The sequence below is a fragment of the Paenibacillus lupini genome, from assembly GCF_011761355.1.
GTDB lineage: Bacteria > Bacillota > Bacilli > Paenibacillales > Paenibacillaceae > Pristimantibacillus > Pristimantibacillus lupini.
Map to the genome: position 1 here is coordinate 519,044 of NZ_JAASRW010000006.1, position 57,671 is coordinate 576,714.

General features: G+C 46.9%; 60 protein-coding genes (2 of these 60 running past the window's edge). 18 read left to right on the forward strand and 42 right to left on the reverse strand.

Translation table 11 applies throughout. The features are described from left to right. The 7 genes from FHS17_RS30695 to FHS17_RS21430 all read right to left on the reverse strand — a co-directional run. Nucleotides 1-613, reverse strand: partial view of an ABC transporter ATP-binding protein gene (locus FHS17_RS30695; protein WP_167280470.1) — the 5' portion only. It extends 407 nt beyond the left edge of the window; the window shows 613 of its 1,020 coding nt (coding positions 1-613); its start codon is at nt 611-613; its stop codon lies beyond the left edge, outside the window. Beyond that, the gene (locus tag FHS17_RS21405) at nt 580-1,551 is read right to left on the reverse strand and encodes an ABC transporter permease (RefSeq protein WP_167280471.1); all 972 of its coding nucleotides are present in this window, start codon (nt 1,549-1,551) and stop codon (nt 580-582) included. Before FHS17_RS21405 ends, FHS17_RS30695 begins: the two co-directional genes overlap by 34 nt. Next, complete coding sequence (locus FHS17_RS21410) at nt 1,548-2,519, reverse strand: ABC transporter permease (protein WP_167280472.1); 972 nt, start codon at nt 2,517-2,519, stop codon at nt 1,548-1,550. The genes FHS17_RS21405 and FHS17_RS21410 overlap by 4 nt, the downstream gene beginning before the upstream one ends. Before the next feature lie 120 nt (nt 2,520-2,639). After that, nucleotides 2,640-4,382: a peptide-binding protein gene (locus FHS17_RS21415; RefSeq protein WP_167280473.1), complete on the reverse strand. Its 1,743-nt coding sequence runs from the start codon at nt 4,380-4,382 to the stop codon at nt 2,640-2,642. 349 nt (nt 4,383-4,731) lie between these two features. After that, complete coding sequence (gene dnaI / locus FHS17_RS21420; protein WP_167280577.1) at nt 4,732-5,688, reverse strand: primosomal protein DnaI; 957 nt, start codon at nt 5,686-5,688, stop codon at nt 4,732-4,734. Between the two features lie 23 nt (nt 5,689-5,711). After that, complete coding sequence (locus FHS17_RS21425; RefSeq protein ID WP_167280578.1) at nt 5,712-7,232, reverse strand: replication initiation and membrane attachment family protein; 1,521 nt, start codon at nt 7,230-7,232, stop codon at nt 5,712-5,714. A 152-nt stretch (nt 7,233-7,384) separates the two neighbouring features. After that, nucleotides 7,385-7,672, reverse strand: coding sequence for a YuiB family protein (locus FHS17_RS21430; protein WP_167280474.1), 288 nt, complete (start codon nt 7,670-7,672; stop codon nt 7,385-7,387). Between the two features lie 157 nt (nt 7,673-7,829). Between FHS17_RS21430 and hemQ the strand changes: the two genes are divergently transcribed. Beyond that, on the forward strand, nt 7,830-8,576 hold the full coding sequence (gene hemQ, locus FHS17_RS21435) for a hydrogen peroxide-dependent heme synthase (protein WP_167280475.1): 747 nt from the start codon (nt 7,830-7,832) through the stop codon (nt 8,574-8,576). Between the two features lie 739 nt (nt 8,577-9,315). Here the strand turns inward: hemQ and FHS17_RS21440 are convergent. Both FHS17_RS21440 and FHS17_RS21445 read right to left on the reverse strand, forming a co-directional pair. After that, nucleotides 9,316-9,576 (reverse strand): hypothetical protein, encoded by a 261-nt coding sequence (locus tag FHS17_RS21440; RefSeq protein ID WP_167280476.1) that lies wholly within the window; start codon nt 9,574-9,576, stop codon nt 9,316-9,318. After that, complete coding sequence (locus FHS17_RS21445) at nt 9,576-10,769, reverse strand: NAD(P)/FAD-dependent oxidoreductase (protein ID WP_167280477.1); 1,194 nt, start codon at nt 10,767-10,769, stop codon at nt 9,576-9,578. The genes FHS17_RS21440 and FHS17_RS21445 overlap by 1 nt, the downstream gene beginning before the upstream one ends. Nucleotides 10,770-11,107: 338 nt before the next feature. Between FHS17_RS21445 and FHS17_RS21450 the strand changes: the two genes are divergently transcribed. After that, complete coding sequence (locus FHS17_RS21450) at nt 11,108-12,109, forward strand: NAD(P)/FAD-dependent oxidoreductase (protein WP_167280478.1); 1,002 nt, start codon at nt 11,108-11,110, stop codon at nt 12,107-12,109. 217 nt (nt 12,110-12,326) lie between these two features. Continuing rightward, a complete protein-coding gene (locus FHS17_RS21455) occupies nt 12,327-12,563 on the forward strand; it encodes a hypothetical protein (RefSeq protein WP_167280479.1) in 237 nt (78 codons plus the stop codon). A 9-nt stretch (nt 12,564-12,572) separates the two neighbouring features. Here FHS17_RS21455 and sda read toward each other — a convergent pair whose 3' ends face one another. From sda to FHS17_RS21470, 3 genes are all read right to left on the reverse strand, one after another. Then, nucleotides 12,573-12,716: a sporulation histidine kinase inhibitor Sda gene (gene sda, locus FHS17_RS21460; protein ID WP_167280480.1), complete on the reverse strand. Its 144-nt coding sequence runs from the start codon at nt 12,714-12,716 to the stop codon at nt 12,573-12,575. Nucleotides 12,717-13,001: 285 nt separating this feature from the next. Next, nucleotides 13,002-13,673, reverse strand: coding sequence for a YheC/YheD family protein (locus FHS17_RS21465; RefSeq protein WP_167280481.1), 672 nt, complete (start codon nt 13,671-13,673; stop codon nt 13,002-13,004). 378 nt (nt 13,674-14,051) lie between these two features. After that, nucleotides 14,052-16,205 (reverse strand): DNA topoisomerase III, encoded by a 2,154-nt coding sequence (locus FHS17_RS21470; RefSeq protein WP_167280482.1) that lies wholly within the window; start codon nt 16,203-16,205, stop codon nt 14,052-14,054. 176 nt (nt 16,206-16,381) lie between these two features. Between FHS17_RS21470 and FHS17_RS21475 the strand changes: the two genes are divergently transcribed. Together FHS17_RS21475 and FHS17_RS21480 are read left to right on the forward strand one after the other, a co-directional pair. After that, on the forward strand, nt 16,382-17,536 hold the full coding sequence (locus tag FHS17_RS21475; protein ID WP_167280483.1) for a metallophosphoesterase: 1,155 nt from the start codon (nt 16,382-16,384) through the stop codon (nt 17,534-17,536). A gap of 49 nt (nt 17,537-17,585) precedes the next feature. Further along, nucleotides 17,586-18,533 carry a coiled-coil domain-containing protein gene (locus FHS17_RS21480; RefSeq protein ID WP_167280484.1) on the forward strand — a complete coding sequence of 316 codons (948 nt, stop codon included), beginning with the start codon at nt 17,586-17,588 and terminating at the stop codon, nt 18,531-18,533. A 22-nt stretch (nt 18,534-18,555) separates the two neighbouring features. Here FHS17_RS21480 and FHS17_RS21485 read toward each other — a convergent pair whose 3' ends face one another. The 4 genes from FHS17_RS21485 to FHS17_RS21500 all read right to left on the reverse strand — a co-directional run bounded on the left by FHS17_RS21485 (nt 18,556) and on the right by FHS17_RS21500 (nt 23,217). Then, complete coding sequence (locus FHS17_RS21485; RefSeq protein ID WP_167280485.1) at nt 18,556-20,484, reverse strand: ABC transporter permease; 1,929 nt, start codon at nt 20,482-20,484, stop codon at nt 18,556-18,558. Beyond that, a complete protein-coding gene (locus FHS17_RS21490) occupies nt 20,459-21,235 on the reverse strand; it encodes an ABC transporter ATP-binding protein (protein WP_167280486.1) in 777 nt (258 codons plus the stop codon). The genes FHS17_RS21485 and FHS17_RS21490 overlap by 26 nt, the downstream gene beginning before the upstream one ends. A gap of 204 nt (nt 21,236-21,439) precedes the next feature. After that, a complete protein-coding gene (locus tag FHS17_RS21495) occupies nt 21,440-22,501 on the reverse strand; it encodes a sensor histidine kinase (RefSeq protein WP_167280487.1) in 1,062 nt (353 codons plus the stop codon). Continuing rightward, nucleotides 22,498-23,217 (reverse strand): response regulator transcription factor, encoded by a 720-nt coding sequence (locus tag FHS17_RS21500; RefSeq protein WP_167280488.1) that lies wholly within the window; start codon nt 23,215-23,217, stop codon nt 22,498-22,500. Before FHS17_RS21500 ends, FHS17_RS21495 begins: the two co-directional genes overlap by 4 nt. Nucleotides 23,218-23,487: 270 nt before the next feature. Here FHS17_RS21500 and FHS17_RS21505 point away from each other — a divergent pair, with 270 nt between their 5' ends. From FHS17_RS21505 to pstA, 4 genes are all read left to right on the forward strand, one after another. After that, on the forward strand, nt 23,488-24,819 hold the full coding sequence (locus FHS17_RS21505) for a TolB family protein (RefSeq protein WP_167280489.1): 1,332 nt from the start codon (nt 23,488-23,490) through the stop codon (nt 24,817-24,819). Between the two features lie 37 nt (nt 24,820-24,856). Beyond that, nucleotides 24,857-25,723: a phosphate ABC transporter substrate-binding protein gene (locus tag FHS17_RS21510; protein WP_167280490.1), complete on the forward strand. Its 867-nt coding sequence runs from the start codon at nt 24,857-24,859 to the stop codon at nt 25,721-25,723. Between the two features lie 86 nt (nt 25,724-25,809). Continuing rightward, nucleotides 25,810-26,760 carry a phosphate ABC transporter permease subunit PstC gene (gene pstC, locus FHS17_RS21515; RefSeq protein WP_167280491.1) on the forward strand — a complete coding sequence of 317 codons (951 nt, stop codon included), beginning with the start codon at nt 25,810-25,812 and terminating at the stop codon, nt 26,758-26,760. Beyond that, entirely contained in the window at nt 26,757-27,662 is a 906-nt protein-coding gene (gene pstA / locus FHS17_RS21520) for a phosphate ABC transporter permease PstA (RefSeq protein ID WP_167280492.1), read from the forward strand. The genes pstC and pstA overlap by 4 nt, the downstream gene beginning before the upstream one ends. Nucleotides 27,663-27,912: 250 nt before the next feature. Here pstA and FHS17_RS21525 read toward each other — a convergent pair whose 3' ends face one another. Both FHS17_RS21525 and erpA read right to left on the reverse strand, forming a co-directional pair. After that, complete coding sequence (locus FHS17_RS21525; RefSeq protein ID WP_167280493.1) at nt 27,913-28,143, reverse strand: hypothetical protein; 231 nt, start codon at nt 28,141-28,143, stop codon at nt 27,913-27,915. Beyond that, entirely contained in the window at nt 28,133-28,507 is a 375-nt protein-coding gene (gene erpA, locus FHS17_RS21530; protein WP_341805887.1) for an iron-sulfur cluster insertion protein ErpA, read from the reverse strand. The genes FHS17_RS21525 and erpA overlap by 11 nt, the downstream gene beginning before the upstream one ends. 291 nt (nt 28,508-28,798) lie before the next feature. On the opposite strand from erpA, the gene mqnE reads away from it, so the two are divergent. Together mqnE and FHS17_RS21540 are read left to right on the forward strand one after the other, a co-directional pair. Then, nucleotides 28,799-29,902 carry an aminofutalosine synthase MqnE gene (gene mqnE / locus FHS17_RS21535; RefSeq protein WP_167280495.1) on the forward strand — a complete coding sequence of 368 codons (1,104 nt, stop codon included), beginning with the start codon at nt 28,799-28,801 and terminating at the stop codon, nt 29,900-29,902. A 73-nt stretch (nt 29,903-29,975) separates the two neighbouring features. Then, the gene (locus FHS17_RS21540) at nt 29,976-31,043 is read left to right on the forward strand and encodes an NAD(P)/FAD-dependent oxidoreductase (RefSeq protein ID WP_167280496.1); all 1,068 of its coding nucleotides are present in this window, start codon (nt 29,976-29,978) and stop codon (nt 31,041-31,043) included. A gap of 2 nt (nt 31,044-31,045) precedes the next feature. Here the strand turns inward: FHS17_RS21540 and FHS17_RS21545 are convergent, their stop codons facing one another. Further along, nucleotides 31,046-31,279, reverse strand: coding sequence for a YuzB family protein (locus FHS17_RS21545; protein WP_167280497.1), 234 nt, complete (start codon nt 31,277-31,279; stop codon nt 31,046-31,048). An 87-nt stretch (nt 31,280-31,366) separates the two neighbouring features. Between FHS17_RS21545 and FHS17_RS21550 the strand changes: the two genes are divergently transcribed. Continuing rightward, nucleotides 31,367-31,612, forward strand: coding sequence for a NifU family protein (locus tag FHS17_RS21550; protein WP_167280498.1), 246 nt, complete (start codon nt 31,367-31,369; stop codon nt 31,610-31,612). Nucleotides 31,613-31,676: 64 nt separating this feature from the next. On the opposite strand, the gene FHS17_RS21555 is transcribed toward FHS17_RS21550, so the two are convergent. The 17 genes from FHS17_RS21555 to FHS17_RS21635 all read right to left on the reverse strand — a co-directional run bounded on the left by FHS17_RS21555 (nt 31,677) and on the right by FHS17_RS21635 (nt 49,678). Continuing rightward, nucleotides 31,677-32,456 (reverse strand): SDR family oxidoreductase, encoded by a 780-nt coding sequence (locus FHS17_RS21555; RefSeq protein WP_167280499.1) that lies wholly within the window; start codon nt 32,454-32,456, stop codon nt 31,677-31,679. A 23-nt stretch (nt 32,457-32,479) separates the two neighbouring features. Next, nucleotides 32,480-33,187: a Cthe_2314 family HEPN domain-containing protein gene (locus FHS17_RS21560; RefSeq protein ID WP_167280500.1), complete on the reverse strand. Its 708-nt coding sequence runs from the start codon at nt 33,185-33,187 to the stop codon at nt 32,480-32,482. A gap of 32 nt (nt 33,188-33,219) precedes the next feature. Continuing rightward, nucleotides 33,220-34,980 carry a UbiD family decarboxylase gene (locus FHS17_RS21565; RefSeq protein ID WP_167280501.1) on the reverse strand — a complete coding sequence of 587 codons (1,761 nt, stop codon included), beginning with the start codon at nt 34,978-34,980 and terminating at the stop codon, nt 33,220-33,222. Continuing rightward, on the reverse strand, nt 34,977-35,909 hold the full coding sequence (locus FHS17_RS21570; protein ID WP_167280502.1) for a COX15/CtaA family protein: 933 nt from the start codon (nt 35,907-35,909) through the stop codon (nt 34,977-34,979). The genes FHS17_RS21565 and FHS17_RS21570 overlap by 4 nt, the downstream gene beginning before the upstream one ends. 199 nt (nt 35,910-36,108) lie before the next feature. Continuing rightward, nucleotides 36,109-36,453 carry a thioredoxin family protein gene (locus tag FHS17_RS21575; RefSeq protein WP_167280503.1) on the reverse strand — a complete coding sequence of 115 codons (345 nt, stop codon included), beginning with the start codon at nt 36,451-36,453 and terminating at the stop codon, nt 36,109-36,111. 30 nt (nt 36,454-36,483) lie between these two features. Further along, nucleotides 36,484-38,028: a copper amine oxidase N-terminal domain-containing protein gene (locus FHS17_RS21580; RefSeq protein WP_167280504.1), complete on the reverse strand. Its 1,545-nt coding sequence runs from the start codon at nt 38,026-38,028 to the stop codon at nt 36,484-36,486. A gap of 155 nt (nt 38,029-38,183) precedes the next feature. Then, the gene (locus FHS17_RS21585; RefSeq protein WP_167280505.1) at nt 38,184-39,824 is read right to left on the reverse strand and encodes a putative polysaccharide biosynthesis protein; all 1,641 of its coding nucleotides are present in this window, start codon (nt 39,822-39,824) and stop codon (nt 38,184-38,186) included. A 38-nt stretch (nt 39,825-39,862) separates the two neighbouring features. Continuing rightward, entirely contained in the window at nt 39,863-40,588 is a 726-nt protein-coding gene (locus FHS17_RS21590) for a ThuA domain-containing protein (RefSeq protein ID WP_167280506.1), read from the reverse strand. A gap of 13 nt (nt 40,589-40,601) precedes the next feature. Then, nucleotides 40,602-41,087 (reverse strand): DUF456 family protein, encoded by a 486-nt coding sequence (locus FHS17_RS21595; protein ID WP_167280507.1) that lies wholly within the window; start codon nt 41,085-41,087, stop codon nt 40,602-40,604. Nucleotides 41,088-41,094: 7 nt separating this feature from the next. Beyond that, nucleotides 41,095-41,847, reverse strand: coding sequence for an HAD-IIB family hydrolase (locus FHS17_RS21600; RefSeq protein ID WP_167280508.1), 753 nt, complete (start codon nt 41,845-41,847; stop codon nt 41,095-41,097). 181 nt (nt 41,848-42,028) lie between these two features. Beyond that, complete coding sequence (locus FHS17_RS21605; protein WP_167280509.1) at nt 42,029-42,901, reverse strand: metal ABC transporter permease; 873 nt, start codon at nt 42,899-42,901, stop codon at nt 42,029-42,031. Next, nucleotides 42,898-43,854 carry a metal ABC transporter permease gene (locus FHS17_RS21610; RefSeq protein WP_167280579.1) on the reverse strand — a complete coding sequence of 319 codons (957 nt, stop codon included), beginning with the start codon at nt 43,852-43,854 and terminating at the stop codon, nt 42,898-42,900. The genes FHS17_RS21605 and FHS17_RS21610 overlap by 4 nt, the downstream gene beginning before the upstream one ends. A 7-nt stretch (nt 43,855-43,861) precedes the next feature. Continuing rightward, nucleotides 43,862-44,674 carry a metal ABC transporter ATP-binding protein gene (locus FHS17_RS21615; protein WP_279590383.1) on the reverse strand — a complete coding sequence of 271 codons (813 nt, stop codon included), beginning with the start codon at nt 44,672-44,674 and terminating at the stop codon, nt 43,862-43,864. Nucleotides 44,675-44,697: 23 nt separating this feature from the next. Continuing rightward, nucleotides 44,698-45,618 (reverse strand): metal ABC transporter solute-binding protein, Zn/Mn family, encoded by a 921-nt coding sequence (locus tag FHS17_RS21620; protein WP_167280581.1) that lies wholly within the window; start codon nt 45,616-45,618, stop codon nt 44,698-44,700. Nucleotides 45,619-45,946: 328 nt separating this feature from the next. Beyond that, nucleotides 45,947-47,998 carry a peptidoglycan D,D-transpeptidase FtsI family protein gene (locus FHS17_RS21625; RefSeq protein ID WP_167280510.1) on the reverse strand — a complete coding sequence of 684 codons (2,052 nt, stop codon included), beginning with the start codon at nt 47,996-47,998 and terminating at the stop codon, nt 45,947-45,949. Nucleotides 47,999-48,018: 20 nt separating this feature from the next. Further along, entirely contained in the window at nt 48,019-49,173 is a 1,155-nt protein-coding gene (locus FHS17_RS21630; RefSeq protein WP_341805888.1) for a transglutaminase domain-containing protein, read from the reverse strand. A gap of 46 nt (nt 49,174-49,219) precedes the next feature. Beyond that, a complete protein-coding gene (locus FHS17_RS21635; protein WP_167280512.1) occupies nt 49,220-49,678 on the reverse strand; it encodes a hypothetical protein in 459 nt (152 codons plus the stop codon). A 165-nt stretch (nt 49,679-49,843) separates the two neighbouring features. Between FHS17_RS21635 and FHS17_RS21640 the strand changes: the two genes are divergently transcribed. The 3 genes from FHS17_RS21640 to FHS17_RS21650 all read left to right on the forward strand — a co-directional run bounded on the left by FHS17_RS21640 (nt 49,844) and on the right by FHS17_RS21650 (nt 51,750). After that, a complete protein-coding gene (locus FHS17_RS21640) occupies nt 49,844-51,007 on the forward strand; it encodes an MFS transporter (RefSeq protein WP_167280513.1) in 1,164 nt (387 codons plus the stop codon). A 128-nt stretch (nt 51,008-51,135) separates the two neighbouring features. Beyond that, nucleotides 51,136-51,255 carry a dihydroorotate dehydrogenase gene (locus tag FHS17_RS21645; protein ID WP_139230780.1) on the forward strand — a complete coding sequence of 40 codons (120 nt, stop codon included), beginning with the start codon at nt 51,136-51,138 and terminating at the stop codon, nt 51,253-51,255. 141 nt (nt 51,256-51,396) lie between these two features. Continuing rightward, complete coding sequence (locus tag FHS17_RS21650) at nt 51,397-51,750, forward strand: toprim domain-containing protein (protein WP_167280514.1); 354 nt, start codon at nt 51,397-51,399, stop codon at nt 51,748-51,750. On the opposite strand, the gene FHS17_RS21655 is transcribed toward FHS17_RS21650, so the two are convergent. From FHS17_RS21655 to cyoE, 3 genes are all read right to left on the reverse strand, one after another. Next, entirely contained in the window at nt 51,728-52,666 is a 939-nt protein-coding gene (locus FHS17_RS21655; RefSeq protein ID WP_167280515.1) for an AEC family transporter, read from the reverse strand. The two genes, FHS17_RS21650 and FHS17_RS21655, sit on opposite strands and share 23 nt — an antisense overlap. 3 nt (nt 52,667-52,669) lie before the next feature. Next, the gene (locus FHS17_RS21660) at nt 52,670-53,290 is read right to left on the reverse strand and encodes an SCO family protein (protein WP_167280516.1); all 621 of its coding nucleotides are present in this window, start codon (nt 53,288-53,290) and stop codon (nt 52,670-52,672) included. 95 nt (nt 53,291-53,385) lie between these two features. Further along, nucleotides 53,386-54,261: a heme o synthase gene (gene cyoE, locus FHS17_RS21665; protein ID WP_341805889.1), complete on the reverse strand. Its 876-nt coding sequence runs from the start codon at nt 54,259-54,261 to the stop codon at nt 53,386-53,388. A 342-nt stretch (nt 54,262-54,603) separates the two neighbouring features. Here cyoE and gerQ point away from each other — a divergent pair, with 342 nt between their 5' ends. Then, on the forward strand, nt 54,604-55,170 hold the full coding sequence (gene gerQ / locus FHS17_RS21670) for a spore coat protein GerQ (RefSeq protein ID WP_167280518.1): 567 nt from the start codon (nt 54,604-54,606) through the stop codon (nt 55,168-55,170). A 3-nt stretch (nt 55,171-55,173) separates the two neighbouring features. On the opposite strand, the gene FHS17_RS21675 is transcribed toward gerQ, so the two are convergent. Next, on the reverse strand, nt 55,174-55,431 hold the full coding sequence (locus tag FHS17_RS21675; protein ID WP_243865470.1) for a hypothetical protein: 258 nt from the start codon (nt 55,429-55,431) through the stop codon (nt 55,174-55,176). Nucleotides 55,432-55,607: 176 nt separating this feature from the next. Between FHS17_RS21675 and FHS17_RS21680 the strand changes: the two genes are divergently transcribed. Then, nucleotides 55,608-56,594 carry a metal-dependent hydrolase gene (locus tag FHS17_RS21680; RefSeq protein WP_167280520.1) on the forward strand — a complete coding sequence of 329 codons (987 nt, stop codon included), beginning with the start codon at nt 55,608-55,610 and terminating at the stop codon, nt 56,592-56,594. Between the two features lie 140 nt (nt 56,595-56,734). On the opposite strand, the gene FHS17_RS21685 is transcribed toward FHS17_RS21680, so the two are convergent. Further along, nucleotides 56,735-56,962, reverse strand: a complete 228-nt coding sequence (locus FHS17_RS21685) for an alpha/beta-type small acid-soluble spore protein (RefSeq protein WP_167280521.1) — start codon at nt 56,960-56,962, stop codon at nt 56,735-56,737. Nucleotides 56,963-57,093: 131 nt separating this feature from the next. On the opposite strand from FHS17_RS21685, the gene FHS17_RS21690 reads away from it, so the two are divergent. Beyond that, nucleotides 57,094-57,276: a DUF5325 family protein gene (locus tag FHS17_RS21690; RefSeq protein ID WP_167280522.1), complete on the forward strand. Its 183-nt coding sequence runs from the start codon at nt 57,094-57,096 to the stop codon at nt 57,274-57,276. A gap of 42 nt (nt 57,277-57,318) precedes the next feature. Here FHS17_RS21690 and trpS read toward each other — a convergent pair whose 3' ends face one another. Further along, nucleotides 57,319-57,671 carry the final stretch of a tryptophan--tRNA ligase gene (trpS, locus tag FHS17_RS21695; protein ID WP_167280523.1) on the reverse strand. It continues 637 nt past the right edge of the window, so 353 of the gene's 990 nt are visible here — the last part of the coding sequence; its start codon lies beyond the right edge, outside the window; it ends in the stop codon at nt 57,319-57,321.

A 57,671-nucleotide genomic window follows, 5' to 3' on the forward strand; every position in this document is an offset into this window, starting at 1 on the left:
CCTTCTGCAGACTGCGCAGCAGATCAAGAATTTGGGCTTGCACTGTTACATCAAGCGCTGTTGTAGGTTCATCAGCAATGAGCAGTACTGGATCGCAGGCTAAGGCAATAGCAATGACAACACGCTGGCACATCCCGCCGGACAATTCATGCGGGTACTGTCTGGCGCGAATCTCAGGAGCCGGAATACCAACAAGCCGCAGCATATCTACTGCCATTTTGCGGGCTTCTTTCTTACTCTTCCTCTGATGAAGAACGATACTTTCCGCGATTTGATCCCCTACGGTGTAGACTGGATTTAAAGATGACATCGGATCTTGGAAGATCATCGCGATCTTATTCCCGCGAATGCGGATCATATCGTCCTGGCTTCGTTTCGCCAAATCTTCGCCTTGGAACTTAATACTGCCTTCCAGAATCGCACCACCGTTAAAATCAATTAGGCGCATGATCGCGAGGGAAGTTACGCTTTTACCGCTCCCGGACTCCCCTACCAGGCAAACGGTCTGCCCTTTGTCGAGTGAGAGCGACACATGCTCGGTAGCCTTTACCGTTCCGCCTACCGTTAGAAAGCCGGCTGTTAGATTTTCGATTTCAAGAAGCTTTTCCGCCATCTGTCGATCCTCCTCTCGGACATTTTCTGCCGCGGGTTCAATGAGTCCTGAATGCCATCACCTATAAAATTCACGGCAAGCACTACTAGAAGAATACAGACACCTGGATAAACGGATTGCATGGGATCAATCAGCATAAATTCACGTGCATTCGTCAGCATAAGTCCCCAGCTTGTATCGGGGGCCTTTATCCCTAAACCCAGGTAAGACAAGGCCGATTCGCTGAGAATAGCGGCTCCTACCATTAGCGTAGCGTTTACGATAATAGGAAAGCTGGCGTTACGGAGCAAATGTCTAAATATAATACCAAAGTTCGATACCCCAATCGCTCTTGCCGCCTCCACATACTGCATCTCTCGAAGCTGCAGGAATGTGCCTCGCACAAGTCGGGCCACACTCATCCAACTCGTTAGAATAAGAACGCTAATCATATAACGGAACTCTGTACCAAAGATCGCGAGCACGAGAATATTCAGGAACAATAATGGAATCGAATTCATCACGTCTACAAGCCGCATGAAACAGGTATCAATAAATCCTCCAAAATAACCGGATATGGACCCTATCAAGGTTCCAATGATGACTGATCCAGCCGCAACAGCAAATCCGACGGTCAAGGAGATCCGTGCGCTGTACAGCAATCGTGCAAATATGTCACGGCCTACTTCGTCTGTTCCGAGTAGATGGCCATCGGTACCTGCCTTCAAATTGGCGAACATCAAATCAATTTTTGCCGGATCATATTTGGTAAGCCACGGAGCGAACGCCCCACAGAAGACAAAAACCAGTAGAACAACAAGACCACTCATTGCATATGGATTACGGCGGAACTTGGACCATGCTGTACGCCAAGGCCCTGGGGGACGTTTGAGCGGCTTGACAGCCTGCACGTCAACCGGCGGGATAATGGCAGAGGTTTGCATATTGGCTTCGCTCATGCCGATCTCCCCCCTCTCTTACCAAGCTGTACACGTGGATCAACAACCGCATAGAGCAGATCGGCGATCAGATTGCCAACAATAACAATAACAGCTGTTAAGAGAGTAATAGCCATAAGAACGGAATACTCGCGCGCAACCGCCATCTGGACGAATAAACGTCCCATTCCCGGCCAATTGAATACACTTTCGGTTAATGCTGCACCCGCAACAAGCAGCGGCAGATCAAGCGCAACTATCGTAATGACAGGAATTAGAGCGTTACGGAGAGCGTGCTTGTAGATAACCTTACCTTCCCGCACCCCTTTTGCCCGTGCGGTACGGATATAATCCTTATCAAGCACCTCCATCATGCTGGAGCGTGAATATTTCACATATGCTGCTAGGAAACTTAGCGTTAACACAGAGACGGGTAAGATAAGATGCATCATCAAGTCGCCAAGCTGGCCTTCTTTATCCATCGTGTACATATCAGCGAGCGGCAGCCAATCCAGCTTTATCGAGAAGATCTGCTGTAGGATGATCCCGAACCAGAAGGTTGGCATCGCAAATCCAATATACGAAATAAAAGAGGCCGTCTGATCGGAGAGGCTATACTCCTTCGTGCTGTTGTAGATACCCCATGGAATGGCAATGATGAGGGTCAGCAGCCATGCTACACCCATCAGAACAAATGTGTTTTCTACGGTTGGCCAAATCACTTGGCCGATCGGTAAATGATTCTTGAACGTATATCCCAAATCACCTTGCAGCAAATTGCCTAACCAATGTAAATATTGCATAGGAAGCGGCTGATCCAGCCCCATATTATGTGCTTGTACCTTCATGGCCTCCGGCGATAAGCCTGGCGCCAGCATCATTTGAAAAGGTCCTCCCGGAGCGGCATGGATAAGCCCGAAGGTAACGAGCGTAATCAGGAATAGCACCAAGACGGACTGAAGCGTTCGGCGAATAAAAAACTCGGTCATATCCCATCCTCCTAAAAGAATTGCCTATGGCAATTCTACTTCGAAAGCATTAACTTAAAGGTTTACAAGGAAGAAGAGGGCCATGCCCTCTTCTCCTGTAAACGATCGATTGTACGCTGCTTATTCTGCCAGCCACCATTTGATCATGTGGTAGAAGTATCCTGTTTGATGGGTTGGCTCTGGAGCATCTTCTGGAGCATACTTCACTTTTGGTCCGATACCTTGCGGATTACCGTATTGATAGAGGAATACATAAGGCAGATCTGTGGAAATCTCAGTTGCGATTTGACCGTAAATCTCTTTACGAGCGGCTTGATCTACAACGGAGTATCCGTCCACCCATAACTTGTCGAGCTTTTCGTTCTTATACCAGCCGCTGTTTTGACCTGCTGGCGGAAAGTATTTCGATGAGAAGATGCTTTCGCCGTCCGGATCCGGATTGCTAAGCGACCAACCAAGGAGAATGGCAGGGTATTTACCCGGCGTAATATTCTGATCAATCCAGGTTGCGAAGTCAATCGCTGTTGGCTTCACTTCAATACCAACGTCTTTCAGGTTTTGCTGAATAATTTGGGATACGGCTTCACGGCGGCTATTACCGGCGTTGTATTGCAGCTCGAAGGAGAAGCGGTGGCCGTCTTTTTCGAGAATGCCGTCTTTGCCCGGTACCCATCCATCTTCGGCAAGCAGAGCTTTCGCTTTCTCGGCGTCATATGCATAGTTAACTGCCTTGTCGCCTGGATCTGACCAGGAACCTGGCAGGAATGGTGCGTTCATCAGGGCACCTGTACCTTTCAGAACATTATCGACCATGCCTTGACGGTTCAGAGCATAAGCGATAGCTTGACGGCTCTTTGGCGTATTGAATGGAATGAATTTATCAGGGAAGTTGTTTGCATCAAAGTTGAAACTGATATATTCGTAAGTTGAAGTTGCCCCTTTGATCACATTAATCTTGTCATTCTTTTCTACCGCTTCAAGCTGTGTAATCGGAATCGCAAGCGATGTATCAACATCACCCTTAATCAGAGCTTGAACCTCGGTATTTTGATCCGCATAAATTTTGTACACGACTTTTTGAATGTTTGGCTTCACTTCACCCCAGTAATTCGGATCCGCTTCGAGACTTACGTATTGACCTGTCTTCCATTCCGACCATTTCCAAGGACCACTTGTAACCGTCTTGGCAGGATCCTTACCATATGGATTTGCCTGCAAGTCTTCAGGCTTCACATCCTTCAAGATATGGCTTGGCACCGGATTGAGCATCAGGGAATATTGGAATGGCGCATACACTTGCTTCAGTGTAATTTTAACCGTGTAGTCGTCGGTTTTCTCTACACTGCCAACCTTGTCATAAAGGCTGATACCTGGTGCACCTGTTTTTGGGTTAATAACTGTATTAAGGGTAAAGACCAAATCTTCTGCAGTGATCGGCTGACCGTCACTCCATTTGGCCGTATTTTTCATTTTCACTGTGTACGTTTTGCCATCTTCCGAGACTTCTGGAAGCTCAGCAGCGATCGACCAAGGCTGTACAACCAGGTTGCCGTCGCGGTCTAGATCATACAGCTGGGCGAATAACAAATACTGCATATCGCCGGATGACGTATCATTTACGAATATTGGATTGACCGATACGATGTCGGAGAATGTACTTACTGTTAACGTACCGCCTACTTTAGGCGTGCTAGGATCTTCAGATGGTTCTGCAGAAGGGGACGCTGACTCGTCTGCTGTTGTCGCTGTTGGTGATGGAGAATTGGTACTGTTACCATTGTTATTACTAGAACAGCCTGCGATTACGATAGCCAAAATACTTAATAGAAATAAAAACTTCATGGGTTTCTTTCGAGTAATCATCCTATCTCCTCCTCTAATTAGCACGTGATTTTATCAATCCGTTTGGTGCCTGAATGATCCGCTGCCTTTCTATTTGTTCAAATCTTTTAATTTTTCTGAATATTTGCATTGTAAGTATTGCTTTCCATTTACTTAGCGTTCATAATCTCAGATGACAGCCTTATTCTGTATTCCTATAAACCAATTCTATCTTCCAACGTTGCACATCTTGATCTTTATTTTTCCAAGTATGTAACATTTTCTCACCTCCCCTGAGGAGAGTATACTACAAGTTATTAACGCGGTAAATAGTTAAAGTATTTTCACAAAAAGAGGCTGCACATGTGAACAAATGTGCAGCCTCTTCCTCTTATTTCCGGCCTCGCTTATTCTCACCCGTTACCATAACGACCTCGACATAAGGCTTAATCCGATTCATTAAACGCTCACCTTTATACTGTTCATCTCCATCTTTGCTTGTAAAACTGAAGTGTTTCTCCAGTGCATCAAGCTCATAATTAGAGGTGTATAGCGTAGGCTTACGGTTCATCCGGTAATTAAGTATAGATCCAAGCACATGATCTCGAACCCATGGATTCAAGTTCTCTGCGCCAATATCATCAAATATTAGAAGATCGGTTTCCTTCATAATCTCTACCGTCTCCCGCAGTTTCCCAGGCTCATGCATCATAGACTTCAAGTCTTCTACGAATTCCGGCATATAGACGATCGCTCCAGAGTAACCCGCCTTTGCAAGCTCGTGCAGGAGGTAGCACATTAGGAACGTCTTGCCTGTACCGAATTTCCCGGCAAGATATAAGCCTTCCTTCTGCAGTCCTTCTTCCTTCGTCTTATCAATATAAGCTAATATTTGATAGGCCGCTTCTGTCCGTTTGGCATCTTTAAACAAAATTTCATCCGCCGAATAACCGTTGTTAAGTGCCACTTCATCCACATAGAAGCTGCGGATCCGATTCTTGATCTGATCCTCGCTGCGCCTTGCCATAAACTTCTTGCAAGACACCTTCCGGTCTATCAATTGGACTTGATCACTTACAGTCTCGCAGGATAACAACGTATAATGTCCTTCGAAATCATTCGGGCAATTGTCCAGACCCGGACAATTCGAGCAGTTGCGATATTCCTTCACATATTGATAGACGCGATTCATATTCATACGAACCGCTCTTTCATCCAGCTCAGGGTGCTTGATGAACAGACGCTCAACAAGAGGGTCCGCCATTAGCTCCCCAAGCCTTTGATCTGCTTGATCGTTTAACGACTTTCCGCCAGGCCATGATTTCAACATTTCACCAAGCGATTCCATTCTCATTCACCCCGCCTTTTGTTTTATCCCTTGCCATCCAGCTTTCTTGCCAGCTGGCGCATCTGCTCCAGCTTCTCTGGCGAAATAGCTGCATCATCCTTGCCTTCGTCCTGCACAATCGGAATAGACGGCTTACGCGAGATTCCTCCGCGTGCACCATTACGAGTATTGCCTTTTGCTCCAGTCTGCCCAGAAGCTGCTCTAGCACTCCGGCGCTCCTTGTCCGCTTCAACTTCAGCTTGTTCCCTCACGTAGAGTACAGCCTTCTCGAAAGTATCCACCTGCTTAACAAGCATATTGGACACAACGGCTTCCACGAAAGTTTTTGTTACACGCTGTGCGTCGTTCATACCAATAACATAATGAATGAGAACATTAATGACAGGTGCCGGAAGCTTGTAATTGAGGTCAATCCGCTCGAAGGATCTTTCAATCCAATCAGGTACCGCTCCTGGGAAAAAGCGCTGCAGGAACCGCGTATGAGGCTCATTCCGCATAAGCATATTGTATTGCTGCACATCACATCTACCAGCTAACTGGCTTGGTACAAGTAAATAATATTCTTCCTGCACGCCAAACTCAACGAGTTCTTCCTCAGAATCATTAGCTTGTTCCGTTGCTGCCTGAACACGGGCGAGGGTACGCTGACGATCGCCTTCACGCTTCTTGTCCTGACGGTACAGTTGATTCGCACGAAGCTGTATCTCATCTACAATCAGCTCACCGCTTGAAGCGAAGATTCCGTCCTCATCCAATAAACGGCATATGTCCGCTACGGATAGATTGTATTTATATGCGATATAATTGACTTGGGCAAGCTGCTCGTTATTGCCGCGCATACGTTCTACGAAACTCCGGTTCGCAGAATTACGAGGGAACCTTAGAATAATCTCACCATAAGGAATACCTGCTGTCTCAAGCTGGGCTCTTGGCGCCGCCTGACGAGTAGGCGCAACCTCAGTCAGTGCCTGCTCAAGCTCTTGGTCAATCGAATGCGTATTAAGCTGAAACAGCTCATAGAACGGAACGGAAATGTTTTCTTTCGACAGCTGACTGTTCACGAGCTCATCCGGCTCTTGCGCACCAAATGACTCACGAAGCGAAATAACCGCGTATTTGCCGATCTTGTCCCGAAGCAGCAGCGTCAAATGCTGGTTGCGGAAAAATTCACTCGGCGACATAGGCTGTGATAGTTCATACTCATACATAATATCTGCCTGATCCGGCACGCCGACCCGCGATGTCTGCAAGAGGCCAACCGCCTCAAGCCGCGAAGCCTGATCAATCAAGTATTTTCTGCTTTTTTCATTCATCTCAAGTCCAAGTCCAAGGAACAGCTTACGTTGTGTCTCAATGGTAGAATAGCCCGAGGTGCCTTCTGCAATCCCGTGGTACAGCTGTTGGTACAAAGCAATAGAAAAAGCGCCTATCATCGGCTGATAAATAAGCGACAACATTTTATAGTCCAAGCTGCTTAGCGAAAAATCTCGGAAAATGTAATAACGATGATTCTCTGTATATTGCAGTAGATTACCGATGCGCAATTGCATCTCTCCATCTCATAACGTACTTTCTATCATTTTAACATAAAAAGAAGAGGTGGGGACGAATACAAAAATAGAAATATGAGGGGTTCCCACCAAATAAAAAACGGCCTCGTGCCCTTTACAGGGATAACGATAACCGTTTGTGAAATTTAAAACATCTTATATCCGCCGCGACGCAGCGCGCGAATCGCCCATCCGCTGACATACGCCCCTGCCAAAGCACCAAGAACAGGAATTACGTCGACATATGTAAACTCCGTGAAATTATCGACAAACGAAACAGTATCATCCCAAGTCTGCCAAATATAAACCGGCAGCAGTACAATGATAAACGCATAAATGGGAAACCAGGTTGTTTTGAGAAGCATGTTAAGTATAAAGCCGATGCCGAACATCATAACTAGGAACAGCACCGTAGCTACAATTAATTGAAGCATGTCCTCTTCTCCTTTGGAAAGTCTCGCTCTTCAGTTTAAATAATGGAAATAAGGAAGTCAATTAGAAGCGGCTATTTGTCACAAGTCCGACATTTGCTCTAGCGGAATTGTTTACGATACAATGTTAAAAGCAATGCGACGAGAGGAGATTTTAACCATGAGTGAAGTAGCCATTACATTAGAAGGCTGGTATGCCCTGCATGATTTCCGTTCGATGGACTGGGCGGCATGGCGGCTTGCAAGCGATAAAGAACGGAGCCAAGCACTGGACGAGCTCCAATCCTTCCTGACGGAATGGAACAGTGTGGATGAAAACAAACAAGGAAGTACTGCGGTGTATTCGATCGTTGGCCAAAAAGCTGACTTCGTCTTCATGCACCTTCGCGAAACGCTTGAAGAACTGAATGAGATCGAAACAGCATTCAACAAAACACTATTCGCTGAATTTACACAACCTGCTCATTCCTATGTGAGTGTTGTTGAGCTAAGCAACTACGTGAATTCGCCAGGCAGTGATCCATTGCAAAATCCGGAGATTGTTGCGCGCCTGAAGCCATCCCTTCCGAAAGCAAGACATATTTGCTTCTACCCAATGAACAAACGCCGTTCTGGCAATGATAACTGGTACATGCTCAGCATGGATGACCGCCGCACAATGATGCGCAGTCATGGCATGATTGGACGTAAGTATGCAGGTAAAGTAAAACAGATCATTACTGGTTCCGTTGGTTTCGATGACTGGGAATGGGGCGTTACGCTGTTTGCCGATGATGCGCTTCAGTTCAAGAAGCTTGTATACGAAATGCGCTTTGACGAAGTTAGTGCGCGTTTTGGTGACTTCGGTGATTTCTTCGTTGGTAATTTGCTTGACTCGGAGAAGTTTGTTTCAATGCTGAAGCTGTAGGTTAGTAGGAGGAGTTTCACTGTCAAATGTTCTTCCGATCGCTGTTGTTCCCCGATTTCTTGATTCCAAGCCGCTTAGCGGTGGCAATCGGGGAACAAAGGCGAACGCTGCGCTTCTCCAGAATCATTCAGCCTGCTCCATCCTCGTTTAACCTGTTTTTATAGACAAGTGACGCCACAGGGTAACTCCTGTGGCGTTTTTTTAGGTGTACACATCGTAAGACAGATATTTTGTCTCTTGGACCAGTAACAACTCTCCATCCTTACATACGAGTCCCCCAACAGAGATAGAAAAGAAATTGTTCAAATCAACAACCTCCTAACAACCATTATTTGTTAATATCCTAATTCACCAGCGATTATAAGTGAAATATTTGAATTGAATAATCTTTATAAGTCCCAACAATAACACTTATCACACTTCCTAAATCGGGAGACCGTCAGAATACCCTTAATCTATGCTAACGAACCTACATCACGCTATTTGCTTGAAATGGATGGTTCTATAATTGTAATGAATCCTAGTAACGCTATTCCCTGCTTTCACGCCTCATTATGCACGAAACTAGTCAAATAGCGTTATCAGGATTCGTTAGGTTTAAGAAGAGGCCATTTCTCGCTAAATAAGGTGACTACGATTCGTTAGCCGGTTAAACAGTTAAGATCGGCTAGGGCAGCGGTAAGATCGGCGATGATCTTGCCAATAAAAAAAGGCTTTCGCCGTAGCGAAAGCCTTTTACTTATTCGTCGTCGTCTTCGTCCAACAGGCCGAGACGTTTTTGTTCCAGATAAAGCTCTGTCGCGCGGTCGCGCTCGCGGCCTTTTTCCTTCAGCCGTTCAATCGCTGGCTGGATGAGAAGGTCTACTTCTTTTTGCACCGTATACGACAAATCATGACGCATCTGCGATTCGAGGAACGAGCCGACTTCCATCAAAGCATTGTAGCGGTCGAGTTCATCCCGTGTTAATAATCCGCGGACTTGAACGCTGCAGTGACGCATTATAGGAATTTCCCTTTACGCAGCACAAGCGGAATACCGCCGATAATGAACAGGTAACGCAGATCGATCAGTTTTTTCAGCCAAGCAGCCGTACGGCCCTTGTACTTCTTGCCGAATGCGAGACCAATTGCCTCACCTTTACCAAGTGATGCAACCGTACCTTTATTGCTGAACGTGAAGCTCTTCAGCGGTTGGTTACGGATAGACGCGATCAGGTTGTGTGCACAAACAACACCTTGCTGCATCGCAATTTGTGCTGTTGGCGGGTAAGGACGGCCTTCTGGATTAAACATCAAGGAATTGTCGCCAACCACATAAATGTTCTCATGGCCAGGAGCACGCAGATTCTCATCTACTTTCACACGTCCACGCATCGTTTCAAAACCAGCATCTTCAATCAAACGATTGCCGCGGATACCGCCGGTCCAAATAACCGTCTGCGATTTGATCTCTTCGCCTTCGCCAACAACGACGCCATCTGGCGTGCATTCTTTAATTGCTGTTCCAATACGGAACGTTACGCCCTTCTTCGTCAATATGTCCATTGCGTATTCGACGAGTTCAGGATCAAAGCCTGGCAGAGCGGTTGGTGCTGCTTCAATATTATAAATTTTCACGAGTGCTGGATCGACATCAAACTGTTTACAAAGTTCTGGAATACGATCAGACAATTCGCCAACAAATTCGATACCAGTAAAGCCTGCACCGCCAACAATGAAAGTAAGGTAGTCGGTACGATGCGGTTCACGTTTGAAGCGTGCAAATTGATATTCAATATGCTCACGGATCAAACGAACAGAGTTGATACTGCGAATATTCATCGCGTACTCGCCAAGACCAGGAATACCAAATGTTTCCGGCTCGCCGCCGAGACCAATGACCAAATAATCATACGATAATGTTCCATCCTCAAGGATAACCTTTTTATCCTGCGGGCGAATTTGTACGACTGTTGATTTCACGAAGTCGATCTTGAATTCGTCAATCAGCTTCGAAATGCTGACACGCGCATTCTCAGGATTATCCGTACCAGCAGCTGGCATATGCAAATGTGTTGTAATATAGTGGTAATCGTGCTTATTCACTAGTGTGACGTCAGCCTCGTTATAATTAAGTTCTTTTTGCAACCGCAGTGCAGTAAGCACACCGCCGTAGCCAGCTCCTAAGATGACAATTTTGGGTATGTTGCTCATCGTATGATCCCATCCATTCCTTAGCTTGTTTATGTGTCTTTGTTTGTGAAAAATTACACAATCCGTGCTGGATCTATATTTTTCAACCAGCGAATTGTGTCATTTATTGGTCCGATTATCGCTCCGACATCTCTTTAGCCAGCTTTTTCTTCTATATCGACTGGTCCAAATTCGGCGCCATACATACAATACATCAGAAATATTACATAGTTTTCACTTAAACTTCAAGAGCAAAATATACGAAAAACTTTAGAGCAGCATACAAATTAATATTTCCTTCTTTGAAATGGCAGGCATATAATAGGAAGCAGATCATCAAAACTTTGGAGGTGCTTTCCATGTCATCCTTTGAATCGCCCGAAAACCTTGTAGATATTATCATTATTGGTGGTGGACCTGCCGGACTATTCGCGGCCTTTTATGGCGGTATGCGCCAGGCTTCTGTGAAAATCATTGAAAGTATGCCTCAGCTTGGTGGACAGCTGGCTGCTCTTTATCCCGAGAAGTACATATATGACGTAGCTGGATTTCCAAAAGTTACAGCCCAAGAGCTAGTTGATCGATTAATTGAGCAGGTTGGTTTATTTCAGCCTGAAGTATTATTAGAGGAGAAAGTTGTATCCGTAAATAAAAAGAACGAACGGTTATTTGAAGTCATAACCAATAAAGCTGTACATTATGCAAAAGCTGTTATTATTACCGCTGGTGTTGGTGCTTTTGAGCCCCGTAAGCTGGAACTGCCTGATGCTGTACAATACGATAAGAGCAACCTGCACTACTTCGTTGGTGATCTCAGCAGATTCAAAGGACAAAAGGTGCTGCTCACAGGAGGCGGGGATTCTGCCGTTGACTGGGCACTAATGCTTGAGCCTATTGCTGAGAGTGTGACGCTCGTACATCGCCGGGATAAATTCCGCGCGCATGAGCATAGTGTAGAAAACCTGATGAACTCAAAAGTTAACGTGGTGACCCCTAAAGAAATTACAGCGCTCCATGGCGATGGCCGCATTAATAGTGTGACAATTACCGATGTTAAGTCGAAGGAACAAATCGAGATCGAAGTAGACTCCGTCATCGTGAACTACGGCTTTGTCTCCTCTCTTGGCCCAATTGCCGAATGGGGCATTGAAATTCAAGGCGGCTCCATTGTTGTAGATACACGAATGGAGACAAGTGTCAGTGGGATTTTTGCTGCTGGAGATATTACGACGTACCCTGGCAAGCTCAAGCTCATTGCCGTTGGCTTCGGTGAAGCTCCTACCGCTATAAATAACGCAAAAGTATATATTGACCCAGAAGCGAAGCTCTCACCTGGGCATAGCAGTAATATGAAGCTGTAAAAAGTAATTCCATTGTGGTGAGAAAACCTATATCGAAGCCCCTCGAAGATGTGCGACCGCGCTTAGTGGTAGGTTTTATCGCCAAATGGAATTCTAGTTTCATTAACTCGTGAAACTTATGAATTCCATTGTGGTAAAACAAAAATAACAAGGGTATCCTAACGTTGGCGTTTCATTCAAGTGCAAGCAGTTGCACGAAGCCAAGGAGGATACCCTTATGTTTTGTCCTGTATGCAATGGCATGCAGCCGCTGGAGGCAGCCTGCGCCAATTGTGGTCAAGCGATGGAAGATTGGGGCCGAATGACGGATTGGATTGGTCCTTACGCACCTTATGTGCCATTACAGACGGAAAAGGGATGGATAAGTCAATCGGCCGATGAAATAAACTGCATGCATGTTGCGTACTGCCCGTCCTGTTCTGAGACATTAGAGGCAGCTGTCACCGAATGGTGAACAATCTCGTTAATTGAAATTTGATGCGCCAGTCTTGGTTAATTGTCTGCGTTTCATCTCGAGCAGCAGCATTCGAATAAAGTCATCTTCTAGATTGTACTGAATGGCGGCAAGGTAGGTGTCTTCCAGCAGCTCGTCTGAGAGCAGCTCCATATATGGACACTTCCTTTCTTCCTATAGTTTCCTAAATCTGTACACATCGTATCATGCTCTTTTCCCTTCAACAATGACCCTGCTTATACACATCCCCTTGTGGACAGGCTGTGCATGATTTGTGAATACGCGTCGAAAAATGAGGGTTTAGCACAGTGGATGATGTGGATACTTTTATACACAGCCTTTTTTTTCCAAACTTTGATAAAAAACTTTAATCGAAAATCGTTACCCCATAAATGGAATATATTGATAATGAATGACATAGGATTGTAGATTCAAAGCCTATTGTGGCCTTGTATTTACCTCGAAAATCCAGATCTTGCCGTTCACATCAATGCCATAATCGAAACCAAGCTGAGCAATACCCGGGAACCGCTCCTCCAGCATACTGGTCGACAGGACTGTCAGGTCACGCATCTGCTGCTTCTTGACTTCGACCAGCGATGCTGACAAAGATCTGCGGATACCTGCCGCTGCCGTCACCATCGTTCCTCCTTGGCATAGATTCGTAACAAATAAGCCTGGTTTAGCAATTCTCCCGACCATCGATCGATATTCCCACCCGGCTTCTGTCTTCACATACTTCACACGATAATCAATCGGACGGCCGCCGACCTTGGCCAGACGAATCCCCTTCTGAATCAGATAAGGACGCCCTTTCCGTTTTTTGTCGAGCCCAGATTTGAGAGCATCGAAACTTGTAAAATGATTAGTTGTCGATGAGGAGGTAAAACTGAAGCCTCCACTTGTCTTCATCACTTTAATCACGCCATGTCCGCCAGTGCCTACGAGCGGCTTGATAACGACCATTTGATGCTTGTTAAGCATGCTTCTTAAATTGCTGGCACTATACCTCTTTGTCGGAGGGATATGCGGAGCAATCGACGGATTAGCAAGCAGTGCTGCTTGCTTGGCCCATTTGTCAGGAACCGGTCTGCCAAGTTGATCCTCCATGCTATCAATCTCCTTTCGATATTAATAGCATATGAAAGATTGAAGGTTGTCTCTTGGATGGATAACCAAGACAACAGGACAAAAGAATATATCTAAGAAGGAGAAGATCTACATACTCTCCTATGTATTTGCTACATCATAAAGCAAAAGCGTTCGCGCGGGTTATAGCCCACACGAACGCTTTGCCTTTCTAATTTTCTGTTCCTTCATAGATCGGTAGGTTAAGAGCAAGTGGAGCATTCGAATGATTCTGGAGAAGCGTAGCGTTCGCTTTTGCTTGGGAATTCCAACCCTGCATCAATGATTAAAAGGAATCCCCGAGCAATGGCGATCGGAAGAACATTCGAATGCGTAGTTTGCTGTATTAACCAAATGATCCTAGTCTTCAGTTTGCTTATTCATAGCTGCCTTCAGTGCATCCGCAAGACTATTCGATAACGATACGTTATCGCTGTACTGATCAATCATCTTCTTCTGCTGATGTTTATTAATTCGTCCGCCTTGCTTATCACCTAGCATCTCGATGACATTACATGGCCTGCACTGCGCATATTTGCCTGCCTTGCCGGTATGGATCTCCATCTTCTTATGGCATTGCGGACAACGCTTATTCGACAGCGCTGGCTCCGCCTGACGACGATAGCTGCATTCCCGGTCCGAGCAGACAAACGATTTGCCGCGTTTGCCCTTCACTTCCATTAGCAGCTTCCCACATTCCGGACAACGGGAATGGGTCAGATTATGAGGCTTATATTCCTTCGTTTCATTTTTCACAGCGTTAACCCATTTATTGGCCTGCTCTCGAATACCCGCCATAAACTTAGCGGCATCCCCTTTGCCAAGTGCGATCCGTTCAAGCTCCCGCTCCCATTCAGCCGTTAGATCTGGGCTGCGCAGCTCGTCCACAACGAGTTCAATTAACTGCTTGCCTTTACCTGCTGGAATGAGACGGTTTTGCGTCCGCTCAATCGTCTCTGTAGACAGAAGCTTCTCAATAATATCTGCGCGAGTGGCCGGCGTGCCTAGTCCATGCTTCTCCATCTTCGAGAGCAACGATGCTTCGGTGTACCGGGCAGGAGGCATCGTGCGCAGCTCCTTCAAACGGCTCTGCTTGACTGGAACAGCTTGCCCCTGTACAAGCGCAGGCAGCAACTGCTCTGGCGTTCTCTTGTCCTCACTGCGCTCATCCTCATCTTCATCATCCGATGCGAATCGAGAATCATTGCCTGCATAAAGCTCCTTCCAGCCGATGTCCTTCTGGATCTTCCCTTTCGCATACAGCTTATCTGCACCAACGGTTAACGTTACACTTGTTTCATCGTATTTATACGGCGGGTAGAACAAGGAAATAAATCGCCGGACGATGAGATCGTAAAGCTTCCTCTCATCATTGCTTAATGCCGACAGATTCACATATTCATCTGTTGGAATAATGGCGTGATGGTCACTCACTTTACTGTCATCAACAAACCGTTTCGTAACGGCCAGCTGTCCGCGCAGCAGCTTTCGGGCAAGAGGCGCATATGGTCCAACCGCAACGCTTTCAAGCCGTCCTTTTAACGTTGGAACGATGTCGCTCGACAAATAACGAGAATCGGTACGTGGATAAGTCACGAGCTTATGCTGCTCGTACAGCTTCTGCAAGACATTTGATGTCATTTTCGCCGAAAAACCAAGACGCTTATTCGCTTCCCGCTGCAGCTCGGTTAGATCAAATGCCTGCGGATGTGGCTCTAATTTCTCAACAGTACGCAGCTTGTCTACTTTCGCCTTCTGTACTTGCAGGCGTGCAACAATTGCATCCGCTTCCTCGCGGCTCCACAATCTGCCGTCATGGGAATCATTCTGACGCCATGCTGCCTGGAAGTCTCCAAACTCAGCTGAGACTGTCCAGAAAGGCTGCGATTGGAACTGGTTAATCTCCTTCTCCCGATCCATCAGAGCGCCAAGCGTTGGCGTCTGAACACGTCCTGCAGCCAGCTGGGCATTATATTTCACGGTAAGTGCCCGTGTAACATTCAGACCAATCAGCCAATCCGCTTCCGCGCGGCACACAGCCGAGGCATACAGGTTATTGTAGTGTTGGCCCGGCTTCAAGGCCTTGAAGCCGTCTTTAATGGCTTTGTCCGTCTGGGACGAGATCCAGAGCCGCTTAAATGGCTTGCGCCAATGAACAAGCTCCATAATCCATCTCGCAACAAGCTCCCCTTCCCGTCCAGCATCAGTAGCAATAATTAGCTCACCGATATCAGAACGCTTGCAGAGCTGAGCAACCGCCTTATATTGATGCGATGTCTCACGCATCACCTTCAGGTTCATCTTATTTGGCAAGAGCGGCAAATCCTCGAGGTTCCATGTCTTGTATTTCGGATCATAATCCTCCGGCTCTGCTAAGGTTACCAGATGTCCTAATGCCCAGGTCACCACATATGATGGACCTTCCATATAGCTTTTATGTTTGCTGCTGCAGCCAAGAACACGTGCAATTTCCTTCGCTACGCTTGGCTTTTCTGCAAGCACTAATGATTTCATTTCCTTATCCCTCTCTCCATTACATCCCGTGTCAATAAACCAAAGTATACTAGAAAAACGATGGAGAGACCATTGCCCGCCGCTTACAGCGCCTTATTTTACCCGGCAATTGCCGGTATGATATAGTAGTTTCACAATCCATCATTTTAATGAATGATAACAAGGAGTGTGCCCTCGTGAAAGCTCGATTTATTCCTATTATTACTGTTGTCCTCCTCCTGCTCGTCCTCGTCAACTGGTATATTGGCTGGAACGGTTGGGAGTATCTGTCCACCATCACGGGACTGGATAACGCCCTGCCATTTGGCATCATTGTCGGCATTATCTCCATCTCATATATTATCGGCAGGTTTGGACAGCACCTGTCATCACCTTTCCGTCAAATCGCTTATGGGTTTAAGTATATTGGCTCTTATTGGTTCGCCGTTATGCAGTACAGCTTATTGATTCTTCCTGTGGCTGATCTTATTATATGGCTGCTTACCTTAATATCTGTAGATTACGATACAGCCTTTGTAACCGTTGGAACGGCAGCCTTTGTCTTACTCGCAGCCATTCTGATCCGCGGCACTTGGAATGCCTGGACGCCGATCGTTCGCCCTTACCGCCTGACTATTCCTAAAAAAGCCGGTTCCTTTGATAAGCTTCGTATCGGTGTAGCCTCTGATATTCATCTTGGAACCGTAGTTGGCAATCGGCATTTGGAACGACTGGTTCGTCATATGGAAGAAATGAAGCCGGATCTCATTCTGCTGCCTGGAGATGTCATTGACGACAGTATTCATCCGTTCATCCATCGAAATATGGCCGCTACGATGGGCAAGCTGAAAGCCCCTCTTGGCATCTATGCCGTGCTTGGCAATCATGAATACATTGGAGGCCACATTAAACAGTTTGTCGCTGAGATGAACAGCATCGGCATTCAAGTCCTCCAAGACGAAACGATTCTTATTCAAGACAGCTTCTACGTCATTGGACGGAAAGATTTATCGGCTAAACACAGCGATCCAGAAGGACGTTTGCCTATCAGGGAGCTGATTACAAACCTAGATACAGCTAAGCCACTTATCCTGATGGATCATCAGCCATCTGATCTGGAGCAAGCGTCGTTAAACGGGATCGACCTTTCATTATCCGGTCATACCCACCGCGGGCAGATGGCTCCTAATCATCTTATTACACGCCGCATTTTTGAACTGGATTGGGGCTACAAGCTAAAAGGCAGCCTGCATGCGATTGTCTCTTCGGGCTTCGGCTTATGGGGACCACCAATCCGATTGGGAAGCCGTTCCGAGATTATTCAAATCGACCTTTTGTTCGAAACCAAATAAAGATCACTAGCGTATACAAGTGCATCTGATTAACCGCTAGGAGGTACGTATGGCAGATTCCCTGTTCGACCGTTTAACCGATGCCAAGGAACGTAAATATGAACTTGAGAAAGCGCAGCGCAGGCAGCAGCAATACCGTTCCAGATTAAATGAGCTGGAGCGGCAGATCATTCGGCTTGAGCTTGATCTTGAAACGGAGCAGGCTGATGTAGATAAGCTTACTCGGATGTCCTTGACGAACTTATTTCATACGATTCTACGCAGCAAAGACGAACAGCTCGAATTAGAGCGGCAGCAGGCGCTTGCAGCTGCCCTCAAGCTTCAGGAAGCACAGCAGGAACGCGATAAGCTGAAGGAAGAGATTTTTCAAGCCGGAGTTATCATTACAGATAATATCCAAGCCGAGCAGGATTATAAGAAGCTGATGGATGAACAGGAACTTGCTCTGAAGAACCAGCCCGATACTGCTGCTGTGCTGACCGTTATGGAAAATGAAATTGCGGATCAGACTGTTGTTGTACGAGAATTAAACGAAGCATTTACGGCGGGCAGGCGGGTACTTGCATCACTGGAGCCCGCCATCGAAAGTCTTGATAAAGCAATTAACTGGGGCAATTGGGATTTATGGGCCAATGGCGGCATGGTGAGCACTCACATTAAGCATGGTCATATCGATGATGCCAAGCAATCCATTGCAACGGCCAACCATCACTTGAAATCCTTCAAGGATGAGCTGGCTGACTTGAAGCAAAACCTAAATATTCATATAGATATCAGCAGCCTGCTGAAGTTCGGAGATTATTGGTTCGACGGCCTCATAACCGATTGGATCGTCCAGAAACGAATTAATGAAGCGCAAGACAGAACCAGTGAAGCGACTCGTCAAGTAAGGACTGTCGTGAAGACATTGCAGGCGGAATATACATCAGCAGAATCAATCCTAAATGGTATGAAGACCAAACGTACCGCATGGCTTGAACAACAGCAAACGATATAATAACAGCAAAACAGCCAGCGCATTAAGCGCTGGCTGTTCCTCTATTTAATCCTTTGGAATAACTCATGCTGGCGAGCAGGAAGTAGATCGTCTGCATCACCACGAAGATCCCGATGATGACCAGGGAATACAGCCATACACTTGAACCCATCAGTCCATCCAACGCCTTCATAGCAAATAATGCATGGATGGTTCCGATAAGACAAGGAAGGTAGAAGATAATAGCGATCTGTGTCACTGTTATTTTCCGTATCTCCTGTCTTGTCATTCCGATTCGTTTCAAAGCGTTAAACTGCGCTTGATCCTCCTGTAATTCCGTGAACATCTTAAAGTAAATCAAACTGCCTGATGCAATGAAGAACAGCAAACTGATAAACAAGCCGATAAACAGCGTCAGTGAGCTTGTATCTTTCATATTCGCATAGTTATTAGGTCGGGACCGATCGATTTGATCGATAAAATCATCAGATACTTTAAGCTTATCAAGCGCTGAACCTGCATGTTCCCAATTTTTCAACTCATAACCGTACCATACGAGCTGATCTGCTTCCGGTACACCAGCGGTAATCCGATCATAATCAGCATCCCCCATAATGACCGTCATATAATTCAATTTGGTCTGGTTCATAATACTTTCCGAAGGTTCAGCAGCTGCAGCATAATCAATGGGCTGCCCCTGAACGCTGCCCGTTATCCTCTCTATTGGCGGCGAAAAAGAACCTGGCATAGCTGCTGTCCCCGGCTTCAAATGAAGCTGCTTTTTCCCTTTATCCTTCGCCAAACGGTTATAGTCAGACTCAGAAATAATCATTGTCGCAGGATTATACTCCATATCATTACCGTTACTGCGGGTCAGTTTAATATTAGTTGCCGCGATACCGGTGACAATCTTCTCATCCGTAACCGGGAAACCCTCGGCACGCAGCTGCTCTTTCATCGCATCCAAATCAATAACGTCATGACTATGAATTCCTTTCTCCATCACAGCTACTGTGTAGGGATAGAAATCATAAATCTGCTGTTTGGAGCTGATCTGCAACAAATAAAATGTACCTGATGCTGTTAAGATAACAGCGCTCATAATCGACACCATAAACAAGATCCGTGCATTATCCTTTAGCTTGTACCCAAGCTGAGCAAGCACGATCATATTCGTCCGATTGTAGAAGAAGGAATGCCGTTTCTGTAAAAAACGGATAAGCAGCACACTGAACTGCGTAAACAGAAAGTAACTTCCAATTGTAACTGTAACGAGAATGAGCAGTGCCATATAGAAGAAGTTAAACGGATCTAACATAAGCGCCATCGTATAGCCCGAGCCAAGCGACACAAGTGCCAGTGCTACAAGCCATGGGGAAAAGATAAGCTGGCCCTTAGGCTTACGGCCTGCCTTAAACAGGTCGATCAGCTCTGATCTGCCAATTCGCAGCGACGTAAGTATGGCAATTGCCACGAATAAGATAAAGAAACCAAAGCCCGTAATTCCAATTGCCTTCAGTGGTACGGCAAACGGTATAGGATCCGTTACTTTCAGGAAGACCGACAGCGCCATAAAGAACAACTTACTAAACAACATGCCGAGCCCGATGCCTGCACCAATCGACAAAAGAGCAATAGCGATGCTTTCATAAATAACCAGCTTGCGAAGCTGAGCTTTTGTCATACCGAATAACGACAACAGGCCAAACTCTTGCTTACGCGTTTTCAGAAAGGCCGAATTGGAATAGAGGACAAACAGGAATGAGAAGATACCAATAATGTAAAGACAGAACATCATCCCTCTTCTTATTTTCGAAGCCTGCAAAATATGTCCGCTAACGACATCCGGGTGATAAATAAATGCCGAATACATATAGAAGATGAGTACAGAGAAGACACAGCTTAGGAAAAAGGCGCTGTAGGAACGCCAATTCCCCTTCATGTTGCTAAGCGCGAGCGAACGGAACGTCATCGAAATTACCTCCCAGTACACTCAAAGCATCAAGAATCTGTTGGAAAAAGGCTTGACGGTTTGTACCTCTGCGAATTTCGGAGAACAGCTTGCCGTCCTTAATGAAGACAATCCGCTCGCAATAGCTTGCGGAGAACGGATCATGCGTTACCATAAGAACCGTTGCGCCTAGTCTCTCATTCATATCCTTCAGTGCATCCATAACATCCTTTGCTGCTTTCGAATCCAGGTTACCTGTCAGTTCGTCTGCCAATACTAGTGCAGGCTGATGAATGATTGCCCGGGCAATAGCAGCACGCTGCTTCTGTCCGCCCGATACTTCATAAGTCCGCTTATCCAGTATGCTGTCAATGTTCAGCATGATCGCAAGCGGCTTCAGCTTTTCCTCGATTTTTCGAGGTGACACACCTTCCAGTACTAATGGTAAAATAATATTTTCTTTAATAGTCATCGTATCAAGAAGGTTGAAATCTTGAAACACGAATCCAAGCTCTCTACGCCGGAAAAGAGCCAGCTTCTTGTCGCTCAGCTTGGCAGGCTGTACCCCGTTAATCTCAAGCTCACCTGATGTCGGTCGATCAATCGTTGCCAGCAAATTCAGAAGTGTGGTCTTGCCGCTGCCGGAAGGTCCCATTACCCCAACAAATTCTCCCGCTTTTATATTCAGATCAATATCCTCAAGCGCCCGGTAGGACAGATTCCCCTTTGAATGATAGATCTTTCCAATCCCTTTTGTTTGCAATACGCTCATTGTAATAATCCTCCTCAAATGAATTGCCTCACAAAGCATCTACCTTTTGTGGTGATTCATGCTTCGAAAGCATGGGCTCAAAACCCGTAAATGTTCGATTTATTTGATTATGGACTCAGTATAGCGCCCAAACCGGCTATGTACCCATCGATTTACCTTTCAATTGAAGGCTTCAAACCTTACGATTTTGTCATGTTTCGTCATTTAATGAATCCGGTGGATACCTTCCGGACGGAAAATAACCATCGCCGTTGTACCCGCTCCGACCTCTGAGTCAACAATCAGCTCATGGCCAAGGAGGCCGCATACCTGCTTCGTCAAATATAAGCCCATACCTGTTGATTCTTCGATGGCCCGTCCATTCTCCCCCGTAAAGAAAGGATCAAAGATGCGTGGCAAATCATGAGCCGCTATTCCAATTCCTTCATCTATAACAGACAGCTTAGTGGCCTTATCATCCAATGTCGGCTCGATCCGGATGATCAACTTTTTCGAGCCTTGCTTTCTCTTTGAATATTTGATTGCATTGCCGATTAGTTGATTCAAGATAAAAGTCAGCCATTTCTCATCCGTCTCAACCATAGCTTCCCCCTCAATCCGAGGAAAGATGGCATGTCTAATACATAGCTGCTTATGTGCATTAATAACGCTTCGCGCCGCTTCATGCAGCGGGATCAAACGGAGATGCAAATCAAATTCGATCTTATCGAGCCTTGCCGTATGCAGCATCATATCAAGCCCTCTTGTCATTCTCCCTGTTTCCTCACGAATGCTTTGAAACCGCTCTACATCTGTGTCTTCCTTATTGCGCTCCTGCAGCGTTTCCTGCACCAGCAGGTCAATAACCGAAACCGGTGTCTTCATATGATGTACCCACTGCAGGACAAAATGATTATGCTGCTCCTGCTGCCTTCGGTAATGACTGAGTTCCGTCAAATAAGCACCATATTGCGCCTCAAGCAGCCGCTGAACTGCGAGCTGTTCCCTCGTCACTCCTGCTTTTACAACCATGGAGGCCTTGAGCTCTGTTGATCGGTCAATCGCATCATGCAGTTGTTTATAATAGGTACGCTGCCTCAAAAAGTCGATCGTTAAGCCTACAATCAGCAAGAAGACGGCCAGTTCGGCAAAATAATAGACCAAACCGGAATCCGCCTTGTCTTCATACCGCAATTTATCAAGAAGGAACATCGCACAACCAAGACTTGTCCCTAATAAATAAGTAACAATTAATACTTTTCGATCCCAAAGGTAAGATCGGATCATACCCTTGCCTCCCGAAGTGCTTCCCCATTCAGCCGATAGCCTTGTCCACGGACAGTCTCTATCGCTTTCATAATTCCGATCTCCTCCAGCTTCTTGCGAAGTCTTGTTACGTTAACGGTTAACGTATTGTCATCCACAAACTGAACATCATCCCATAACGCTTCAAGCAGATGCTCCCTCGTCACAATCTCATCCGGTCTTTTCATAAATGCTTCAGCCAGCAGACGTTCGTTCTTCGTGAGTTCCGTACGAAGTCCACCCCATTCGAGCTCATTACGGCTTAAATTCAAGCGAAGGCTGTACAAGTCCAGCTCCCCGCCACTCACCGAAGAAGCAGTTGCTGCCGCATATTCTCCATAGGCACGACGAAGTGCTCCTTTCACCTTTGCAAGAAGCAAATCCAAATGAATTGGCTTCGGCAGATAATCATCTCCACCATTTTCGATGGCCATTACCTGATCCATTTCCCCTTCTCGGGCTGAGATGAATAGAATCGGAACATTAGATCTTGTCCGAATTTGTCTGCACCAATAAAAGCCGTCAAAATACGGCAAATTGATATCGAGCAAAACAAGATGGGGCTCATGGGCAGTAAACTCCCCCAGTAAATCTTTAAAGTTAACAGCTCTAGCTGCCTCAAACCCGTACTTTTCCATCGTAGATTTGAGAATCATGCCGATTTTGTCGTCATCCTCGATAATAAATATCCGATACATCTATTAATCCTCCTCTAATACGTAAGGCACTTCCCACACTGGATACATCTAGTCAATTTAGGATAGCAATTATGCCTATTTCAATCAACTTAACAAAATCATTACAATTTCTAAATAATGGGATAATAATCCGCTGTTACACTAACTTAGGAAATCGAAATAGTTCCGACGCGGCTTGCGGTGGAAAAATCAAGGGCCTATCATACATACCGACTAAGGGCCGTCGGACCTATGAACTTATTCGAAAATAAGAAAGGTGACGAACAACAAATGAAAAAAGCAGTAGTCATTTCCGTGCTCGCAACAGCACTTGGAGCAGCAGCTGTTACTCCTGTAATGGCACAATCAGCAACACAATCGGTACAAGCTGTACAAATCGGTTCGACAACAATCTCCATCAACGGCACAGCCGTAGCGATCCGCACGATTGATGCTTCTGGTGTAACGCTCGCCTCCGTACGCGACCTGGCAAAGGCTCTTGAGGCTTCGCTGAATGTAGCTGGCAGCACAATTACCGTTCAACTCAACCACAATGTCGTTTCACTCAATGACGCGGTTACTGTTAACGGAACAGCTTTTGTTGAACCAGTAAGCTTCTTGAGCAAGCTTGGCGTTGGCTACTCGCAAGGCAACATCACAACGATCAAACTCCTTCAGGATGTGGATCAAGTGACTTGGGTGAATGCTTCCAAGCTGATCGTATCGAAATCTGCCGATACAGGCCGCGAGGATTACCTGGTTGATGCTGCGACTGGTAAAAATGAATTACTGCTTACTTCGTCTGACACGTCCGAACTGATTGTTTCCCCGGACGGTTCGAAAGCCGCTTATTCCGAAGAGGATGGCACCGTTAATATTATTGATCTGAGCACAAAGCAATCAACTAAAGTAAGCACAGATACATCCATTAAGAACGAAATGCAATTCTCAGCTGACGGAAGCTCGATCTTCTTCTTCCAAGGCGACAAAAACACTGTTATCTGTAAGTTAAGCCTGGCTGACGGCAGCGTAACAAAAATTTTGGAAGACAAAGTCGATTACAAAGCTAACCTGTCTGTATCTGCTGACGGGACAAAAGTCGCTTATTTCCAAATCAAACAGCCAGTTGTAAAAAATGACGCTACAGATGTAAGCAAGGACGATGTAACCATCGATCCAACAGGTACAGAAACACAAGCTTACTTCTATGACTCTGCAAAAGCGGACAATAAACCGGTTCAACTGACAACTGACAAGAACGACAAAGCATTCCTGGAGCTGGCGGCTGATGGTTCGAAAGCTTACTTCGTAAGCATCAACGACGATACTGTAGGAAGCGTCGCTTCGGTAAATACAGCTTCCGTTGAAGCAGCTAGCGTCTACAGTGCTGAAGATGTATATCAACTGAATCAAGCTGGCGGCAAGCTGGTCCTGCTGACAGCAAAAGGCGATGCAAACAGCATCAGCGCTCTTGATCCTGTAACAGGTACTGCAAGCAAGCTATACAGCGTGTCGGATGGCGTATCCGAGCTTATCGTTTCTGGTAACGGTGATATTGCAGCAATCAGCAACGGTCAAGTGGCTGTTCCTGTAAACGGCAAATTCACAACAATTACTCGCTAATACACAAATCAATTCATTTTAGGAGGATTACAAAATAATGAAACTTAACTGGTTAAAAGTGGCTACTGTGGCCGCACTTATTGCAACAATTGGTCTTGGCTCCGTCCAAGCTCCTACCAAAACAGAAGCAGCTAGCAAGCTGTCCGGCAAAATCGTAATTAATGGCTCTTCCGCCCTTCTTCCACTAACTCTTCAAGCGTCCAACGAATTCAAAAAGCTGAATCCGAAGGTTAAAATCTCCGCATCAGGAGCAGGCTCCATTACTGGTCCTCAGTCGGTACGTAAAGGTATCGCTGATATTGGTGCGGTTGACTGGGATGCTACAAAAGCAGTACCTGGCTTCGAAGCATTCACAGGCCAAGTAGCTAACAAAGTAGCAGTTACTCCTTTCGCTGCAGTAGTAAACAAAAGCGTTACTGCAACAAGCCTGACAACAAAGCAGCTGCAAGACATCTTCTCCGGTAAAGTAACGAACTGGAAAGAAGTTGGCGGCAAAGATGCTGACATTATCGTTGTTAACCGTGCTTTCGGCTCCGGTACTCGCGTTAACTTCCAACAAAAAGCGCTGAACGGTACAGATTTTATGACCAAAGGCAGCAACTACAAAGAAGTTAAAACAAGCGGCGACATGAAAACAGCAGTTGAATCAACTCCTGGCGCTATCGGTTACCTCGATTTCGCTTACATCACTACGAAAATGACTGGCGTAAGCATTAATGGTGTTGCTCCAACTGTAGACAACGTAATCAACGGCAAATACAAAGTTTGGGGCTACGGCTACTACATGACTAAAGGCCAACCTACAGGCGTTGTTAAAGAATTCATCAAATATGTACAAAGCGCTAAGTTCCAAAACGGTTCGCTTAAAAAGCTTAAGTTCATCCCGCTTTCCGCAATGAAATAATCCAAGTTAATCGAATATAGGTAACAGCGGCCGTCTTTCGCGAAGCGACAGGCGGCTGCTTGCTACCGAAGGAGCCGATTGTAATTATGATAGATACCTCATCTACTGCGGGCCAGATTGATCTGGGCGGCAGTCTTTTGACGGGAAGTGGCAAGCCGTTTGACCGCAAGAAGCGGCTGTTTGTGATGAACCGCCTGTTCCGTTATGTTTGTATTGCTGCAGCTGCTTTTGTGTGTCTGATTCTATTCCTCATCCTGCTGCTCATGTTCCGCACAGGCGTGCTGACATTTGGTGAGGTATCCTTCTCCGAATTTTTCCTTTCTACGGAATGGAGTCCGGAAACCGAGCAGTATGGTGGGCTGTTATTCATTTTTGGTACATTTGCCCTTACTTTATTAACCTTGATCATCTCAGTCCCGCTATCGCTCCTGATCGCGGTCTTTCTGTCGACCTTCGTGCCAACTTGGCTGAAAAATATGCTGCGTCCGGTCATGGACCTGCTCGTCGGCATTCCGTCCGTCGTTTACGGTTACCTGGGTTTGACTGTTCTTATTCCCCTGATTCGGGATGTTACCGGTACAGGTATGGGTGATGGCCTGCTCGCTGCTGCATTAGTCCTCACGATTATGGTGCTGCCTACGATCAGCCGGATCAGCGATGATTCAATTTCTGCTGTACCTAAGAAATTCAGCGATGCCTCCTACGCCCTTGGTGCAACCCGCTTCCAAACGGTCTGGAAAGTGCTAGTTCCATCTGCTCGCAGCGGCATTATGTACGCTGTCATCCTTGGGATGGCCCGTGCAATTGGCGAGACGATGGCCGTCGTTATGGTTATTGGCAATACGCCGCAATTGGCGGACAGCCTGCTTAAACCTACCTCCGTTTTGACCAGCAACATTGTCATGCAAATCGCGAATGTTCCATTTGATTCCACCTGGAACTACGCACTTTATCTGATGGGCTTCCTGCTGCTTGCTATCTCTCTCTTGATGATCGTTGGCGTGCGTTGGCTGCAAGGGAAAGGAGTACAGCAATGAGTAATGTAAATTCAGCTGCAAATGCTAATCCGTTCCGTGGCAAACGAGGAATAAACAGCTTCAACAACCGTGTATTTACCATAGCGGTATGGACCCTAGGAATTGTTGTCGTCTTATTCATCCTTGGGCTTCTCTTCTTAATTCTAAAAGATGGCTTGCCAAAGCTCTCCTGGAGCTTCCTGTTTGGACTGCCTAGTGAAATTGATGAGGGCGGCGGTATTGGGCCTGCATTGCTGAACTCTTTTTATATCCTGTTCCTATCGCTGCTCATCTCTATTCCGCTTGGTATGGCTGCCGGCATTTATCTCGCCGAGTTCGCGCCGGTCAATAAGCTGATTTCCTTCGTCCGTATATGCGTAGAAGGATTAGCTTCGGTTCCATCCATTATCTTCGGTTTGTTTGGGATTGCACTCTTCGTTGAGACATTCCAGTTAGGCCTGACGATTTTAGGCGGTGCAGTAAGCTTGGCCTTTCTAAACCTGCCTGTTCTAACCCGTGTTACCGAGGAATCCATCCGTGCTGTGCCGAAGGAACTGAAGAACGCTTCCTTTGCGCTAGGGGCTACACATTTACAGACGATAGTTCGGGTGCTTATCCCTGCAGCAATGAACGGAATTATTACAGGCATCTGTCTCGTAGCCGGCCGCGCCTTTGGTGAGAGTGCCGTTATTATTCTGACAGCCGGCGTGACAACCTCCGGAGAAATGTGGGACTTCAGCTTGTTCTCATCGGGTGAGACACTTGCCGTCCATCTCTGGTATGTACAGTCCGAAGCCATTGTTCCGGATGCCCAGGAGATCGCCCAGAAGTCGGCGGCGGTACTCGTGTTCTTCGTTCTTCTGATCAACTTGGTGTTCCGTATTCCTCTATGGCTGAATTCTCGTAAAATGCAGAGGTCGTAGGAAGTTGGTTTCCTTCACTGCGCAAGTAAATGCTCTTTCGACCGCTGTTGTATTCGGATTACTTGGAACAATTTATTAAGGTAATTATCCGAATACAAAGGCGGGCGCTTCGCTTCTCAAGAGCATTCACTTACTCCGTTCCGCAGTCGACTTCTTTATTAAAACAAAAACCGGCGTCCATTAAATGGGACGCCGGTTTAATTTAATTCTTTTTAGGGACAGGTTGTATTTGCAACCTGTCTAACCTATGTCACAAAAGGCTGGCTGCGCCAGCTTTTTGCGAATGCTGTTTGGCTTCGCCAAGCGGGCGGAGCAAGGGAATGTTATGGAGAAACGGAGTGTTCGCTTTTGTTACCGGAATCGTACCTTGTACGATAAATTCACTGATTCCGGTAACAATGGCGATTGGAAGAACATTCCCTTGCGCAGCCTGCATACTGGCGAACAAAAAAAGCTGAGCACAAGCGCGCTCAGCAGTCACTATCCGGTTTACCAGCCGCAGCAGCGGTACGGAAGCTCGAGCCGCATCCGCAAGTTGCAGTTGCGTTCGGGTTCTCGATTGTGAAGCCGCCGCCCATTGCCGACTCTTTCCAGTCGATAACAAGACCGAACAGGTATTTCAAGCTGTCATCGTCAACAACAACTTTGAGGTCTGCGACCTCCAATGACTTATCGTTCTCATGCTCTTCATCGTCGAAGCCCATGCCGTAGGAGAAGCCTGTGCAGCCGCCTTCCTTCACGCCGATGCGCAGGAACAGCCCAGGAGTTCCTTCCTCTTCGAGCATTTCTTTTATTTTGTCAGATGCCGATTCACTAATAGTGATCATACTTCGTACCTCCTCTATATAAATGTAATAAATGTATCGTTGTAGTTACAGTATACTCTTCTTCCCCCGGTTCCTCAAGAGACCAATGCCTGCCGCTCTTGATGAATATTCAAGACTTTAGGTGTTGCCCCATGTAACGTACAGGTTTATAATAATGGATAGCTTTCTTTATCGGATGAGCAAGTTATTTTTTTCACAAGGTATCGCTCGAGCTTGATCCATTCCTTGCTCTGATAACAAGGACGATATCGACAGCATGCCACATTGTAGTATTACAGAATTATTTTAAAGATGAAGGAGGTTGCCAAGATGAACATCGCCATCCCATCTGATAATAAGCAAATGCAGGAAATTATCGAGAAGGTGCGTAATGGAGAACGTCTTACACTTGAGGACGGTGTATTCCTCTACAAATCGGACGATCTGCTTACGATCGGGCAACTCGCAAATGAAGTTAATCTTCGTAAGAACGGTAAGAAAGTTTATTTTATCGAGAACATGAGCTTGTACTTTACGAACGTCTGTGAAGCGCATTGTGCTTTCTGTAACTTCCGTAGAGACGAAGGCGCTCCTGGTTCCTACACGCTGTCCGGTCAGGAAATGATCGAATACGTGGAGCAGCACTTCCACCCTGGTGTACGAGAATTCCATATTGTCGGCGGTCATAACCCACATGTTCCGTTCCAATATTATGTCGATTCCCTGAAGGCATTAAATGAGCGCTTCCCAGAAGTAACGCTCAAAGCCTACACAGCTGCGGAAATCGACTTTTTCTCGCGTATTAGCGGCTTAAGCTACAAGGAAGTATTGGAAGAACTGATGAAAGTTGGTCTCAAATCACTTACGGGCGGCGGAGCAGAAATATTATCTGACCATTACCGTAAAAAAATGCGCGTTGATAAAGCTGATGTGAGCCAATATTTAGAGGTGCACCGCACGGCTCATAATCTTGGACTGCGCACACATACAACGATGCTGTACGGTTCGATTGAATCACATGAGGATCGTGTTCGTCACATGATGCAGATCCGCGAGCTTCAGGATGAAACAAACGGCTTCCAGGTCTTTATTCCATTGTCGATGCAGCCAATTAATCCTAAGGCCGGCATTCGCCGTCGTAATTCTGCCTTTGAGGATTTGAAGACCATTGCAATCAGCCGTCTGATGCTTGATAACATCCAGCATATTAAAGCTTACTTCATTAACATCGGTACTCAGCTGACTCAGGTTGCACTGACGATGGGTGCATCCGATGCTCACGGTACAATTGTTAAAGAAAAAATCAGTCATGCGGCTGGCGCACTTACGCCAGAAGGTATTACGCGTGAAGATCTGTTGTGGCTCATTAGAGGAGCCGGACGTATTCCTGTGGAGAGAGATACGTTCTACAACGAAATCAAAGTCTATGAGTAATGATGCGAAGAGACGCACATATTAGGCACAAACAACAAAGCAATCATCATTTGGAGTTGGGTAGGGAAATCATATGAGAAAATTCGTAATTTTGGGCGGCGGTTACGGCGGTCAGGCAATTGCTGCAGATGTTATAGAGAAGCAGCTGCCAATCGACGTCGAGGTCATTCTCGTTGACCGTATGCCTTATCAAGGCCTTAAAACGGAGTATTACGCACTTGCAGCAGGTACGGTATCGGATCTCGATATCCGTGTTAAGTTCCCGCAGGATCCACGACTTACGACTTGTTATGGAGAAGTCTTGGATATCGATCTTGAGAATAAGTTTGTTCATCTGGAAGGTCAGGATCCAATCGATTACGAATGGCTGGTTGTTGGACTTGGCTGTACGGATAATTATCACGGCATCGAAGGTGCAGAAGAGTTCTCGACTAGTATTCAAACACTCTCGAATGCACGTAAAACATACCAACTGCTAAACGACATTAAGCCTTACGGCCAAGTGTCCATTATCGGAGGCGGTTTGAGCGGCGTAGAGGTTGCTGCCGAGCTGCGCGAAGCCCGCTCTGACCTGAACATCCGCATTATTGACCGTGGACCAAGCGTTATGTCCGCTTTTCCTGGATCACTTCAGAAGTTTGTTTCTTCATGGTTCAGAGAGCATAATGTTGAGATGCTAAGCCATATTTCCTTGTGTCGTCTTGAGCAAGGTGCTTTGCATGATTCCAACACGGATCAAACGATCCTGACAGACGTGACGGTATGGACAGCTGGTATTCAGCCAGTTGAAATTGTTCAACGCATGAATCTGCCGAAAGACAAACAAGGCCGACTTATTGTGAATGAATACCATCAATTGCCGGACTATAACGATGTCTTTATTTGCGGTGACTGTGCATCCCTGCCATTCTCACCAAGCGGTCAAGCGGCTGGTGCACAAGGCAAGCAAATCGCCGAGGTCATGCATGCCATTTGGAGTAATAAGACGCCTAAGCTTGGCAAACTCAAGCTGAAGGGTGTAATGGGTTCCCTTGGTAAGAAAAGCGGCTTTGGCCTCATGGGCAGCACGCCAATGATGGGGAAAATTCCGCGTTTGATCAAGAGCGGTATCCTCTGGAAATCGAAACGCCATTTTGGTTAGAATTATTGCTTAATGCTGATGATATCTCGAATACGAATGGTCAGATCATCTACGGAGTCTGCTGCAACAATCATGCCGTTCACTAACGCGAATGGTTTCAAATAACATTCTCCGCAATTGCCAAGACATCCGTATTCGACCACTTTCAGCTGTTCATTTTGTTCCAGCTGCTTCATGATTTGTTCTGTACCATGATGCATATTGCCATTACAAAACTCAATAAGTGGTTTAGACATTTTTCGAATCACCTGGCCTTAACGGTTGATATCCATTTTCAATCCTTGCACTTTGTATTATAATAGGGGAGAAAGGAGATGATTGCAATGAGTGAACAAGCACAAGATACAATGTACGATGAAGTATTGGACGTACTGGATAAATTGCGTCCGTTCCTGCAACGTGACGGTGGCGACGTAGAATTGGTGGACGTAGAGGACGGTATCGTTAAACTTCGTCTGATGGGTGCATGCGGAAGCTGCCCAAGTTCCACAATTACACTGAAAGCCGGCATCGAGCGCGCTTTGCTCGAAGAGGTTGAAGGCGTACAGGAAGTTGTTCAAGTATTCTAAGCTTAGCCTTAATGCAAAAAGAGTCTTGCCCGCTACAAGCAGGCAAGACTCTTTTTTTGTTATCTTATAACCCAATAATATTAGAACGAATGGCGTCAAAGCCGCCGGTCACATTAATAATGCTGCCTGTCAGGAAATCGGATTTGGATTGACATAAGAATCCGATCACTCTTGCTACATCCTCACCGGTTCCAGGTCTCCCAATCGGGGATTCCAGGTCCCGAAGTGCTGCGGCATCATCAATTGTCATCTCTTTATTCAGTCCTCGAATATCGCCGGGTGCAATCATGTTGACGGTGATGCCATGTGGCGCTTCTTCTACTGCCAATGATTTAGTGAAAGAGACCAGCCCCGTTTTAGCTGCCGCATAGACAGCCCTGTGAGGCCACGCTCTTGCTTCGTCCGCATGGCCAAAGCCAAGGTGCACAATCCGTCCCCAGCCTCTCTCACGCATGCCAGGGAGCAGCTTATGATCAAGCAGCATCACACCAAGCAGATTACCGTTTAACAGCTTTATAATCATCTCTTCGCTGTATTCGGCGAACAGACGACGCTCACGCATGAACGGACCAGCGTTATTCACCAGAATATCGACGCCGCCATTCCAGGCTTCCGCAGCTGCAGCAAGCTTTGCTACACCAACAGGACTTGCAATATCGCCTTGTATAGCCGTTGCTCTTACACCTAGCTTCTCGATCTCACTCTGTAACTCCAGCGCCTCTTGCCCGCTCTCCAGGTAGTTTAACACGATGCTGCAGCCAAGACTTGCGAGCTGCAATGCAGTTCGTTTGCCAAGCCCTTTGGCGCTCCCAGTTACAAGCGCCGTTCTGCCCATCAGCTCCACGAGCAATCCCCCTCGCGATTCGCTTACCTGGTTCGTATAAATTTGCAGGCATAATCAAAGGTAAGACGTAATGATCCTGTCACCAACTGTAATCCATCCTGTAGATCCTGTGACTGCCCTTCAATATTCTCAAGGTGCACTTCCTCACCATACATCGTATGGCTTTGGGCTAGGTCATCCTGCATTTCCGTATTCATATAGTGAATCTCCGTGTTACGGCGCTTCCGCAGCCGGCCCATCGGCTCCTTGAGGCTTTCCTTGATATCGCTAAGCTTCCAGGTCAGATCCGGATGCGCCTTCTTGTCACGCATATTGCGAAGAACGGTGAAGTAGGAGAAATGTGGCTTGATCCGCTCCGTCTTCATTCCGAGCATATCATTGAGCAATATGCTCAATTTATCAAGTAAGGCGAAAATCCGGATAAATGCATTTTTGTCGAAATACACATAGCGCTGGTAGTTCAGCATCTCTTCCTCCGACATCTGACTGACCGATGAAGCCTTAATCTTCTCCTTGAAGCGCCGAGCGGCATAACAGCTCTGCTCGATTTCGTTCAAGGATGCAAGTAGACCCTTCGTCCATACCTCGTAGGTACGCAGTTTATGGTCCAAATCCTTGCCCGCCTCGATCTTCTCGTGAAGCAGTGACACGAACTGATTCATCAGCTGTATCGTTTCAGCAAGACGACCTTCCGGCTCCCGTTCCGGTTCATTGAATAGAAAACGCAGCATCGGCCGCTCCCGCCTCTCTTAGCGATTCATGATTAGAAGTACTCGTTCCATCTACGGTCAACCAGCTCCGTAATATCCTCACGTGTGAATAGTTCATCCGGATAACCCGGCTTCATTCTTGCATCAATCACGATTGGCAGTTTATAGCCAAAATGATGACGGCGAATATCGGCATTGGCATAAATATCATCCGCGGGATTGAACCGAGTAAATACCGTCCATAAGAATGACGTTTGGCCATGAGCAATATCAGCGTCATCAACTAGGAAGATAAGCGGCCATTCTGTACCACGTTCCGACAATCTTGCAAGCAGGCGTTCCGCAAGCTGCGGCTCTGCTTCATAGGCTGCTCCGGATACAACAAGACATCCTCGGCAATAGACTTGTGCATGATTGATTTCTTCAATAACGCCTTCCTCATAGCTCGATGGCAGCTCTCGAATGGGCTCACCAACACCAAGCATAACCGCTTTACTGCCATGATTAAATTTGCCGCTTGTATAGTCCAGCGTATCATGTGACGTTTCATCAAAGACAAACAGATCGGTCTGCGGCTGGAACCGCTCAAGCACCGTCTCAAGCAAGACGTCGAAGCGCGACAAGTCAATTGGCTGATCAGTCAGGATGAGGAATTTCGTTAAGGTCAACTGACCTTGGCCAAGAATACTGAATGCCGTAGAAAGCGCCTCACGGGAATACGATTCGCGTACAACTGCTGCTGCCAGCGCATGTACTCCGGCTTCCGCGTATGCCCACAGTTCTCTGACGCCTGGCATAACCATCGGGAATGCCGGTGCCAGCAGACGCTGCAAATACTCGCCTAAATAATAGTCTTCTTGACGAGGTTTGCCCACGATCGTAGCCGGGTAGATCGCATCCTTACGATGCCAAACATGATTAACGTTAAATACAGGGAAATCATGAACAAGCGAATAATACCCAAAGTGATCGCCAAATGGCCCTTCGGCTCTGCGAATATGCGGCGGTACATGACCGCTGATCACAAATTCTGCTTCTGCTGGAATCCGATGTTTGCTATGCGGATCAGCTACAACCGGCAGCTTACCTCCCAAGATGAGTGAAGCCATAAGCAGCTCAGGCAGATGTTCTGGCAGCGGTGCGATCGCAGAAGCGATTAGTGCCGGAGGACCGCCAAGGAAGACAGACACCGGCAGCGCTTCGTTACGCTGCTCCGCTTCGTGATAATGGAAACCGCCGCCTTTATGTATTTGCCAATGCATGCCCGTAGTAGAATCATCAAAGATTTGCATACGGTACATCCCTAGATTATGCGCTTTGCGGGATTTTAAGCTCTCCGTATAGACAAGCGGCAGCGTTACAAACGGTCCGCCATCCTCCTGCCAGCTCGTTACTCTCGGGAGATCCTTCAGCGGGTTTTGACGTTTCAGAGACTGCAGGATCGGTGCCGTACCGCTTGGCACCTCTTTCATGCCTACCTTAAGCATGTCCCAAATGAGTTTTTTCTCACCCCACAAGGCTTTAGGCGTTGGCGGCATAATACGATCTGCGGCACCAACAATCTGTTTCATAATTTCTTCGGGACGTGGTCCAAAAGCCAAATCGACACGACGACTTGTCCCGAACATATTCGTAAGAACAGGGAATGGAGTACCCTTCACATTGGTGAAAAGCAGCGCCGGCCCTTCCTCTTCAATGACGCGGCGGTGAATTTCCGCCAGCTCCAAATATGGATCAACCTGCACGTCAATGACGAGCAGGTCCTTTTCTTTCTTTAATACCTCAACAAATTCACGCAGGTTTTGAAAACTCAAACTTTTTCCCGTCCTTCCCGCAGCCGCCAGGAACGTATCAGCATATCACTCAATATTCCAAACAAGCCCGTAATAATCAGATTATGAAGCAAGTTCGTAAACAGGAACCAATCTTCGTTCCCAATTGTCTCCGTTAGCAGCGCACCACTCAAGATCTGCGCAATTACAAGGGTAAGCGCCCAGCCGGCAGATTTCGTAAGGCCTTCGCCTTTGCGGCTGATTTTCCGTACATGTACATACAATCCAATGAGAGCAAGACCAAAAATAAGTGCCCCTATACGATGAATAAAGACTGCTGCTGTTGCACCTTCGAGCTCCGGTACAACTTCGCCGTTGCAAAGCGGCCAGCCGAGGCAGCCACCTGCCGAATCGGTATGGCGAATATAAGCACCGAGGTAAACCACAATATAACAAAATATGGAGACAGCCAGCATACGAGGGAAAATAGCGCGTGGCACTACAAACTCCGCAGGCTTGCCGTTCTTCGCACGGTAAGACCATACAACCAAAAGCAGCGTAAAAGCAAATGCGATCAAGGATATGCCGAAATGAATCGCCATAACCGCAGCAGACTGATACCAAACAACAGCTGCAGCGCCCATCAGCGCTTGAACAATCGTGAAGAGTAAAGCTCCGCTTGCATAGACAAACGGTTCTTTGTAATCAGGCTTATTTTTCCGAAACAGCAGGTAGATTGCAGCAAAGGCAGCCACAACGAGCAGACCTTCGAATCCGGTAATTAAACGATGTGAAAATTCAATCGCAGTTTCCATTGTATAAGAAGGAATGAACTTACCGTTGCAAAGCGGCCAATCATCTCCGCACCCGCGTCCCGAATCGGTATTTGTAACAAGTGCTCCGGCGAGCAATACAAAAAGCATTCCGATGCACGATGCGAGAGCAAGCGTGCGAAAACGGCCGGTAACCATAATAAAATCACCTTTTTTCGGGGTTTTGTTGTCACCTCATTATAGCGATTATAAGGGTCAAAAGCCATGTTGAAAATGTGACACTTCCTAGGGTGTGACAGTTCCGTGGCAATGATGCAGACGAGGAAAATCTTTAATAAGAAAAGCCCGAATCTCCTCCAATTTAGAAAGAGAATTCGGGCTTTTGTGTATGTGTCTTTTAGTTCGGAAGTGCTTCCGCCACCTGCACGGCACGCTCCAGGAATTGTTCAATTTCTTCCCGTGTTTTACGCAGCTTGTTGACGAACCGAATCAATTCTTTGCCATTCCGAAAAGCAACGAAACTTGGAATGCCAAGAATGTTCAGCTCGGAGCATAGATCAGGCAGTTCATCACGGTCAATTTCGTAGAATGAAATTTTACCGCTGTTCTGCTGCTCTACATCCGGCATAAACGGATCAATATAATGGCAGTCTGGACACCAGGTCGTCTTAAATACCACCACTGTAATACCGCCGCCTTGAACTGCTTCACGGAAGGCCGCATCTGTTGATAATTTGATCATGCTGGTCATCCTCCCTGCTTAACTACAAGATTAGCTCACTTCACGGTCAATGACAAAGGTATCACTGCCATAGCTGTCATCCCAATGAACCTTCGCACCAAGTGCATTTGCAAAGTCACGGCCTGCTACATACAATGCGCCGTCTACGGACTTCGCTACGAACGACCATGTAGCGGCTTTTCCGTTAACCTTTACTTTGTCTGAGCCATCCTTCAGGACGATTGTTGTATTCGTCGCTTCATCATAGACTGTAACACTTTTTGTCTTTTTATCATATTTCACCGTAGCACCAAGCTCTTCAGCGACAGTCCGGAGCGGAACAATGGTCACATATTTAGGTGTTACGATTGCCGGATAACGGCCATAATCAACAGACAGCTCAACCGTTTGTTTGCCGATATGCAGCTGCTGCAGAAGAGCGTACGCAGCGGACTTCGTATCAAACATTCTCAGCACTTGATAGCCTTGCAGCGAATCAAGCTGATCTGATGTAATGGCCGCATCAGGAATGACTGGAGCATCCGCTTTTACGTTACCATTTACATTCCACATTTCGCTCTCCATATGGAGTACCAGGCCTTCAAGTGGGAACAGCGCCTGCTCGCTTGGTTTAAACGTAACATCAACTGCCTGCTTACGAATATCCAGCTTGCTGTCCACATACAGTTCGGCTTTGATCGATGAATCATCATTAAAGATCTGCTTGAGATCCTCTGCACTTTCTTCTTCCAAAGCTTTAAGCTCATCCTGAAGAGATACAATAGCGGCCATAAGTTCATCTGTAGCTTCTTTGATCTGATCCTCTGTTGTTGGCATATCAAGACCAGTCTGTTCGAATGGATTCACACCGGTTTCTTCCCAAAGCTCAGGGTGGCTGCTAACAATCGTAACGATCTGCTTCACGAACTTTTCCATACCATCATGGTCGTTCGCAAGTACGTCTACATATTTTTTCACCCACGCCCAAATTTCGGTGCCACTGAGTTCAGCCTTCACATGGAAGAGCGAAGTGTTAACTCCGTTAATTGGCTCTTGAACAGTGTTAACCGACAGCTTATCCGGATTAGGCAGATTGTTGATGAAGAAGTCCGTTGCGCTGTCCATAACCTCTTTGCCAATCGCTGTTAATGCTTCTTCGTCCGGTCCAGCTGCAGCATCTGCATCAAGCTCAGCTGTTCCAAGCATGGAACCCAGGCCAGAGCCGCTCACATCCAGAACGATCGGAAGCTTTGCACCTTCTACCTCGATCACAGCCGTGGTATCCGACTGTTTAATCGAGAAGCCGATGTTAATATTTCCGCCAAGAACCAGCTTACCCGCGTATGAAGCGTGGCTGGCATCTTGTACTTTTACGCTATCTAACTGAAGCTTAAAATTCGAGAATAATTTCAACAGTGAGGCTTCTTCTTCAGACATACCTTCAAAAGCTTCTTCATTCAAGAGAAGCTTCAGCTCTACCGACTGTTTGCCTTCGGAAGAAGTCACTTTAAGTGTGTTTTTCAGAACCGCATTAAAGTCAATGCCTGAGATCGCTTGACAGCCCGCCACAATAACGAGGGCCAGAGACAGAATCAATATGATCCCCCTCTTAAACCTTTTCAACCTTTTCAATTTACAAATCTCCCTTCACTAGTAGTAATAGGGTAATAGAGTAATAGACCTATAACCCTATTTATTGTAACTGAGAAAAGGGTGTATTGTAAATGTATGGAAAAAGTAGATTTATGTCACTATTTCTGCGTCTCAGAACGGTTAAACAGCTTTAGAAGCAGGATAAACAGCTTACGCAGTGGTCCCGGGAAGGATCTTGCATCTTCCATTGTGACAACACGGAGCAATACCAGGAGCACGAGATATAGCACCCCAATAACGCCACCTGCTACAGCAGCGGATACGAAATAAGTAAGCTTGTCCGGCCAGCTGTCTGTCAGATGTCGAACCCCAACCTCAGCTCCCCAGCCAGCAGCAACAGAAACAACGATCGTTACGATATAAGAAGGCCAGCGGCTTCCAAGCACCGTAAATTTCACTTCTTTACGAATTGCTTCCATATTCATCCACGTCATAATAACAAAGCATACGCTTGTTGCCATAACAACACCGTACACCCCATAGACCGGAGCAAGCGCGTAGCTGCATATGATTTTGAGACCAATACCTACGAAGGTGTTCATCATCGGAATACGCTGCTTGCCTAGACCGAACAGAATCGAATTGCTTGTCATCATCGTAATTTGGAAAATCGTCCCTGCTGTTAAAGCAGCTACAACACCGTAACCACTTGCATCAGCGAAGATCAGCCCCGTTACCGAGTAAGATGCTGCCGCAATACAAAGCGCTGCTGGCACACCGGTAAAGAGAACAATCCGCATAATGAGTGAGGTTTGTCGTTCAACTTCCCTCATATTACGAAGGGAATAAGCTGACGATATAACCGGAATGATCGAGGTGCTGAGTGCAATCGCAAGGATTGGCGGAATACCCGCAATCGTCTGTGCTTTAAAGCTAAGTTCCCTCAATACGGCCTTTGCTTCGTGATAACCGCCATAATAATCTTCAGTTAACCGAATGAATAATGACGAATCAAACGTATAAATAATTTGAACGGTCATCGCCGTAATGACAATCGGAATTGATATCGTGAAAATCTCACGGTAGATCGAACGGAACGGAATTTTCGAAGTTGCTTTTACCGCCTCAATATCTACCACAGGCCGTTCCGCTAAGTCGCCGCGGCGCAGCTTACCAGCATAATAAACCATGACCAGCAAAGCGCCAACGCCACCAATAACGTTACCAAATGATGCCGCTGCTGCTCCCCACTTCTCGCCCCAATCGATGGAGACAACGTAATAAGCAAGGGCAACCCCAACAATAACGCGCAGGATTTGCTCCATGATCTGGGACATGCCGCCCGCCATCATAAATTGACGGCCTTGGAAGTAGCCTCTCATCATCGCGATGATCGGGAAGATCAGAAGCGTTGGTGCCACTGCCCGGATCGCAACCTCTGCACCCGGCGTTTTGGCGATATGAACAGCATAATAAGGAGCCGCCGCGTACAAGGCAATCGTTAAGATTACCCCCGTCACGATGCCAAATAACAGCGCAGCCTGATAGACACGCTTCGCCTCATGCTCACGTCCAAGCGAATAACGCTCGGCTACCATTTTGCTAATGGCACTTGGAAGTCCTCCGGTTGCGACCACAAGCAGTGTCAAATATACGTTGTTCGCTACTGCAAAATAAGTCCCGCCGTCTCCCTTAAGGATATGATCAAGCGGCACCCGTTGAAAAATCCCGAGGAACCGCGCTATAAGCGCGGCTGCCGCCAGGATTAATGTACCTTTTATAAGCGAATCTTTTTTCATGATTTCCTTCTCTTTCTGCGATTACCTGCCTAAGCAGATTAGGCATTACCCTTGATTGGCTCAAGCGGCTGATGGTTGCCGCGGACAGGTTTCGCTGCACCAGATGGTGCCGCCCAGTTGACGCCGTTGCGAATGATCTGAAGCACCTCTTTGTTGTAGTAAGTAGGGTAAGTTTCATGACCTGGACGGAAATAGAACACTTTGCCTTGTCCACGGAAGAACGTACAGCCGCTGCGGAATACTTCGCCGCCTTCGAACCAGCTGACGAATACGAGCTCATCTGGTGCTGGAATATCAAAGTGCTCACCGTACATTTCCTCATGCTCAAGTGTTACATATTCCGGAATGCCTGCAGCAATTGGATGGGCCGGATTAACGGTCCAAATGCGCTCTTTTTCGCCTGCTTCACGCCATTTCAGATCACAGCCTGTACCCATCAGCTTTTTGAAAATTTTCGAAAAGTGGCCGGAGTGCAGAACAATCAATCCCATGCCGTCCATAACACGTTGATGAACCCGCTCAACAATAGCATCTTCAACCCGCTCATGGCCCATATGTCCCCACCAGATCAGAACATCGGTGTTGTTCAGCTTTTCCTCGGTCAAGCCATGCTCCGGTTCTTCCAGCGTTGCGGTTTGAACCACGATTTCTTCCGTACGAATACCTTCCGCCAATGCGTTATGAATACCATTTGGATAAACCTGTCTTACTTCCTCATGCTCTTTCTCATGCAAAAACTCGTTCCATACAGTAACTCTAACCATTGTTTTCATCTCCCTAATTGGACATTAGCCAAATAATAAATAAAACAATCATAACGGCTTGAAGAATAACTTTTACAACGACACTTGTCAATAAGCCAACTAATGAGCCGATGCCAACCTTCAACGATTTTTCGATATTTGACCCAACAGCAAGCTCACCAATAACAGCTCCGGCAAATGGACCAATGATAAGACCAAAGGCCGGTATAACAAATGGACCCAAAATAAGGCCTATCGTACTACCGATGATCGACGCCTTAGAGCCGCCGAATCGATGTACTCCCCACGCACTGACCGCATGGTCGGCTATGATGAGGACGACAAGTATTAACGATTGTATCGTCCAGAATACCCAGCCAAACGGCTCAAACGAGAAGAAGAACCCGTATACGAAAAAAGCACCATAGATCGCAAATACGCCAGGCAGTATCGGCCAGATAGCCCCAGCCATCCCGACTACAAATAATATGACGACCAGCGACCAGCCTAAAATATCCACTTAGGCATCAACCTTTCAATACATATTGTTTGATGAGCTCTGCGACGCCGTGTTCGTTATTGGATAACGTCACAACATCAGCCGCTTCTTTGACAGCCAGCTGCGCATTGCCCATCGCTACTCCAAGTCCCGCTTCACGAATAGCGGCAATATCGTTCAAACTGTCACCGGCAGCTACAACCTGCGACATCTCGATACCAAGCATCGTACAAAGCTCGCGAATTGCACTCGCCTTCGTAATGCCTTTCGCATTCAACTCAAGGTTCTGTAAGGAGGAGTTCGTAATCTCAAGCGCCCCCCACTCGGTTACTTCGTGCAGGATGCGGTTACGAACGCCATCATCCTCCGTGTAGTAGCCAAACTTGAGCCAATGATGGTCTTCATAGGTCGTCGAAGGATCTATCCACTTTTCAAGATTATAAATCCCTCCTGTGGAGTAGGCCCAAAACCATGTCCCCTCATGCTTCAGAGCAAGCTCATGCAGCTGCTTAATATACACCGGGCTCATCAATGTACGTTTGTGCAGCACATGCGGCTTCTGCCAAATCTCGCTGCCATTGACCGTAATCATTGGTGTCTCCAGCTTTAGCTGCTCCGCAAACGGAAGCGCCCCGCGGAACCCACGCCCCGTCGAAAAGCTTACCGTGATTCCGGCATCAAGCGCGCGCTGAATCCATTCGGCATTCTCCTTGCTGATCTCGCTTTGCTCGTTCAGCAGTGTACCGTCCATATCAAGAGCTATTAATTTGTAATTCCCCACGTATGTAACCTCCTGCCTATATCTACTATGCAATATTTTAGCACAGATCAGGGAGATTCCAAACGTAAGGAACTGCCTAATGTTATTAACGTTGAATAATCCCTGAAAGGTTCAATTAATACGGGGCACAAAAAAGCCCCGCCCCATGTTAAGGGGCGGGACTAAAGGGCGAGGCTTATTATTAAGCAACAAGCTTGCGCAGGCGCAGCTTCTTGGCAACGAAGCCATGTGATGGTGAGAATAGAAACGCCAGCACGAACAGGATGCCTGCCGCGCATACGATACAGCCTGCTATGGAAGCATCTATAATAACAGCAGCTCCGTAACCAACGAAAGTGCTCGCGATACCAACACCTACGCTCAGCAGGATCATCATCCCCAACCGGTCGGTCAGAAGATAGGCGGTCGCTGCCGGGATGATGAGCATCCCAACAACCAGAATAGCACCAACACTCTCGAAAGAGCTCACCGTTGCCATGGACACCATACCCATCAACAAGTAGTGGAACAACGCAACAGGGATACCTAAGGCGGCAGCAAGCGCCGGGTCGAAGGTGATCAGCTTGAACTGCTTATAGAACAAGCTGATTACCGTTACGATAATGATCAACGTCCCACCAAGCAGCCATACCGCTTTTGGCCCTAGATCAACCCCGCTCACAATCCACGTATTCCAGTGTACATAAGCGATTTCGCCGTACAAGATAGCGTCTTGATCCAGATGCACCTGTCTTGCAAACAAGCTGACGAGCAGCACCCCAATCGCGAACAACGCGGTGAACACCACGCCTATCGAAGCATCGGCCTGCACGCCTTTTTGCTGGAACAGCTGTATGAGGAATACCGCAAATAGGCCACAGGCCATCGCAGCAACCATCATGAGCAGCGAATCCCGCGAGCCGCTTAGCAGGAACGCAATAACGATACCCGGCATAACCGAATGGCTGATCGCATCACCGATCATCGCCATTTTACGCAGAACGAGAAAGGCACCAAGGATACCGCTGCAGCTTGCAACCAGTACGCCGGTAAGTAATATCCAGAAGTCGCTCATAATGCCGCCTCCTTGTTTATCCGCTCATCTACACTTGCAGTTGCTGCCTGTTCCTCATAAGCGAATCCAAGTCTCCGCTTCATTCTCTGCTGGACTAGTCTCCTGATAAGCAGCCCACGCTTCGAGCCAAACAATAGTGATAGTACAAATAATGCCGTTGCTGCAAGGACGGTAAGCGGCCCCGTTGGCAGGCTCGATGCAGTCGAACTGACAATTGCCCCTGTTGCACCACTTATCGCTCCAAATACGCCGGATACGGCTACCATTACACCAAGCCGGTCCGTCCAGTACCTGGCGGATACTGCAGGCGTAATGATTAAGGACGCAACCAGAATGACACCAACAGCCTGAATGCCTACAACAACGGCGACAACCATCAGAAGCATTAACAGCTGCTCGTAAAAGCCAACCGAATAACCGATCCCTTTGGCAAAGCCAGGATCAAACGATACTAACTTGAACTGCTTGAACAAGAAGTAGCAAATGGTTATCAGGAATAGACTTACGATAGACAGAGTCAGCACATCCGAACCAATCATCGACGCCGCCTGGCCAAACAAAAACTTATCAAGCCCTGCCTGATTACCGTAGCCGCCATGCTGAACAATGGTCAGGAGAACGATGCCAAGGCCAAAAAATCCGGATAAAACAATTCCCATGGCCGAATCATGCTTAATACGCGAATGCCGCGTGATTAAGCCAATGCCAAAGGTCGCCACCACTCCCGCAAGACCTGCCCCGATCAGAAAGTACAGAATAGACTTTGTACCGGTCAGCATAAACGCAATACAAATACCCGGCAGGGCGGCATGAGCAAGCGTATCGCCCATGAGGCTTTGCTTACGCAAGTATGAGAAGCAGCCGATAACGCCGCTGCTTAGACCAAGCAGCGTACAGCTGATAAAAATCCATCGCATGTTCGGGTCATGAAGAAGCGCCCATAACGTATTCATAATCCGCTCACCCTTTCGTGATGTCCGGCTGCGCCAACCCGCTCCGGTCAAGAAATGCCAATCTCCCGCCATAAGTACGTTGTAATAAATCCTGTGTAAAAACATCCTTTGTCTTGCCGTAGCCCATTACCTCTACATTAAGCAGCAGCACGGAATCAAAATATTCCTCAACCGTCGCAAGGTCATGATGCACGACAATAACCGTCTTCCCTTCCTGCTTCAGCTCCTGCAGCAGCGTAATGATCGCTTTCTCCGTGGCAGCATCAACGCCGGCAAATGGTTCATCCATAAAGTACAAGCTAGCGTCCTGCGCAAGAGCACGTGCGAGGAACACACGCTGCTGCTGCCCACCGGACAACTGGCTGATCTGACGCGAAGCAAAATCCGCCATTCCAACCTTAGCCAGACATTCCAAAGCAATGGCACGCTCCTTTGCGCCTGGACGTCCAAACAGGCCAAGATGACCGTATCTGCCCATCATGACGACATCAAGCGCATTCGTTGGGAAATCCCAGTCGACCGATTCACGCTGCGGGACATAACCAACCAGCTTACGCTGTTGTTTGTAAGGTTTGCCATATACCAGCACTTCACCGCTAAGACGCGGAATAAGGCCAAGTGCCGCCTTCATCATCGTTGATTTACCTGCCCCATTAGGACCGATGACGCCTACCAGCTCTCCCTCCGTGACCGTGAAGGAGACGCCGCGGAGGACCGGTTTCTTCTGATAAGCTGCGGTAAGCCCATTAACCGCTAACGGAGGAGCAATAGACTCCCGTTCCATCACAAATGTTGTAGATTTTGAATCTGTTCTCGACATCACCATCACTCGCTTTCATCCGTTTATCGCAGTGCTCGAACAACCGTATCCACATTATGCTTAACCATTCCGATATACGTGCCTTCTTCTGTACCGGCTTCTCCCATCGCATCAGAGAACAGCTCTCCACCGATCTTAACTTCATGTCCCATTGATCGTGCGCCTTCGATTACCGACTCAATCGCTTTTTTCGGAACACTGGACTCAATGAAGACTGCTTTGATTTGTTTCTCAACCAGGAAATTGCGAAGGGAGCTAACATCCTTAGAGCCATACTCTGACATCGTGTTCATTCCCTGCAGACCCGTTACCTGAAGCCCATACTCATCACCGAAGTAGCCAAAGGCATCATGAGCCGTAACGAGGATTCGGCTTGCTTCCGGGATTGTAGCAATTTGCTCGCGAACATATTGGTCCAGCTCCTCCAATTGTCCGATATACGAAGCTGCGCGCTCTCTGTATCCGTCAGCATGATCAGGATCCTTCTCGATTAGGGAATCCCGGATGACTTCCGTTGCCGAAATCCACATCTTCACATTGAACCAAATATGCGGGTCATGCGACTGACTCCCTCCACCAGGGAATGCTCGCAGCTGTGACTCCGGTATCCGTGAAGAGATAGCGACCGTAGGCTTTCGCTTCTCCAGCTTCTCGAACATCTCAGCCATTTTCCCCTCCAAATGCAGTCCGTTATAAAAAATAATGTCCGCACGGTCCAGCTTCTTCACATCACCATACGACGCTTTATATAAATGGGGGTCTACTCCAGCTCCCATCAGGCCGGTCACCACAACATCGCCGCCTCCTACTTCCTTCACCACGTCTGCAATCATGCCTGTCGTGGCGGTAACCTTAAGTTTGCCGTCGCCTGCACCTCCGCCATTCTGCACGGCTCCACAAGCCGTCATTAGAAGAACACTGACTACCAGAAATAAGATCGTCATAATAAATCGCTTGATCGCGGAATTTGTTTTCTTGGATAACTGCACTTCCTGTTCCCCCTACCCTTATGTTTTGCCTGGACGAACATTAGTTAGCTTAACGCCTCTTTGTTTATACTATTCAAAAGTGTTTCTCTGATGCAACTTTTTACGAAATTTAATCGAAAAAGTTTCAAACAAGCGTAAACAACTTCGCCGTCCTTAGGAGGCGAAGTTTTGTTTCGCGGTGAATTATAAGCTCTGGATAAAGAAAACTTATACTTTCTTATAACAAAAAAGCTGTTCTTAAAGATTCTTTTCGAATCTTCAAGAACAGCTTCTTTTTCGTTAATTACGGCTGATTTGTTGTATCTGTTGTGCCCGTATTCGCCGTGTTGTTTGCTTGATCCTTCAGCTTGCCTGGTGTACCGTTTAAGCCAAACTCATAATCGTAAGCATCAAAGATCTTCCGTGCAATTGGAGCAGCGCCCCAGCCGCCGAATTCACCGTCTGGTATAACTACTGCTACAGCAAGTTTCGGATTCTCTCTTGGCGCATACGCGATAAATACCGCATTATCCGCGCGTCGTCCAGCTACATCGGATTGAGCTGTACCTGTTTTTCTCTCATACGTATACGTTACGCCCTCGAAGCCTTGTACGTTAACGCGCGACATGCCATTTTCGATTTCTGCCCAATAGTTATCAGGGAATTCGACCGTATTCAGCACTTCCGGCTTGAAGGTCTGAACGACATTCCCGTCAGTATCTTTAATTTCATTGACGAACTGCGGCTTCATCCGTTTGCCATGGTTGGCAAGCATCGCAGTATATTGTACCAACTGCAGTGGTGTATAACGCGCCTGCTGGCCGAACGCTGCCCGCACCAAGGCTGATTGAGCGCTGGCTGTTTCTGCTTCATGGTAGTAGTCGATGGTACCTTTGGATTCGCCTCGTAGACCGCTGCCGGTCAAGACGCCAAGTCCAAACTCCTTCATATAGCTGTCCCAAACATCTACACCTTTTTTGCCGTTATATTTCTTATACATCTGATTCCCGACCATCGCCGCCATAAATGGATTCGAAGAGTGAGCAATAGCAGATGCTGGATCAAGCAGACCGTAAGCATGATTCGAAGCATTACCAATACGTACTTGATGCCCTTCCGCACCAAAGAAGAATGCGCCGGTATCGTTATACGTGCTTGATGTTGTAAACAGTTTCTCTTTGAGGCCAATCAGGATAGACAATGGCTTCATCGTCGAGCCCGGAGGCACAAGGGAGGATGGATGCTGATTCCGCTCCTTGTCTGTCGCATATTTTGCGAATACCTCTTTAATCGTTCCGTTGTTAAGTGCGGATTCAAAGTTAGCATAATCCTCACTGCTGATCCTGCCGCCAGCGAAGATATTCGGATTATAATCAGGCATACTTGCCATAGCAATGATTTTGCCTGTATCAACTTCCATCGCTACAGCATAACCCGTCTTCGCATACTCCGCACGCTCACTCTTATTAGTTGACGTGCTGATCTTGTGAATTTGATCCATAATTGCTGTTTCAGTGGTTAATTGAACGTTACGGTTGATCGTCAAATACAGATCATCACCCTTTTGCGGATTCGTAATCTGTACGGGACCAATAATACGCTCCGCATTGTTAACCGGATACGTCTTCAAACCATTCTTACCGCGCAATATATCCTGATACATATACTCTAGGCCGTCGAACCCAACATCCTCTTCATCCAGATATTGCAGCTGAGCATTATCTTCCTCGCCTTTCTCCTTATAGAAGTCCAGCGATTCACGAACACCTTTAAACTTTTTCAAATAACCAACTAATTGAACCGCAACGGTATCGTTACTGTAGTTACGAACACTTTCTTCTACAATATCAATGCCCTTGAACTCTGTGCGATGCTCCATAAAGTAGGCGATTTCCTTTTTGGTTAGACCAGATTTAATCCGTCTAGGCGTAGATATCGTGTTGATCCTGAAATCTAAATCCATCTGCCGGACAATATCATCTACCGTCATGGCTTTCTTAGGATCTTCATCACCCAATCTGTTAAATACGTCTGCAAGTTTTTCTGCGATCGCTTCAGAATCATCCTTCTTAAAGTCAGGGGAGATTGTAAAATAGAGCGATTGCGTCGAAGTCGAATACGCAATTGGCGTACCGGACGAATCATAAATATTGCCCCTAATCGGTGCAATTTTTACACTTCGCGTGCTCTTCTTGCTGCCTTGTGCGCTTAGCTTAGGTCCATCAACAAACTGTAAAATTGCAAGCTGAATAATAAGTACGCTAAAAAGTCCAAATACAATAAAAAAGAAAAAGTTCAAACGAAACGAGAAATGACGCCGATTCGTTATTTCCCGTTTCTGCGGATCATCATGCAAGCCAAGTCACCTCATCTAAATTAAGTTGCGAGAATATGTGTTGCTTCAAAGCCTGGCGAATTAAACCAATCGCCAGAGGACGCCCAAGTGGCATCAAGTGGAATCCAGGTTCCGTTCTTGCCTCCAATTTGAACTTCATTCCAAGCATGAGGACCGGAGCCTCCCCGCCCATCCAGACCAGTTCCGGTAACCACTTTTACTTCAAGACCAGAAGCACGGGCCATGACGGCGTAAAGTCTCGCCACATCGATACAGACACCTTTGCGGGTATCAAACGTATCTTGCGGATTCTGTTCCTTCCAAATCCCGTTCTCTACATAATTATCTGCTTTGTCCCAGTCATACGCAATCCGACTGCCCAGCCAGTCATACAAAGCACGAGCCTTCTCTTCCTCTGTAGTCTTGTCCTTTGTAATTTGAAGGGCCGCTTGCTCAATACCCGCCGGAATGTTGTAGTCGACAATTTCGTATTTACGCTGCAATACGTTCTGGAACTCCGCTTGCACAGCCTCGGCAAGCACAGGTCCGCGATCAGCCAGCATATCTCCCGCAACCGGCTCGAGTACGGCAGATGCCTTCATGTATAACGGCGATTGTTGGATCAATCCCGACCCTATGCCGTTTGGCGAGAGTGATACATAAATAAACAACGCTGCTACAAACACGAAAGCACGTCCCGCTCCATGAACCGTACCAAATACAGCACCTGCTGCACGGCTTGCTGCACCTCCGCCAGGAAGACGTTCTATGCTCTCATGTCTGCCCGGACGCTGCCGACTTGCGAACAAGGTCTCGAGCAGCGGCGAAAGGAATGATGCAACGAACCGAAGCAGCAGATAGGCGGCAAGGAACAGAATACCGTATCTTAATAAGGCGAAATCCCGCAGACTTGTAATAAACGTATACCAAGCCTGCGAAGTTGCACTAAGCTCCCGCTGCGGTATTTCTACATGAGCGCTAAGCCAATCTGCTGCCCGAGGAGATAGGCTGCCAGCGATTTGTCCCGCAAGAACAAGACAAATGATAATGAGGATCCCATCCCAAACAAAAAAGAAAAGACGCCTCGCTGAACCCGACGCGCCTCTTCTCATTCCTTGCAGCAGCGAACCGAGCAGAAGGAGAAGAACGATCAGCGAGACCGGTTCCCATACCGTCCCTGCGCGAATCCATTCCATCAAGTTCACCCCTCCTTGCGTCTTACGCTTTCTTATCTAACTATATCTATACTTTGCCATTCGCCTTCGCTTGGTCAATAAGCGCCTGAATGGTCGTATCAATCTTCATCGTGCCAACTGATTTGCCGTGAAACTTTACATTAACTTCGCCTGCGCCTGGTACACCAGTCAGCTCCAGATTCTCTGTCTTTACAGTGAAGGTACCATCCGAATTAGAGGTGAATGTCGCTTTTTCTACTTCACCAGCCATCGCCGATACGGCTTCCTGCTTCAAGCTGTCGATCGCCTGCGTGCCAATTGATTTCACATCATCAAGGGTATATCCGCTGTAAGCAACTATACCGACAATAATTACAAGTACTAACGCCCATTTCACGAAAGTCTTAACGACTCGAATGATAAAGAGCAATACAACAAGTGCAATGACGAGCACAAGCCAATGGTCTTGTAAAAAGGTGCTCCAAGTATCCCAATCATAACCGGAAAAATCAAAGTAATTATCCAAAAAAGAATCCCCCCTATTATAACTCGTGCAATGTCCTATTATCAAACATTATAACCCACCCATAATATGCCGTAAACGTAAGGCTCCTCATTCGATAGAGACATATCCTGTCCATCTTTTACGTACAAGTAGATTAAGATGTTTTTCGCAAGGAGGAACAGCCTGTTGAAAACCGCAATCTGGCTTTATTTATTTCTATTCGTCGCGTTCTTTGATCTGCACGCGCAGTATCCGATTCTTACCCCATTCGCGATCTCCCTAGGGGCTGCCCCCTCCTTCATCGGTTTGATGATGGGGATGTACTCCATTACTCATTTGCCTGGGAACATCATGGCTGGGTATGGGGTTGACCGGTTCGGCAGCAGGCTGTTTATCGTCTTCAGTCTTATGGGGGCTGGTATTGTACTGCTGTTCCAATCCCAGGTTACCGATCCTTGGCAGCTGCTTGTGCTGCGTTCGATCAGTGGATTTGTACTAGCCTTCCTATCTCCGGCCTGCCTCGCTCTGCTCGCACGCATCTCTAATGACCGCACGCAGCAAGGGAAGTTTATGGCCGGTAATGGACTTGTCCATACGCTGGCAACTGTCGTATCGCCGGCGGCTGGTGCCTATATGGTCGCAAAGATCGGCTTCACAACCGCCTTCTATTTGCTCGGCTGGGTGCTAGTCGTTACGGCCGTCTGTGCCTTATTTTTCATTCGTGACATTAAGGCACAGCCAAGCAACGAGGAGCAGGAGCAGAAATCTAAAGGCATCAAACCAGCTCTCGCCGAGGCTACTCCCATTCCATGGCTTGTTTACGCACTGCCTGTTGGGATTAGCTGCGCACAGGGCATTCTCTCTTTTGAGCTTCCACTTATGTCTACCTCAGCTGAAGGAATGATGGAGACAGGGCTGCTGTTCTCTGTTGTCAGTATCGGCGCCTTAATTACACTAAGTATGCTGTTCCTCAATAAGCTCTCTTCTTATTATCGGACGTTATGGGGAGCGCTGGCACTAGCTCTTGTCTATTTTGTAATCGCCGCACATACACCGTTGCCTTTCGCTTTACTTCTGTTATTCGTCGGGATGGGTAAAGGGATCATCCTTCCTGCTATCTCCACACTGCTTATCGAGCTTAGCGGGGGAGCCCGGTACGGTCGAACCTTCTCGGTCCTGTCGATTGCTTATTCGATCGGAGCCTTCCTCGGCCCGATGCTTGCCGGCCAGCTGCGTGACGTTCTATCTCCGTATTATTTGGCCTTTCTAGGACTGATGATTGGTGTCTCTATCTTGCCTTTCCATCGGAGAAGAACTACGCTCACACCCATTTTTCCTAAATCTAGGTGAATACACATGGCCACTTGCTCCCCCGGGCATATAATGCACTATGTCATGAGGCCATCAACAAGAGCGGATCCACAAAGGAAGTTCCCGGTCAGCATGACTTTGAAGCTTGCTAGAGAGGGGTGACTTAGATGTCTGAAATTCATGTTTCACCTGTAAGCGATCATCGCGGAGGCGGCTTTAACAATGTGGGGTCCATCCTCGTATTGTTCATCCTGCTCGTAATCATCATCTGCACAATCTGCCATTAAGATTCCCCTTTGAATACAATGAAAACGGGACGGAGCCCATGCTCCGTCCCCTTTTTATTAGGAATCTTTTTCTTGCTCACAAGGAGCGAATTTGGCTACACTACACATAAGAACCTATAGAATAAAAGGCTGGTGACTGCAATGGATATCGCTATTATTGTAGAGGGCAAAAACGACAAAAGCCGTATTCGCCGAGTACTCGATGAAGCAGTACCAATCTTCTGCACCTTCGGTACGCCTGGTACCCTCCAGCTTGAGAAGCTGCGTAAGCAGGTAGGCAGCAAAGACGTATTTATTTTCACAGATAATGATTCCTCCGGCAAGCGGATCCGAGGTATTCTCCGGGACCTATTCCCTGATGCTGAACATATCTATACCCGCCGAGGTTATCCGGGTGTAGAACATACGCCTGAGGATTACCTCATTGAACAATTTGAAAAAGCCGGTCTCGAGTCGTACATCCAATATCCTGTTAAATATGAAGAAGGAATATAACAACAGCAACGGTTATGATGCTGAGCACGGTTGAAAGAAATACGGTTTGTGAAGCAAATTCAGGCTCATTGTCGAACTCTACAGCCAGCAGGACACTGCTTAGTGAAGTCGGCACGGATGAAGACACGATTAAAGCGGCCGCCATCAGATGATCAATGGATAAGAAAAATCCTAGTCCCCAGACTACAAGGGCCGCTAATGCTGGTCCAACGACAAGGCGTAGCCCGTTCGCGAGCAGGACATTTTTGATCAGAACCGGGTTAAGCTCCCACTTCATATTACCAAGCTGCACACCAAGCGTAACAAGCGCTGTACCAATAAAGGCATTTGACAGATAAGTAATAGGTGTTACGATCGGCTGCGGCAATTGAATCTGAAACCCATGAAGCAGGAAGGCGAGCGGGATCACATAAATAATAGGCTGAGACATAATGGTCCGCATCGTTGCCCGCAAGCTCATCTTATGAGCATTCACACTATAAATCCCATATGTATTCGGCAGCAAGGACTGGGTCACCATCACGATAATTTGAATCGATAAGGTAAAAGGATTAGCAGCAAAAGCAAGCTGGTTAAGCGGAATCCCGTAATTCGCACTGTTATAGAACAATACGCTGTTGCGCATCGCCCCGCGCATACCGCCCTCAAGTCCCCTTAAGCGGACAACCGACTCCACAATAACAGCCTGTAACATCATAAATATGACTACAAACAGGAGCACTTGCCCGATCAAGCTCGCGGATATGTCCGTTGTATACAGCAGATTAAAGATGACCGATGGAGAAAATACATAAAAGTTCAGCTTCGATAAGGTTTTGATATCCAATGAAAAAAGCCGCTGCATTGTGAAGCCAACAGCTATCATCAATGTGAGCGGCAGTACGTTACTCCATAATATGTGCCAAAAGATATCCATCGCTTATTCCTTCGCAAGCTGCTTCAAATCCGTTACCATACTTTCAGGTGTCAGAGATTCGTCGCTGCCGTTGATCCATTTGCGTATTTGGCCTTTCTTATCAACGAGCGTAATAACATTCATATGTATATAGGTATTAGTCTTCTCATCCTTGATGACATCTGCTCCAAAATCCCTTGCAAGCTTCAGCGTTGCCTCTTCATCCCCGCGCAGGAACTCCCAGCCGCCTTCAAGCTTCGCAAAGTTACGTGTAGCGAAATCTCTAATAACTTCTGGTGTATCCGTTACCGGGTCAAATGTAATCGAGATGAGTTCAACCTTTGATCCAAGCAGTCCTTCCTTCTGAAGCTGATCCTCAACCTCTGAGATCATGAAGGTAGTTGGAGGACATACATCCGGACAGCTCGCATAATAGAAATAAACAAGTCGGGCTTTGCCATTTGTTGAGGCAAGTGATACCTGATTGCCATCAATGTCGGCCATCTCGAAGGCCGGTGCAGCCTTCTGCACCGGCATGGAGCTGGTCCCGCCGCTTGAATAGTTCGTTATGAATAAATAAATGCCCATTGCCAAACATAGCGCCAGCACGGCGAGTTTAAAGCTATGTTTTTTTAGAAATGCCATAAGTTCTCGTCCTTCCCTTAAAAGAATTACCGCACAATTGGCCAGTCTTGGCCAGTTTCGATGATTCTTACTTCGAAAGCATTAACTTGAGAAGATTACTTCACGGTATTTGCCATCATGACGATAAAGATCACCATCAAATAATTAACGGAAATAAGGAAGTTAACCTTCGCCCATTTCTCGGTATTTTCAGCCTTAATTCCTCGAATCGTATGCACAGTCCAAACAATCCCGGCGATTACAGACAATATCAGGAATACAATTCCTGTGTACCCATAAGCATACAGCAGCACGCAAGTTGGAATTAGTAATACGACATAAGGAATCATTTGCAGCTTCGTCCGTTTAATCCCCTTCACAACGGGAAGCAACGGGAAACCAGCTGTACGGTACTCTTCTACCCGGCGAATAGCAAGCGACCAGAAATGCGCCGGCTGCCACAAGAACAAGAAGGCGAACAGGAGCCATGCCCCCATATCTACTTCAGTCGTAACCGCGCAGTAACCAAGTACCGGAGGCATTGCCCCGGAAATACCGCCGATTGAGGTGCTCCAAGTCGACGTACGCTTCAGCCAAATTGTATAAACAAAGATATAGACAAACCAGCCTAAGAATCCAAGCCAGCCGGTAACAGGATTAACAAGGACAAACAATATCGTAAGACCAACAATCCCAAGCACAATACCATACCCCAGAACAAAACCAGGCTGTAGACGGCCTGTCGGCAATGCACGATCTTTCGTCCGCTCCATCTTCTGATCAAGCTCACGATCCCAATAATTATTAATAACACAAGCGGAACCTATTGTAATCGCTGAGCCGATGACGACCCATAGCAGCTTCAACCAGTCAAAATCCCATTTGGAAGCGACCCAGAAACCGCCTATCGCAGCAAATACATTAAGCCGGAGCAGCCGTGGTTTGGTTAAGGCAATTAAATCTTTCAACACGAAGCGAGCCTCCCGAGTTATGCAACAAGGCACGCCTTCACGCGCCTATACATTTTCATTGATGAATCGTTTTTAATCATACAGAAAAATAGGTGCTGTGACAACGTCAGGCGCCATTGTTCATCATTTCGCCACTCAAATTGTGACAATAAATCAGGAACCCTTTTGCCCACCTTTCAATACTATAGGTATGTAGTCAAGTGCCCAACTCTTTAGATGATGAAGAGAAGTGAAGGGGCAACACATATGGCAGTCATCAAAGTAAATGATGAACAGTACTTCTTCATCCCAACTAGAGATGATTGTCCAAGAGTATACTGATAGGCCAACAAATTCCAAAGATTGAAAGCGAGGATCAACAGCATGTCTTATGGTTATGGTTACAAAAACGGTGTAAGCCCGGCAAGCACGGGAGGTTATGGTGGCGGAGTCAGCCCGTTTGCAGGTGGAGGTTACGGTGGATTCCCATCCGTTCTTCCTGCCAGCACAAATCCTAACATGCCAATGCAGATGCCAATGCAAATGCCAATGCAAATGCCAATGCAAATGCCAATGACAGGAACAATGGGTGCTCAATCCCTTCCAATGGTACCTAATGGCTCAGTCGTCACCCCGTCAGGTGGCAATATTGTTGCCGTTCCGGTCATCGAAGAGTCCTATGTAGAGAACATTTTACGCCTCAACCGCGGTAAACTAGCCACTTTCTACATGACATACGAGAACAACCGTGAATGGAACGCCAAAGTATTCCGTGGCATCATTGAAGCAGCCGGCCGCGACCATATTATTATTAGCGATCCTTCCACAGGCATGCGTTACCTGCTTCTGTCATTGAACTTGGATTATGTAACTTTCGATGGCGAAATCAATTATGAATATCCATTCCAAGGCGGAATGATTACGAATACAACACCGCTGGCCCAAGGCTAATGACTAACCGGCATTCTCGCTAACCCCCACTGGCTTGAATGTCCATACATGCATTTTGTCCGCACCGCCCGGAATCCATTCGGCAATGCGGTACCAAGGAGAACGCTCATTGCAGCGTTCTTTTTTTATGGCCTCAGCTTCCTCTTCCGTGCTGGCTGACCAGATCTCAACAAATAAGTTGATTTGATCTGTTCCTTCATATAAATGGACGTTATTCCCCGATTCCTTCATTAATGTATCTGCATAGGCTAAATAATCCATCCTATTCTCCGCAGCTATCTTATACTCAGCAAAACATATGTACATGCTTGTCATTAACCCCTTTCATTTGCCACTGATAAAGTGAAGCTTCTCCGTTGATACTACATCATAATTGAAACCAAATGATCTGCTTTATGTGTGTAGTTCATCTGTAATTCATTTTAGGAGGTCTAGCTGTGGACACAGGCACGCATCTTGTCATGGGCATCGGACTGGCCGGACTGGCCTGTATCGATCCTGTCGTCGCTAATAACACATCCATCTTCACCGCCGTCTTAATTGGTACCATTGTCGGCTCGCAGGCCCCGGACTTTGATACCTTCCTCAGGCTGAAAGGAAATGCCAGCTATATTAAGAACCATCGCGGCATCTCACATTCCTTGCCGGCCATCGCCATATGGACGATTGTCATTACCGGTCTTCTGCAGTTATTTTACCAAGGAAGCCTTCCCTGGCTGCATATCGGATCGTGGGTACTACTCGCCGTATGCATTCATGTCTTCACTGATTTATTTAATACTTATGGAACCCAAGCGATGCGCCCGTTTACGGAAAAGTGGATATCATGGAATATTATCCATATCTTTGACCCGGTTATATTCGCTACCCATGTCGCTGCTATTCTTATCTGGGCGTTTGGATTAGCTAATCCTGTTGCCATATTCCCGGTCCTGTATCTGTTCACCATCTTCTATTATACATGGAGAACAATCGCACACAGAAGCACGCTTCGTAAGCTGCCTTCCCTTGATCCACAGCCGGACGGGACAAAAGCCTATGTTGCGATACCCACCATTTCACTGTCTCACTGGAACATCGTCAAGCGTGCAGCAGATGGAAGCTTTACGATTGGCGATCTGCGAGGCGGTAAGCTGAGATGGTTGGACAGCGTTCGCTGCTCCGATCATCCTGCCGTTGCCAAATCAAGGAATGATAATGCGATCCGATCATTTCTCTATTTCACAAAATTCGCATGTGCAGAAGTCAAAGAGCATGACTGGGGTTATGAGGTCCGTTGGTCTGATGTCAGATACCGCCATCGCAAGCAATATCCGTTCGTCGCTGTTCTTCTCATGAATAAGGAATATGAAACGGTTGGCTCTTATGTCGGATGGTTAAGTGACGATCGATTAATGAAGCGGCTGCGTATGAATACCTATTAGCTAACTTGACGGAGGAAAGCCCCTGGCGCACAATAGAAGGGGCTTTTCTTTTGTTGGTGCCTCGAAAAACATCGAAAAAAGCTCAAGGGGATTAACCCTTGAGCTTTGGCTTCCTCTGAAGCATTGTGTATTAACAACGATTAGCGGAAGTTGCCGTTGCCGCCGGACAATTGTTGTTCAGCGATTTGGACAAGTTTCTTAGTGATGTATCCGCCAAGCGAACCTGCTTCGCGAGTCGACACGTTACCATAGTAACCGTCTGCTGGGATTTGTACGCCAAGCTCTTGTGCTGCTTCCATTTTCATTTGGTTAAGAGCTGCTTGTGCTTGTGGAACCACCAATTGATTGCTCGATTTGTTGCTAGCCATGCTGATAATCTCCCTTCAGTTGAGCACTGTGATGTGTTTTGCAAGCTTGCAAACTTATTATGAGCATGTTGGCGTAAATTATGCTAACCTCAAAAAATAATATTAAGGATCTATAAAGGAGAGTTAAAACCTTGTCTAAATCACTATCTTTGTTCTTTGCCATTGTCTCGGTTCTGCTTATGTGTGCCACTGCAATCTCAATGTCTTTCAACGCATGGCTGGCTGTTTTATTTGGAATTCTCACGTTGTTTATGATCGGAGGCGGCTTTGTAGTGAAAGCGAGATTACGCCGCAAAAACGAAAACAAAGGCTGACGCATATTGCGCCAGCCTTTGTTTTTTATTATCCGCGATTTCTTATCCGCGAGGTGCCAGGAAGCCCATTTTCTCTTTTACATCTGCAAGCGTACGGTCAGCCAGCTCCGATGCACGTGCTGCGCCTTGCTTCAAGATTTCATGGATTTGACCGGATTCACGAATCGCTTTATATTTTTGCTGCAACGGTTCAAGAACACTTACAACATGCTCAGCAAGATCCTTCTTGAAAGGTCCATACCCTTGTCCCTCATAACGCGCTTCAACCTCGGCAATGGAAATATTAGCACAATGCGAGTAAATGCTGATCAAGTTGCTGATCTCCGGTTTGTTTGCCGGATCGTATTTTACTTCGCGGCCGGAATCGGTGGTTGCACGGCTGATTTTTTTACGAA

What these genes read in the sequence shown, in the direction of transcription:
- FHS17_RS21405 (WP_167280471.1), bottom strand. Translation starts at nt 1,551, where the DNA reads ATGAGCGAAGCCAATATGCAAACCTCTGCCATTATCCCGCCGGTTGAC.
- FHS17_RS21410 (WP_167280472.1), bottom strand. Translation starts at nt 2,519, where the DNA reads ATGACCGAGTTTTTTATTCGCCGAACGCTTCAGTCCGTCTTGGTGCTA.
- FHS17_RS21415 (WP_167280473.1), bottom strand. Translation starts at nt 4,382, where the DNA reads ATGATTACTCGAAAGAAACCCATGAAGTTTTTATTTCTATTAAGTATT.
- dnaI (WP_167280577.1), bottom strand. Translation starts at nt 5,688, where the DNA reads ATGGAATCGCTTGGTGAAATGTTGAAATCATGGCCTGGCGGAAAGTCG.
- FHS17_RS21430 (WP_167280474.1), bottom strand. Translation starts at nt 7,672, where the DNA reads ATGCTTCAATTAATTGTAGCTACGGTGCTGTTCCTAGTTATGATGTTC.
- hemQ (WP_167280475.1), top strand. Translation starts at nt 7,830, where the DNA reads ATGAGTGAAGTAGCCATTACATTAGAAGGCTGGTATGCCCTGCATGAT.
- FHS17_RS21440 (WP_167280476.1), bottom strand. Translation starts at nt 9,576, where the DNA reads ATGCGTCACTGCAGCGTTCAAGTCCGCGGATTATTAACACGGGATGAA.
- FHS17_RS21445 (WP_167280477.1), bottom strand. Translation starts at nt 10,769, where the DNA reads ATGAGCAACATACCCAAAATTGTCATCTTAGGAGCTGGCTACGGCGGT.
- FHS17_RS21450 (WP_167280478.1), top strand. Translation starts at nt 11,108, where the DNA reads ATGTCATCCTTTGAATCGCCCGAAAACCTTGTAGATATTATCATTATT.
- FHS17_RS21455 (WP_167280479.1), top strand. Translation starts at nt 12,327, where the DNA reads ATGTTTTGTCCTGTATGCAATGGCATGCAGCCGCTGGAGGCAGCCTGC.
- sda (WP_167280480.1), bottom strand. Translation starts at nt 12,716, where the DNA reads ATGGAGCTGCTCTCAGACGAGCTGCTGGAAGACACCTACCTTGCCGCC.
- FHS17_RS21465 (WP_167280481.1), bottom strand. Translation starts at nt 13,673, where the DNA reads ATGGAGGATCAACTTGGCAGACCGGTTCCTGACAAATGGGCCAAGCAA.
- FHS17_RS21470 (WP_167280482.1), bottom strand. Translation starts at nt 16,205, where the DNA reads ATGAAATCATTAGTGCTTGCAGAAAAGCCAAGCGTAGCGAAGGAAATT.
- FHS17_RS21480 (WP_167280484.1), top strand. Translation starts at nt 17,586, where the DNA reads ATGGCAGATTCCCTGTTCGACCGTTTAACCGATGCCAAGGAACGTAAA.
- FHS17_RS21485 (WP_167280485.1), bottom strand. Translation starts at nt 20,484, where the DNA reads ATGACGTTCCGTTCGCTCGCGCTTAGCAACATGAAGGGGAATTGGCGT.
- FHS17_RS21490 (WP_167280486.1), bottom strand. Translation starts at nt 21,235, where the DNA reads ATGAGCGTATTGCAAACAAAAGGGATTGGAAAGATCTATCATTCAAAG.
- FHS17_RS21495 (WP_167280487.1), bottom strand. Translation starts at nt 22,501, where the DNA reads ATGATCCGATCTTACCTTTGGGATCGAAAAGTATTAATTGTTACTTAT.
- FHS17_RS21500 (WP_167280488.1), bottom strand. Translation starts at nt 23,217, where the DNA reads ATGTATCGGATATTTATTATCGAGGATGACGACAAAATCGGCATGATT.
- FHS17_RS21505 (WP_167280489.1), top strand. Translation starts at nt 23,488, where the DNA reads ATGAAAAAAGCAGTAGTCATTTCCGTGCTCGCAACAGCACTTGGAGCA.
- FHS17_RS21510 (WP_167280490.1), top strand. Translation starts at nt 24,857, where the DNA reads ATGAAACTTAACTGGTTAAAAGTGGCTACTGTGGCCGCACTTATTGCA.
- pstC (WP_167280491.1), top strand. Translation starts at nt 25,810, where the DNA reads ATGATAGATACCTCATCTACTGCGGGCCAGATTGATCTGGGCGGCAGT.
- pstA (WP_167280492.1), top strand. Translation starts at nt 26,757, where the DNA reads ATGAGTAATGTAAATTCAGCTGCAAATGCTAATCCGTTCCGTGGCAAA.
- mqnE (WP_167280495.1), top strand. Translation starts at nt 28,799, where the DNA reads ATGAACATCGCCATCCCATCTGATAATAAGCAAATGCAGGAAATTATC.
- FHS17_RS21540 (WP_167280496.1), top strand. Translation starts at nt 29,976, where the DNA reads ATGAGAAAATTCGTAATTTTGGGCGGCGGTTACGGCGGTCAGGCAATT.
- FHS17_RS21545 (WP_167280497.1), bottom strand. Translation starts at nt 31,279, where the DNA reads ATGTCTAAACCACTTATTGAGTTTTGTAATGGCAATATGCATCATGGT.
- FHS17_RS21550 (WP_167280498.1), top strand. Translation starts at nt 31,367, where the DNA reads ATGAGTGAACAAGCACAAGATACAATGTACGATGAAGTATTGGACGTA.
- FHS17_RS21560 (WP_167280500.1), bottom strand. Translation starts at nt 33,187, where the DNA reads ATGCTGCGTTTTCTATTCAATGAACCGGAACGGGAGCCGGAAGGTCGT.
- FHS17_RS21570 (WP_167280502.1), bottom strand. Translation starts at nt 35,909, where the DNA reads ATGGTTACCGGCCGTTTTCGCACGCTTGCTCTCGCATCGTGCATCGGA.
- FHS17_RS21575 (WP_167280503.1), bottom strand. Translation starts at nt 36,453, where the DNA reads ATGATCAAATTATCAACAGATGCGGCCTTCCGTGAAGCAGTTCAAGGC.
- FHS17_RS21585 (WP_167280505.1), bottom strand. Translation starts at nt 39,824, where the DNA reads ATGAAAAAAGATTCGCTTATAAAAGGTACATTAATCCTGGCGGCAGCC.
- FHS17_RS21590 (WP_167280506.1), bottom strand. Translation starts at nt 40,588, where the DNA reads ATGGTTAGAGTTACTGTATGGAACGAGTTTTTGCATGAGAAAGAGCAT.
- FHS17_RS21605 (WP_167280509.1), bottom strand. Translation starts at nt 42,901, where the DNA reads ATGAGCGACTTCTGGATATTACTTACCGGCGTACTGGTTGCAAGCTGC.
- FHS17_RS21610 (WP_167280579.1), bottom strand. Translation starts at nt 43,854, where the DNA reads ATGAATACGTTATGGGCGCTTCTTCATGACCCGAACATGCGATGGATT.
- FHS17_RS21615 (WP_279590383.1), bottom strand. Translation starts at nt 44,674, where the DNA reads ATGTCGAGAACAGATTCAAAATCTACAACATTTGTGATGGAACGGGAG.
- FHS17_RS21620 (WP_167280581.1), bottom strand. Translation starts at nt 45,618, where the DNA reads ATGACGATCTTATTTCTGGTAGTCAGTGTTCTTCTAATGACGGCTTGT.
- FHS17_RS21630 (WP_341805888.1), bottom strand. Translation starts at nt 49,173, where the DNA reads ATGGAATGGATTCGCGCAGGGACGGTATGGGAACCGGTCTCGCTGATC.
- FHS17_RS21645 (WP_139230780.1), top strand. Translation starts at nt 51,136, where the DNA reads ATGTCTGAAATTCATGTTTCACCTGTAAGCGATCATCGCGGAGGCGGC.
- FHS17_RS21650 (WP_167280514.1), top strand. Translation starts at nt 51,397, where the DNA reads ATGGATATCGCTATTATTGTAGAGGGCAAAAACGACAAAAGCCGTATT.
- FHS17_RS21655 (WP_167280515.1), bottom strand. Translation starts at nt 52,666, where the DNA reads ATGGATATCTTTTGGCACATATTATGGAGTAACGTACTGCCGCTCACA.
- FHS17_RS21660 (WP_167280516.1), bottom strand. Translation starts at nt 53,290, where the DNA reads ATGGCATTTCTAAAAAAACATAGCTTTAAACTCGCCGTGCTGGCGCTA.
- gerQ (WP_167280518.1), top strand. Translation starts at nt 54,604, where the DNA reads ATGTCTTATGGTTATGGTTACAAAAACGGTGTAAGCCCGGCAAGCACG.
- FHS17_RS21675 (WP_243865470.1), bottom strand. Translation starts at nt 55,431, where the DNA reads ATGGATTATTTAGCCTATGCAGATACATTAATGAAGGAATCGGGGAAT.
- FHS17_RS21685 (WP_167280521.1), bottom strand. Translation starts at nt 56,962, where the DNA reads ATGGCTAGCAACAAATCGAGCAATCAATTGGTGGTTCCACAAGCACAA.